The organism is Nocardioides sp. GCM10030259, assembly GCF_042666375.1.
Lineage (GTDB): Bacteria > Actinomycetota > Actinomycetes > Propionibacteriales > Nocardioidaceae > Nocardioides.
On sequence record NZ_JBHTDF010000008.1, the window covers coordinates 279,856 to 336,757 of the forward strand.

A 56,902-nucleotide genomic window follows, 5' to 3' on the forward strand; every position below is an offset into this window, starting at 1 on the left:
GTAGCCGACGTCGCCGCAGACGAGCCTGTCCATCGGGACCGTGCGCATCATGTCGGCCTTGACCTCGTCGACCGTGCTGAGCTGGTCGGGGGTCTCCTGGAAGGGGAAGGCGTCCTCGAGCTCGCGCTGCCAGGGGGTGTCCGGGCCGAACGCGAATCCCTGCGTGGCCTGGCGCGCGGCGTACAGCTTGATGAGCTCGGCGGCGATCTCGCGGACCGCTCGGCGGGCCTTGTTCTTGCGCTTGGTCCAGTCGGCACCGCCGAGGCGGTCGAGCGACGGCGCCTCGCCGCCGACGTACCGCGTCACCTGGTCGAGCGCGTCGGCGGGCACGTAGAGGCGGTCGGCGGGACCGCCGCGCTTGCTCGCGCCGTACTCGAGGACGAGGTACTCGCGCACCGCTCCCCCGACCTCGCGCTGCTTCATCTCGACGAAGCGGCCGACGCCGTGCTGCTCGTGCACGACGTAGTCGCCGGCACGCAGCTCGAGCGGGTCGATCTGGCGCTTGCGCCGCGCGGGCATCTTGCGCATGTCGCGGGTCGACGCCTTCTGGCCGGACAGGTCCTCGCCGGTCAGCACGACGAGCCGGTTGGCCTCGTCGACGAAGCCGTGCGTGGCGGCGCCGCAGCTGATCGTCACGACGTCGGCCGCGAGGTCGGTGGCCTCCTGGACGTCCTCGGCGACGCGCGCCGGCACGTCGTGCTCGGCGAGCACCTCGCGCATCCGCTCGGCCGGGCCGTGGCCGGCGTGCAGCACGACGACGCGCTGGCCGTCGGCGCGCCAGCGGGCGATGTCGCCGATCGCGCGCTCCATCTCACCGCGATAGGCGTCTGCGGGCTTCGCGGACAGCACCCGGGTCGGGACGGCGTGCTCGTCGTCGACGGCGGCGTCCTCGATGCCGAAGGGACTCACCGTCCACCACGGCTTGCCCTGGCCGATGGCATGGGTCCGGACGTCGCCGATCTCGCGGTACGACGCGGCGCCGAGGTCGATCGGCGCCGTACCCCCGCCGGCGGCGGCCGCCCAGCTGGCGCCGAGGAACTCCTCGCTGGTCGCCACCAGGTCGTGGGCCCGGCGCCGGGCGCGCTCGGGATCGAGCACCAGCACGTGGGTGTCGTCGGGCATCAGGTCGACGAGCAGCTCCATCTCGTCGACGAGCACCGGGGCGAGCGACTCCATGCCCTCCACGGCGATGCCGGCCGCGATCTTGTCGGTGAGCTCGAGCAGCTGCGGGTGCCGGCGACCCAGCTCGGCGGCCCGCTCCCGCACCTCGTCGGTGAGCAGCAGCTCGCGGCAGGGCGGCGCCCACAGCCGGTCCAGCTTCTCCAGCGTGCGCTGGTCGGCGACGGAGAAGGAGCGGATCTCCTCGACGTCGTCGCCCCAGAACTCCACGCGGAGCGGGTGCTCCTCCGTCGGCGGGAAGACGTCGACGATCCCGCCGCGCACGGCGAACTCGCCGCGCTTCTCCACCAGGTCGACGCGGCTGTACGCCGCGCCCGCGAGGCGGCGTACGACGTCGTCGAGCGGAGCCGTGCCGCCGGGCTCGAGCTCGACCGGCTCGAGGTCGGCCAGGCCCTTGACCTGCGGCTGGAGCACCGACCGCACCGGGGCCACGACGACCCGCAGCGGGCCGTTGGACGGGTCGTTCCCGGGGTGCCGGAGCCTCCGCAGCACGGCCAGGCGGCGGCCCACCGTGTCGCTGCGCGGGCTGAGCCGCTCGTGCGGCAGCGTCTCCCAGCTCGGGTAGTACGCGACGTGCGCCGGGTCGACGAGGTCGCCGAGCGCCTCGACCAGGTCCTCGGCCTCCCGGGACGTGGCCGTCACCGCCAGCACCGAGCGGCCGGCGCCGACCAGCCCGGCGACGACGTACGCCCGCATCGCCTCGGGGCCTGTGAGGTCGAGCGCGGGCACGGCACCGCCGCTGGCATCGGCCATCGCCTCGTCGAGCGTCGGGTCGGCCAGGACGGCGGCGGCGAGGCCGGAGAGGTGCACGGCGGTCCCTTCGGGCGGTTGCAGGTGGGTGCAGGCAACACGGAAGCCCCCGGTCAGGCCTGACAGGGGGTGCGTCGCCGAGTCTACGAGAACGTTGAGTCGGGCCTCCCTCACAGGTGGGTTGGGCCCGGACGCAACGTCAGTCTGTGCGCTCGGCGTACGCCGTGGCGGCGGCGTAGACGTCGTCGATGTAGGTCTGGGAGTGGTTGTAGGAGAACACCGCGTCCGCCCAGCCGGCGCCGGAGGTGAGGTCGTGGCCGTCGGCGCACAGGTATCGCGCGGCGGCGAAGGCGGCGTCGTCGATGTCGTTGGGATCGGCCACGCCGTCGCGGTCGCCGTCGGCGCCCCACGTCTCCCACGTCGACGGGATGAACTGGAGCGGGCCCACGGCGTGGTCCCAGGTCGGGTCGCCGTGCCAGGCGGTGCTCTCGGGGGTGGCCGGGATCGCGGCGAACTTCCTCCCGTCGAGCGCCGGGCCGAGCACCGCGGACGACGAGTGCCCGTCCTCGCCGAGGGTGCGACCGCCGAGGGTGCCGTGCTGGGACTCGACCCAGCCGATGCCGGCCAGCGTCGTCCAGCCGACCTCGCAGTCCTCCGGCTCGGCGAGCTGGGCGTTCGCGTAGGCGCGGACCGCGGGTGCGGGGATCCCCGCCCTGGCTGCGACGTCGGCGACCCAGGCGGGGTCGACGACCGTGGGGGCCGCGGGCGCGTCGTCCGGCTGGGGCGCCAGCCTCGCGTGCGGACGGGGCGCGTCGACGTACCGCGGCTGGTCGGCGACGACCAGCGGTTGCCGAGCCAGGATCGTCTGGGACAGTGCGTAGCCGAGACCGGCGACGACGACCAGCGCGGTGGCGAACGCCGCGATGAGACGGCCAGGGCTCATCCGAAGCGGCCGTGCACGTAGTCGCTCGTGCGCTGGTCCTGCGGGCTCTGGAACATGGCAGCAGTATCCCCGTGCTCCACGATGACCCCGGGCGTGCCCTGGGAGGCGAGGAAGAACGCGCACTGGTCGGAGACCCGCGCCGCCTGTTGCATGTTGTGGGTGACGATGACGATCGTGACCTCGCGCGCGAGGTCCTTCATCGTCTCCTCGATGACCCGGGTGGAGGTCGGGTCGAGCGCCGAGCACGGCTCGTCCATCAGCAGCACGCGCGGCTTGATCGCGAGCGAGCGCGCGATGCAGAGGCGCTGCTGCTGGCCGCCGGAGAGGCCGCCGCCGGGTGCGTCGAGGCGGTCCTTGACCTCGTTCCAGAGGCCGCCCTTGCGCAGGCAGGACTCGACGAGCTCGTCCTTCGCCGAGCGCGAGGCCTTGGTGCCGGTGAGCTTGAGGCCGGCGAGCACGTTCTCGCGGATCGACATGGCCGGGAACGGGTTCGGCTTCTGGAACACCATGCCGATGGCCCGGCGGGCGTCGATGAGCCGCTTGCCCAGGTCGTAGATGTCCTCGCCGTCGAGCAGCACCTGGCCGCCCAGCTGGGCGGACGGCACCAGCTCGTGCATGCGGTTGAGGATGCGGAGGAACGTCGACTTGCCGCAGCCCGAGGGCCCGATCAGCGCGGTGATCCTGCCGGCGGGCATCGTCAGGGAGACCCGGTCCAGCACCTTGTGCTGACCGAACCACGCGGTGATCTCGCGGGCCTCGATCTCGGCGAGGCGGGCGCTCGGGGCGGGAGTGGTCGCGGGGAGTACGGCGGTCTGGTCGGAGGCGGTCATCGTCGTTCCTGTACGTCGTGCGTGGATGGGTGCCGCCGGCCCGTCCGGAGGGACGGACAGGCCGGCGGCGGTTGGTGCTACTGCGTCACTTCTTGGCCTTGACGACCTTGATCGTGAAGGTCTTGGTCCCGGCGAGGTGCGTGGCGTCGCCGGCGTACCGGATGGTCAGCTTGTGCTTGCCCGGCTTCATCTTCTTGAGGGTGAAGGCGGCCTTGCCCTTCTTGAGCTTGGCCGAGTCGAGCTTCTTCTTGCCCTTCGAGACCGTCACCTTGCCGGTGGCGCCCTTGATGCTGACGACGCCCTTCGCGGTCGCGACCTTGGCCTTCTTCTTCAGCGCGAGCTTGGCCGGGAACGACTCCGCGATCTTGACCTTGGCCTTGGCGGCCACGTCGGACACCGTGACGGAGGCGGTCGCCTCGGACGGGTCGTAGCCCGCGGCCGGGACGAAGACCGCGCGGTAGGTGTGGGCACCGGCCGCCACGTTCGACAGGTTCGCGGTGGCGGTGCTCGACACGAGCGGAACGCCCGAGGCGACCTTGGTGGCGCCCTCGTAGAAGTCGAACGTGCCCTGCGGCGCGGTCTTGCCCGAGACCGAGGCGACGAGTCGCGAGGACTTCGCGGCCGGGCTGGTCGCGACGAGCTTGCTCGCCGTCGCCACCTGGACGTTGGTCTTGAAGTTGGTCACCTTGCCCTGGGTCGCCTGGCCGCAGACGCCGCCGTTGGCCGGGGTGGCCAGCTGCTCGAAGCCGGCCGCCGAGATCATGTCGCGCGACGCGGTCGCGCACAGCGCCCCGGCGGTGCCGAAGGCGGCCTGGACCGCCGCGTTGTTCAGGTCGGTGCCGCGGACGACGTTGTAGAGCGCGCGGTCGGCGCTCCAGCCACCCTCCAGCCGCAGGGTCGTGCCGAGCAGGCCGGCGCGACCCTTCGAGAACGGCGCGATCGCGTCGGCGTCGCCCTTGATGGTGGCGTCGTCGTGCTCCTGGACCTCGGACACCTTGGTGAAGTCGATGTTGGCGGTGCCGCCCTTGATCGCGTTGAGCTGCGAGGTGAAGAAGCTGCGCGTGCCGGACCCGGTCTGCGGGATCTTCGGCTTGATCGTGCCGGCCGCGCCGCCGACCTGGCTCCAGTCGGTGATCGTGCCCTCGTAGATGCCGAGGATCTGCTGCGGCGTGAGCGAGGCGGGAGCGTGCGAGGGGACGCTGTTCGACACGGCCATCACGAGGGTGTCGAGTGCGAACGGGAAGGCCTGGAGGCCGGCCGCGGTCTCGGCGGGCGAGTTCTCGGCGGAGGACCGCGCGAAGTCGATGTCGGTGTTGTTGTCCGCACCGTAGAGCTTCGCCTTGCCGTTGCCCGAGCCGTTCGGCCGGGGGAACGCGGCGTTGTTCGGCAGCGCGATGGTGCCGCCACCGGTCGCGGCGTACGTCGCGATCCGGAACGCCGGGGCCGGCGTCCTGGCGTTCCACGCGTCGGCGAACACCTTCATCGCGTGCTGGCTGGTGTCCGAGCCGACGCCGATCAGGTCGGCCGTCGTCGGGGCGAAGGTGGTGTCGTCCGGGTCGACCGCCGCCGATGCCGGACCTGCCGACAGCGCGATCGCCGAGCCGGCGAGGGCGGCCGCGACCGCGCCCGCCAGAGTCCTGCGTACGAACATCTGAGGTTCCATTCCTGTGATGTGGTGCCTGGTGTCGTGCAGAGGTGGTGTTGCGGTTTCGCCGTCCCGAGGCGACGAAGTCAGTGGTGTTCGGTCACATGAGGTTGGGCAGCAGACGCGTGACGACGTCGGTCGTCGTCCAGGAGAGGGCGATCACCAGCGGCGTCGCGACCACCCAGACCAATGCGGTCGACCAGCGTTGCCGTGCGGCGATGACCGCCAGGGTCAGCGCCAGGAGCAGGGCCAGGCACAGCGCCAGCAGCGGCAGCGCGCTGATGTCGTTGGCCATCGCCTGCTCGCTCTCGGGCACCGCGGCCGCGCGGCCGGCCGGCGCGGGGAAGCCCTTCTTCGCGTCGGCGTCGACGTAGACGACCGAGCTCGGGCCCAGGGCGCCGAGGCGGCCCTCGCCCTCGGCGGTGACGAGGGTCAGGCGCGCGGCACCGTCGGCGGGCGGCTGCGGCAACGGGTCGCCGGCGCGGCGCACCCCCACGACCCGGAAGACCTTCCTGCCCTGCCCGCTGACCACCGTGATCCGGTCGCCGGCGGCCAGCGCCGTGATCTCCGCGAAGGGGGCGCCGTACGTCGTGGACCGGCCGTAGACGACCGAGACGCCGGCCTGCCCGGGCAGCACCGTGTCGCGACGGTGCCCCGGCCCGGCGAGCAGGTCGCCCGACGCGGTGCCCTCGACGACGACCTGCTCGAGCTCGATGCCCGGGACCGTCAACAGGGCCACCGGGTCGCCCGCCGGGACGACCGGGCCGACGGGCGCCGTCGCGCCGGCCAGCTGCCCGCGGAGCTCGTCGTACAGGACGTCCTGCGAGCGACCCTGTGCCAGGGGCGACAGGAAGAGCATCTGCGCCGCGACCCAGAGGCAGACGATCGCGACCATCGTGAAGGTCGACGACAGCACCGAGGCGGTCTCCTCGGCGGTGCTCGGCGGTCCGGCCGGCCGCTGCGGCGCGGTCGGCCTGCGCCGCGCCGCCTTCGTCCTCGGCCGCTTCGGCGCTCGGCGCGGACGCAGGGGCGTACGGCGGGGCGCGGTGGTCGGCACGCCCGCCGCCTCGGGCGGGTCCAGGGTCGCGGTCACCGGCGACCTCGCAGCAGCGGGATGGCCACGCGCAGGACGACGCTCGCCACGCAGCCGATCGCGCCGAGCAGGATCAGCAGCGGCAGCACTCCGCCGGCGACGTCGGACCCGACGGACTGGGTCGCCGGCATCGCCAGGGCCTCGGGCTCCGCCGAGGGCGACGGAGCGGCCGAGGGCGAAGGAGCCTTCGAGGGGGCGTCGCCCGCCCCGGGCGCCGTCTCGGGCGGCGTCACTCCCCCACCGGCGTCCCCGGCCGGGGGCTCCGGTGCACCACCCGTCGGCTCGGTGGTCGGCTCGTCGTTGGGCTGCCCCGTGGGCTGCTCCGTGGACTCCTGCGCCTCGACGGCGTCGGCGACGTCCTGGGCGGAGTCGTAGAGCCGCGCCGTCACCCCCGTCCTCTCGATCGGCAGGTAGCCGCCGGGGAGCTCGCCGTTGCCCGGGCCGATCTTCTGGCCCTCGGTCGTCGAGACCCGGATGAACTGCGCGACCTTGTCCGCGTCCTCCTGGTCGACGTCCTGGAGCCGCGCGGCCGTGTACACGACCATCGTGCCGGGGTACGCCGAGGTGGACTTGCGCACGTCGGCCTGGTCGAGGACGAAGGGCTCGTGCGGCTCGACCTGCTTCGTCAGCCGCAGCGCGGCGCCGAGGGTGCGCTCGGTCGGAGCGACGTAGTGGTTGCGCTTGGTCTCGATGGCCGCCGTCCGCAGGCCGTACCGCTCCGCGTCGCCCAGGCTGACGAGGCCCAGCACGAACCGGGAGCCGAAGGACTGCCGGTCGATCCGGCCGAGCTTGTAGAGGCCGGTGCTGGTGTCGAAGTCGCACCGGGTCTGCACGTTCGGCCAGGCGTCGAGGAGGGCCTCCGCGACCTTGCGCAGGCTCGTGACCGGCGCGGCCAGCTGCGTGAAGTAGACGCCCGGGTTCTTCTGCCGGCAGTCGCTCTGCGTCTCCGGGACGTAGGTGTCCAGCAGCGGGATGTCGGCGCGCGGGAGCGACAGCTTCTTGTACTCCGGGTTGACCACCGTGCCCCACGGATCCGGCTTGCCGTTGACGAACGCCATGGCGTCCTTGTCCGCCGCGATGTACTCGGTCAGCTGCTGGATGACGTCCGACGAGGTCGAGAGCGACAGCAGCGACGCCCCGGCCTCCTGGGCGGACTGGCTCAGCCCCGGGTTGAGCGCGATGAACTCGGGATCCGTCATCAGCGCCACGGCGTTCGACGACATCCCGGGATGCCCGCGGCCCATCTCGGAGCCGAGGTAGGACTGCGTCACGAGCTTGGCGAGCAGCCGGGCGTTCAGCTTCAGCCTGGTGTAGTCGCCCTTGTTGTCGGGCCTGTCGATCTGGTAGCCGATCGCGAACCCGGTGACGGCCGTGGGCGCGTAGCCGACCGGGTCGTCGCCTGCCTCGTGCGCCGACGACACGACCGCAGCCGCGCCCTCGCCCGAGGTCATCAGGTTCCACCCGGCCTCGTCCGACATCTGGTTGTGCTGGAACTTGAAGCGCTTCTTGTCCAGGCAGTACGCCGGCGCCCACTGGAGAGCCGCCTGCGCCAGGAGCTCGGAGCCGTAGAAGCCGGTCGGCGGACGCTTGTCGAGGATGTCGCAGGTGTCCGGCGGCAGCCCGAAGGTGATCGGGATCGAGAAGCGGTTCATCCAGTTCGACGGCGACCACCACAGCGCCGGCGAGACGGCCTGGTCGGCACCCTCGTTGGCGAAGTTGCTGGAGCCGGGCAGGAATCCGCCACCCTTGCGGCACGCCTGGTCCGCGAGCGTCATCGGGTCCGCGGGCTGCGCGCAGCTCACGCCGACGATCGGGATCACCACGATCGAGCAGGCCGTCTCGTGGTTGCACCCGAGCGACTCGTTCTCGACGTCCGAGCGGACCTCGAACTGCACCTCACCGGTGCCGTCGAGCTCGGTGAAGGCGGCGAGCTCCGCCGGCGGGAAGGCCGCGCCGACCGCGGCCTCCGGGGGCATGTTGTCGGAGTCGCACGCCGCGAACGTCTCGCCCTTCGCCGTCACGAACGGCGTCAGGTGGGTGTAGTACTCCGGCGTGTCCGCCGTCGGGCACACGTCGGCGGCCGGCCACGGCGTCATGCCGGAGAGGCGGTCGGGCGCGGTCGCACCGGCGTGCACGTCGCGGGTCCACGCGTTCTCGCCGTCCGACCGCTGCACCTGGGAGCGCTGCGCGACCGACCCGGTCCAGCAGGTCTCGGGGCGCAGCTGCTCGGCCGGCGGCAGCGACGGGTCGTCGGTCCCGCGGCACTGCATGATGACGACGGGATACTCCTGGTTGAGCCCGTTCTCGCCGTACGGGTTGCTGGCCCGGCCGCCGCTGGGCTGGGCGCCGGACCAGCTGATCAGGATCCGCTGGCGGCCACGGAGCTCCCTGGTCTTGTCGGCCTCGACCGTGACGTCGTAGTTCTCGAAGGAGTACGTCGACCCGTCCGGCTGCGCCCACGTGCGCGTGAGAGTCTTGGTCGCCTTCCAGCCGTCGTCGACCTTCGCCTGCTTCGCCACGGTCGGCTGCACCCGCGCGGGCTCGGCCGAGGCCGCGAGCGGCGCGACGAGCGCGCCGAGCAGCGCGCCGGCGAGGGCGAGTCGACGCAGCCGGGCGGTCACGAGCGGCCTCCGGCCTTGAGCTGGCGGCGCCGGCGCATCGCGACGACGTACAGGCCGGGCAGCAGCACGAGCGCGAGGAGCTCGGCGATCGCGACCCACCGGAAGGTGTCCTCGTCGGCGCTGCGGCTGGCGGCGAGCTCGGTCGGGTTGGCGTAGATCGCCTCGCCGGCCGTGCCACCCGTCGTGTCGCTCGTGGGCACCGTCGTGCCGTCGGCCGAGATCGCCTGGCCGGTCTCGGGGTCGATCGCCGCAGGGGCGTCGCCGGGCGCCGCGGCTCCCCCACCGCCGGCGCCTCCGCCGGCGTCCCCGGCTCTCGCACCGGCTCCCCCGCCACCGCCTGCCGCGCCCCCGTCGGTCGCGTCGTCGGTGCCGCCCTCGTCGGTGCTCGGCTGGTTGGTGCCGGTCTCGGTGCCGCACGGCCCCTCACCGGACTTGTCGCAGGCCGCCGGCTGGGGCGCGACGTCGGCGAGCACGTTGTGGTTGAGGTTCTTGCCGTCGAACGTCGGGTTGTTGCAGGAGCGCACGTCGCGATCCGTGAGGTCGACGGCGGGGTCGGCGTCCTTCAGCTTGGACAGCTGCTCGAAGCCCGCCTGCACCAGGTTCAGCGGCAGCGGCGAGTAGCCGTAGGGACCGGCCTTCGTCTGCCCGGCGCACAACGAGTAGTACATGAAGTCGGCGAGCGTCTGCCGCTTCGAGGTCGTCATCCGCGGGTCGTCGGCCCCGGTCGGGATGATCATGTAGGAGTACGACGAGATCGGGTACGCCCGCGGGTCCGGGTTGGTGTAGACGTCGTCGAGGATCTGCGTCAGGTAGAGCTGGCTGGTGGAGTCCTGGTTGATCTTCGCCTTCGTCAGCGCGACCGCGGTGTTGTACTGCGTCGGCTCGACGAAGTAGCCCGCCTCGTTCTCGACCTTCACGACCGGGTAGTCGGCGTTGATCGGGTACGAGTACTCGACGTACCCGATCATCCCGTTGCCGGCGAAGCCCTTGATCGTGTTCATCACCTGGTCGGAGCCGGCCTGGCTGACCATCTGGCTGCCGGCCTGCTTCGGGTAGTAGGACGTGAGGCCGGCCTGCCCGAAGTACGGGCGCCAGATGTTCGGGTACTCGTGGTCGAGCCAGGTCGTGAACTGCGCCGTGGTGCCGGAGCCGTCGGAGCGGACGACCGGCTTGATCGGCAGCGACGGGAACGTGCGGCCGTTGTTGTCCTTCGCGATCGCCGGGTCGTTCCAGTTGGTGATCTGGAGCGTGAAGATCTTCGCGATGGTCTCGCCCGAGAGGCGCAGGTTGCGGACCAGCTCGTCGCCGATCTTCAGCTGGTAGGTGAACGCCGTGCCGCCGGCCACGATCGGCAGGTAGGCGTAGGGCCGGCCGTTGCTGGTGTCGGCCTGGCCGCGCTCGTCGGTGCCCTGGTAGGGGATCTCGGAGATCGCGAAGTCGGTGCTCGCCTGCGAGAAGTCCTTGCGTCCCTTGGTGGATCCGCCGCCGGTGTAGACGACCTTCATGCCGTTGGAGTCCACGTCGGCGATCCACTGCTGGACGATCAGCTCCGACCAGGTGGAGCCGGTGCCCTCGATCTGCGCGTACGTCGTGGCGCTCGCCGTACCGGGCAACGAGGCGACGCAGGCCAGCGACAGCGCGAAGGCCACGATCAGGCGGATACGGCGGGTCACGAGCGCTCCTCGGTGGAGTAGGTGGTGTCGGCCTGCTGCGAGACCGGACCCATCTCGACGAGCGGGTTGGAGTGGACGAGGTCGACGGCCGGTCGGGTTCGGCCCGGGCGCGACCCCTTCGCCTTCTTCGGCCGGGCGACCACGCGGGCGACGACGAAGAGGATCAGCACGACCGCCATCAGCACGGTCGCGGCAGCGAACGCGCGGGCGATGGCGTTGGGCTCACCCGACCGGACGGTCGAGTAGATGAAGAGCGGCAGCGAGTTCATGACGCCGTCGGTCGGGCCGGTGACGAAGAACTGCGCGTTGCCGGAGGTCAGCAGGACCGGGCTGGTCTCGCCGATGCCGCGGGCGACACCGAGGATGCAGGCGGTCGCGAGGCCCGGGCGGGCCGTCGGCAGCACGACGTACCAGACCGTCTTCCAGCGGCTGGCGCCGAGCGCGAGGCTGGCCTCGCGCAGGCCGTCGGGGACGACCCGCAGCACCACGTCGGCCGCGCGGGCGATGATCGGCAGCATCATCACGCCGATGGCGAGCGCGGCGGCCAGGCCCGAGCGCGGGAAGCCCAGCGTGACGATGAAGACGGTGTAGATGAAGAGGCCGGCGACGATGGACGGCAGCGCGGTCATCGCCTCCACGACCGTGCGTACGACGCGGGCGAACCGTCCGCCCACCTCGCTCATGAAGACCGCGGTGCCGATGCCGAGCGGCAGCGTGATGGCGATCGCGATCGCCACCTGGATCAGCGAGCCGAGGACCGCGTGGGCCACGCCGCCCTTGTCGAAGGGGTCCTTCGGGCCGACGCCCGCCATGTCGTCGACGTAGAAGTTCAGGTGCCGCAGCGGCTCGATGCCCTTGACCACCACGAAGACGATCGCGCTGAGCAGTGCCGCGCCGACCACCATCGCGCCGACGGTGACGGTGGTGGCGGCGATCCGGTCGCGGACCTCGACCAGCCCGCCGGTCATGCCGGCCGTCACGGCGGTGACGAGCAGGATGCAGGCGAACCAGACCACGAGGAACCACGGCAGGCCCTGCAACGGCAGCAGGCGCTGGGTGATCAGCCAGGCGAGGCCTGCGGCCGACGCGATGCTGCCGATGCGCAGGAACCTCTCGTCCGCCGTCAGCCCGCCGAGCGAGCCGCGCGGGGCGGGCGGCGGCGCGTCGTCGTCGTACCGCGGCAGGAACGTCTGCCCGACAGCGGTGCTGTCGGTGGCGAGGGTCTCGGTCATGTCGCGTCCGTCCCGGCGCCCGAGCGGCTTCGGTTGACGATCACGGCCGCGATCGTGTTGACGACGAGGGTGATGAGGAAGAGCACGAAGCCCGCGGCCAGGAGCGCGGAGAGCTGGCTCTTGCTGGCGTCGCCGAATCGGCCGGCGATCAGCGCGGAGACGGTGTTGCCGCCGATCTCGAGCACGCGCCACTTCGCCTCGAAGGACGGCGACAGGATCAGCAGCACGGCGATCGTCTCGCCGAGCGCCCGGCCCAGGCCGAGCATGGTGCCGCCGATGATGCCGCCGCGCCCGAAGGGCAGCACGACGGCCCGGATCATGCCCCAGGTGGTGGCGCCGAGCGCGAGCGCGGCCTCCTTCTCACCCGGTGGCGTCTGCGAGAACACCTGCCGCATCACGGCGCACGACATCGGCAGCACCATCATCGCAACGGCGATGCCCGCGGCGAACATGCTGAAGCTGTAGTTGGAGATGACGGCGTCGACCAGCGCGGCGTCCGGGTCTGCGTTGTGCACCTCGAAGAGCGGGATCCAGCCGAGGTTGCGGTCCAGCCACACCGAGAACTCCGCGGCGTGCTCCATGATCAGGAAGTAGCCCCACAGGCCCCAGATGATCGACGGCACCGCGGCCATCAGGTCGACCAGGGAGACGAGGGTGCTGCGCAGGAACGCCGGTGCGTACTCGCTGATGTAGAGCGCGGTCAGCAGCGCCAGCGGGAAGGCGATCGACATCGCCACCAGCGCGACCATGACGGTGCCGGTCAGCACCGCACGGATGCCGAGGATGTCGGCCTCCGGCTGCCAGGTGGCCTCCGTGAAGAAGTCGAGGCCGTAGTGGGTGAGCGTCGGCCACGCCTGCCAGCCGAGGAACAGGCCGACCCCGCCGGTGATGACGAGGACGGTCGCGCCGACCGCGCGGATGGAGTGGACGAACACCAGATCCTGTCCGGTGGCCTTCCGCGATATCTCTCGCGGGGCGACCTCGACGGAGGCGTCCTGGACAGGGAGCGTCGTCACCTGGGTTCTTCCTGGCTGAGCACGGGCCGCGCACCCGGTGGGGCACGCGGTCGAAACGCCAGAAGTCTCAGGAGGACACCGAAACGAACGGCCCGTCGGCGGTGAACGATCGGCGAACAGCAACGGCTGGTTTGCCCAACTTCGTGGCCGATCCGTTTGTGCGTAGCCCGGACGGGTCATTCTCGGCCGCCCGAGTGGGCCTCGGGTGTCGGAGCCCGGCGATGACAGCTGCTGTTCGCCTTCCCGGCCGCGCCTGATGCGGCCGGATACCGCAATGTGAGGATCCGGTCGGAGTTAGCGGCTCCTCGGCCCTCCCCCTTCGTACGGTTCGACCACCAGCGCGCACGGGAGGCGCGCCGGAGGGAGAAGAGTGACCATGAAGCTTCGGGGCGAGAACCTGACCTGGCGCGAGATCGACGGCGATCTCGTGATCCTGGATCTCCGATCATCGACCTACCTGACGGCCAACGCGAGCGCCACGGTGCTGATGAAGCAGCTCACCGAAGAGCGCTCGGCCGGCGAGCTGGCCAGCTCGCTGGTCGCCACCTTCGGCATCAGCGAGCAGCAGGCCGCGCAAGACGTGCAGGCGTTCCTCGACGAGCTCGCGGGGAGCGACCTGCTCGAGACTGCCTGACCGGCAGAGTCCGCGCCGACGGGGCCCTCGGAACCGTCGGGAACTCATCCAGGGAGGGAGGTGAAATCATGGACACCCAGTACGAGTCCCCGAAGCTGAAGCAGCTTGGCTCCGTCAAGGCCCTGACCCTCGGTGAGGGCTGGGAGGGCGACGACGACACGCTCCTGTGGTTCATCCGCTACGGCGTCGACTACAGCTGACAGCCAGGACGGGGTGTCAGGGGTCGCCCGGCCGGGCGACCCCTGACATCCCGCGAGACCACGACGGCACATCGAAGCAAAGGGGGTGCGAAGATGACGACCACGACTCACGCCGGGTACGCACGTTGCACCCCGCTCGAGACCGCGACCGGCTGGGTCTACGGGCGTACGACGCCACCGCCGCTGCCCGGCACCCGGCGTACGCCGCGCGAGGCGCTCGACGACGCCATCCGACCCGCCCTGCTCGCCGGTCCCTGCTACGTGACGTTCTCCGGTGGTCGCGACTCCTCTGCCGTGCTGGCCGCCGCAACCGCGCTCGCGCGCCGCGAAGGCCACCCCCTGCCGATCCCGGTCACCCGGTGCTACCCCGACATCCCGGCGACGGACGAGTCCCGGTGGCAGCGCATGGTCATCGACCACCTCGGCCTCTCCGAGTGGGTCCGCTTCGAGCTCCGGAAGGACGAGAGCGACCTCCTCGGCGACACGGCCCGCGCCGGCCTGCGCACCCGCGGACTGCTCTGGCCGGCGCCCCTGCAGGCACACGGCTTCGTCTTCGAGCAGCTGCACGGTGGCTCGCTGCTCACCGGTGAGGGCGGCGACGCGGTGTTCGGCGCCCGCCGGATCACTCCGCTCACCGTGATGCGCCGGCGCGGGAAGCCGAGCCGCGCGCTCGTGGGCGGTGCGATCACGAGCTCGCTCCCCAGGCCGCTGCGGCGCCGCCGGGCCGAGCGCCGCGCCCGCACGTCGGCCCAGAGCCGATGGCTGACGCCGGCCGCCCTCGAGCGGCACGCCCGACTGGTCGCGAACGACGCGGCCCAGGAGCCACTGCGCTACGACGAGGCCACGTGGGCGATCAGGTGGTGGCGCTCCTTCACGACGATCAGGCACAACCACACGCTTGCCGCCGCCGAGTTCGGCATCACGGCCCACGATCCGCTGATCGATGCCGGCTTCCTCGCCGCACTGGCGCGTGCCGGAGGGGTCGGGGGCTTCCTCGGCCGAACGTCCGTGATGCGCGCGCTCTTCTCCGACGTCCTGCCGCCCGAGGTGGTGGCGCGGCAGACGAAGGCGGCGTTCAACCTCGTCAATCGCGGCGAGGCGACCACGGAGTTCGCTCGCAGCTGGGACGGCTCCGGTGTCGACCACGACCTCGTGGACGCCGAGAGGCTGCGCGAGGTCTGGCTCTCCGACCGTCCCACCATGGCCACCGGGCTGCTCCTGCAGCAGGCCTGGATGGCCTCGGAGGGGCTGCTCCCATGACCCTCCCCCGACGGATCCCGCGCGTGACGCCGGCGGAGATCCCCAGCCTGCTCGCCGCCCTGCTCCTGGCGGTCGTCGTCGAGGTCGGGCTGCGGGTGACCACGCTCCCCCGCCTGGCCCGACTCCTCGGCACCAGGCTGGTCATGGACGGGATCGACGCGGACGCGGCGGCCGGGTCGACCGACCGCTCCACCCCGCCGCCGCCGCTCCCACCGTGGGCGATCAAGCGGCTGTGCGCCGTACGACGCGTGCTGAGGCACTGGCCCTTCGGCGACACCTGCCTGCGCCAGGCGCTCGTGGGCGGCGGACGGCTGCGCCGCCTGGACCCCGCCCTGGTGGTCGGCGTGGCGAAGATCGACGGCGAGGTCAGGGCGCACTCCTGGCTGCTCGTCAACGGCGCCGTCGTGGACCCGTTGTTCGCCGCCGGCTCCTACCGGCCCCTGACATCCATCTCGACAGGACTCGCGACATGACGACCCTCACCCGGCTGTACGGCCTCAACGTCCGGTCGCAGGTCCCGCTCTACCAGCACCGCCTGCTGGCGCCGTCCGATCCGGTCGACCTCGACATCGTCCTCGGTGCGCGGCGCGGCGCGACGGAGGCGCCTCCCCCGGGTCGCATCCTGCTGGACCTCCAGGTGGATCGGCAGCTCTACACCGGGAGCGTGGCGGAGGACGCCTACCACCTGCGCTTCTACAACGCCTGCGACATCGAGATCGACCGCGACCTGCACCGTGCCGTGGTCCACCCCGTCGGCGCGACCGACGAGGCGCTGCTCTCGGTGATCGTGGGCGGCACGCTGCTCGCGTTCCTGCTCGCGCTGCGCGGCGAGACCGTGCTCCACGCCAGCGCCGTACAGATCGGCGACGTCGCCCTGGGCTTCGTCGGCGCCTCGGGCATGGGCAAGTCCACGACCGCGACCCTCATGTGCGCCGACGGCGCGCGGCTCATCACCGACGACCTGCTGCGCCTCGACCTGTCGCAGACGCCACCGACGTGCTCGCTCGGCGCGACCGAGCTGCGCCTCCGCAAGGCAGCGGGCGACCTGGCGGGTCGCTTCGACCGCCAGCCGACCCAGCGCGTCACCGGCGACGAGCGCGATGCCCTCGGCGTCTCCGTGGCCGACACGGAGGACCTCCCGCTCGCCGGCCTCGTCGTACCGGCTCCCGATCACTCGGGACAGTCGGCACGAGCGAGCGTGCACCGGCTCGGGACGAAGGAGGCCTTCCTCATGCTGTCCCGGTTCCCCCGGCTGCTGGGCTGGCAGGACGGCCTGTTGCTCGGGCAGCAGTTCCAGCAGCTGGGCGACGTCGTCGAGGCGGTGCCGCTGTACGTCGCGCGGCTGCCCTGGGGGCCGCCGTTCGCCGACGACCTCGCGGCCGACGTCCGACGGGCGGTCGGGATCGGCGAGCTCGTGCCGACGATCGCCGCCGGCTGACGAGGAGCCTGGCGTGACCAGAGGACAGACGGGGCGCGGCGCACGGATCGGGCGCGCGCAACGGCAACCGTCGATCGACGACCTGCTGGTCGACGTCTGCGTCGGCCGCCCGCCGACGGTGCCCACGGAGGAAGGCGCCGTCGACGAGATCATCCGGGCGGCCAGGTTCCACCGGATCGCTCCCCTGACCCAGGTCGCGCTGAAGGAGCAGTACCCGGACACCGCCGAGCGCCTGCGGATGCACCGTGACCAGGCGATGTTCCACCACCTGCGGACGATCGCCACGCTCGACCGGATCGGGACGGCCCTGGACGGGATCCGCTGGCTCACCTTCAAGGGGCCGGTGCTGTCCGAGCTCGCCCACCCGCTGCCGGGACTGCGTTCCTACGCCGATCTCGACGTCCTGCTGGCGCCCGAGGACCTCCGGGCCGGCTGCGAACGCCTGACCGAGAGCGGCTGGACCATCACCGGGCCGGAAGCGGCGCTCCGCTTCCGTCCGGTCAACGGAGAGGTCTCCCTGCTCGGCCCCGACGGCACGGTCCTGGACCTGCACTGGGCCATGATCAACCCGGCCGAGCGGCGGTCGCACTTCACGGTCCCGACCGAGAGCCTGCTCGCGCGGCGCGTGCCGGTGACCCTGGGGTCGGCGCGGGCCTGGACGCTGGACGAGGCCGACACGCTCGTCCACGTCTGCATGCACGCCGCACTCGCGGGCGCCAGCCGGCTGGGCCACCTCCTCGACGCGGACCAGCTGGCGCGCCGTACGGAGGACTGGGACGCCGTCGCCCGGCGGGCGCGGGACTGGTCGGCGAGCGCCCAGGTCGGCCTCGTCCTGGGCCGGACGTCCCGCCTGCTCGGCACCCCCGTGCCCGCTGACCTCCGCCGCCTCTTCGGGCTGTCGCCGGCGTTCGGGGCGCTCACCGCGACGGTCGACCGTCTCTGGCCGATCCAGCGCCTGCGTCACGACGAGTCGGTTCCGCGTCTGGTCGCCCGCGGCGCCCGGAGGAGCGCGGTCCGCAGCCTCGCGGCGATCGGCAGGAACGCCTTCCTGGGGCTGGTCCATCGCGTGCGGGAGCGCGGCTCGGCGCCGCCCGCGAAGCCCGTCCGGCGGGTCGCTGCCGACCCGCGAGCGGTCGAGGGCTACCTCGCTGCGGTCGAGGACCTCACCCGCCCATCGCGCGACTCGCAGGTGCCACCGCTGCTCCTGGGACGGGTCGACCTCCTCCGGCCGGGCAGCGTGCCCACACGACAGGACGCCTGAGATGGCTGCCGACATCGAGCCGACCGACGCACTCGCACTCAGGGCCGCCGCGCGCTCTGCCCCCAAGTCGTTCGGCCGCCTGTCGCGGCTGGTCCGGGCGAGCGTCTCGCTGGTGTGGTCGTCGGCCCATCGGCTGTTCATCGCCCTCATCGCGCTGCAGGTGCTCGCGGCCGTCGCCCTGGCCGGCCAGGTGCTGGCGGTCAAGGAGCTCCTCAGCGCGGTCCTCGCCGCCGAGAGCGACCACGACACGGCCGCCGCGCTCACGCCGATCCTCGTGCTCGCGGGGCTCTCCGCACTCGCCGCCGTGGCCGTCGCACTCCAGGCCCAGCTGCAGCGCCTGCTCAGCGAGTCCGTCACGCGCACCATGTGGGACAAGGTGCTGTCGGTCGCGACCGGCGTGGGCCTCCGCTTCTTCGAGTCGCCCGAGTTCTTCAACCGGCTGAACCGGGTCCAGACCAGCGCACTCGTCCGGCCGTACCAGGTGACCCAGGGCCTGCTCTCGGCTGCCGGCGCCCTCGCGGCCGGCGTCGGCCTCGGTCTGGTCCTGCTGGGCGTGGCGCCGATCCTCCTGCCCCTGGTCGTCATCGGCGGCATCCCGCTGCTCCTCACCAGTCGGCGCGAGTCCAGGCTGGAGTTCTCGTTCGCCGTGCAGCAGACCCCGCGCCTACGGCTCCGGAGCTACCTCGCGACACTGCAGACCGGCCGCGACGAGGCGAAGGAGATCCGGGCGTTCGGACTCGGTGGCTGGCTGCGTGGCCGGTTCGACGGGATCTACGCCGACTACCTCCACGACCTGCGGCGGCACGTACGCCGGCGCAGCGTCCTCAGCCTGGTCGGCCAGGTCGGCTCGGCCATCGTCCTCGGTGCGACGCTGGTGGTCCTCGTGGTGCTCATCAGCCGCGGCGAGATCGGTGTGGCCGCAGCGGGTGCCGCCGTCGTGGCCATCCGGATGCTGGGCAGCCAGGTGCAGACCCTCTTCAAGGGGGTGCAGCTCATCTTCGAGTCCGGCCTGTTCCTCGACGACCTCGACGAGTTCCTCGTCTACGGTCAGGCGGCCGTCGAGGAGAACTCCGGCGTGGAGGCGCCGACCGAGTTCGGCGTACTCCGGACCGAGGGCCTGGCCTTCACCTACCCCGACGCCGAGGTGCCCGCACTGCGTGACATCGACGTGGAGCTGCGCGCCGGCGAGATCGTCGCCCTGGTGGGCGAGAACGGGTCGGGGAAGACGACGCTGGCCAAGCTGCTCGCCGGCCTGTACGAGCCGGAGGACGGCCGCGTCCTGTGGGACGACCAGGACGCCGCGGCCTTCCGTGGGTCGAGCCTGCGCCAGCGGATCACGGTCGTGTTCCAGGACTTCGTCCGCTATGCCCTCCCGGCGACCGAGAACATCGCCGTCGGGCGCGTCGACGATCCGGTCGATCCGATCCGGGTCCGCACGGCTGCGGCCGCGGCCGGTGCCGACGCCTCCCTGGAGGCGCTGCCGCGCGGCTACGACACCGTGCTGTCGCGGATGTTCGCCGACGGCACCGACCTCTCCGGTGGCCAGTGGCAACGGGTCGCGCTCGCGCGCTCGTTCTACCGCGACGCTCCGCTGGTCATCCTCGACGAGCCGAGCGCCGCGCTGGACCCGCGCGCGGAGCACCAGCTTTTCTCGACGTTGCGCGAAGCGCTGCACGGCCGGACCGCGCTCTTCATCTCGCACCGGTTCTCGACGGTGCGCGGTGCCGACCGGATCTACGTCCTCCACGAGGGCGAGGTCGTCGAGCACGGCAGCCACGACGACCTCATGGCCCGCGACGGCCGGTACGCCGAGCTGTACCGCCTGCAGTCCGACGCCTACGTCGCCCGGGAGGGCACCGGCGCCGTCTCCTGAGCGAGCCTCGGGCTCAGCCGTCGTTCGACTGCGCCGCGATCTCCGCCTCGGAGCGCAGGATGCAGAACTCGTTGCTCTCTGGGTCGGCCAGCGTGACCCAGCCGGTGCCGGGGCCGTACTTGCCCCGCAGGTCGTGGACGACGGTCGCGCCGTGCGCGAGCAGGGTCTCGAGCTCCTCGTCGCGGGTGGCGGATCGCGGGCGGATGTCGAGGTGGATCCGGTTCTTGACCGACTTCGCGTCCGGCACCTCGATGAAGAGCACCTGGTGGCCGGTCTCGGGGTCGCGGATCATGCACTCCTCGTGCCCCGGCAGGTTCGGGTCGCCGTCGATGTCGGCGTAGCCGAGCACGACCTTCCACCACTCGGAGAGCTCGTACGCGTTGGCGCAGTCGATGGTCGTGTGCGAGATGAAGGCAGTCACGGGTGTCACCCTCTCGGGCGGCGTCGCCGGGTTCAACCGGATTTGGGCGCTTCCGCGCGGGTCCGTGGGCTGTCCCCCGGGTCCGGGTCTGCGGCGGGCCGGGCAGCGTCGGCTTCCCCGGCCCACCGGGGAAACCGGAACTGTTCGGGGGAAATTTCGGACCAAGAGCTCTGGCTTTGCCCGGGAAGTCCGCCTGCTCGACACACGCCGCCGTGCATCAGCCAGACGGCTCGGGCCTGGTCCCCGGCCGGCCCCGGCGGTCTAGGCTCCGCGGGGGCCGGCGGGGCGTCTGGGTGACGGCCCGACAGGGTCAGGCCGAGGCGGCCGGGGTCACGTCGGACTCGGCCGGCGCCGGACCGCGGCCGAGCACGAACGCGCGGAACTCGGCCTCGTCGGAGAGGTCGACGTACGCCGCGGCCGAGCCGGACGCCGTCGCGTGGTCGACGCCCAGCAGCGCGTCGTAGACGCCGACGTAGGCGGTCGACTGCGGCTTCCAGTCCAGGGACAGCGACACGCGGCGCCGCGCCCGCCGGGCCAGCTCCAGCCGGAGCTCCGGGTCGTCGAGGAGCTGCTCGACCGCGTCGGCGAACGCCTGGACGTCGCCCGACGGGACGTACAGGCACGAGTAGCCGCCGGACACCCGGGTCTCCACCAGGTCGAAGGAGACCGACGGCACGGCGTACGCCATGTACTCCATGGTCTTGTTCATGGTCGAGACGTCGTTCAGCGGCGTCTTCTGGTCGGGGCACAGCCCGACGGAGGCGGCGCTGAGGTGCTCGGCGATCTCCACGGGGCCCACGCGGCCGGTGAAGCTGACGACGTCGTCCAGCTCGAGCTCGCGGGCGAGCTGCTGGAGGTCGCGCAGGCAGTCACCGAACCCCATCAGCGTCGCCTGCACGTCGGTGCGCCCGCGCCGGTGCACGAGCTCGTCCATGACGTGCAGGACCGTGTCCACGCCGTCCTGCGGGCCCATGATCCCGAGGTAGGCGAGCGTGTGCCGCGTCGGGGCCGCCGTGCCCTCCGCACGATGGAGCGGCCGCATCACCGTGGTGTCCGGGCCGCTGCGGACGACCGTCACGTCGTCAGGGGCGAACCCGCCCCGGTCGATGGCGATCCGCTTGTAGGACTCGTTGGTCGAGATCACGTGGTCGGCGGTCGCATACGTACGCCGTTCGAGCCAGCGCAGCCCCCACAGCTGCACGCGCCCCGCCAGGCCGTCCGGCTCCCCGAAGCGCGACAGGAACAGCTCGGGGTTCAGGTCGTGCTGGTCGAACACGAAGGCCACCCCGCGCCGCTTCCACCAGCGCGCGAGCGCCCAGTAGGTGTCCGGCGGGTTACAGGCCTGGATCACGTCGAAGGGGCGGCGCCGCCACACCCGCCGCGAGATCAGTGCCGTCCGCAGCCACGAGTACACGAACTCCACCAGGTAGCCGAGCACGCCGCTCGCCTGCGGCGCCGGCCGGTACTTGTAGATGTGCACGCCGTCGATGGTCTGCCGGGACGGGTCTCCCGGCCCCTTGGGGCAGATCACGCTGACCTCGTAGCCGGCGGCCGTGAGTGCCTGGCACTCCAGCCAGACACGGCGGTCCAGTGGCACCGGCAGGTTCTGCACGATCACGAGCACGTGTTTCGACGCGGACATGGCTGCGGACATGGCTGAAGCGTCGGCGAGCGGCATGAGGCGGACGGGTCGCCGACCTCGATATCACCGAGTTAGGGGATACGGGCACTTCTTCGACCGCGCGGGGGCGGTCGCGCAGGCAGGTTCGACATACCGAAGACCGCGTACGCCGGTCGCGGACAGACACCGCCGACTCCACGAGGACAGCATCGATGACCATCGTCGCTCGACCCGCGCCGAGCCACCAGTTCAGCAAGGCCGGCGTCGATCTGCTGCGGGCGACCCTGGTCGTCGTCACCTGGAACAGCCGCGACCACCTCCCCGCGCTCGCCGCGTCGCTGCCGGCGGCGCTCGAGGGCATGGAGCGGGTGCGGCTGGTGGTCGTCGACAACAGCTCCGGGGACGGCACCCCGGAGGCAGCCGAGGAGCTGTGGCCGCACGCTGTCGTGCACCGCAGCGCGAGCAACGGCGGGTACGCCGCCGGCATCAACCTCGGTGCCGCACTCGCAGATCCGGGCGAGATCGTCATCGCGATGAACCCCGACCTGCGGCTGCGGCCGGGCTGCATCCGCGAGCTCTGCGCGACGTTCGCGGACGACGAAGTCGGGCTGGCGTTCCCGCGCCTGCTCGACCCCGACGGTCACACGACGCCGTCGATCCGCCGCGAGCCCTCCGTCGGCCGGGTGTGGGCGGAGGGCGTCCTCGGGGGCAACCGCGCCGCCCGGCTGGGACGGGGCGAGATGGTCACCGGGCCGGACCGGTACGCCGAGCCGAGCGACGTGGACTGGGCGACCGGCGCGATGGTGGCCGTCGCACCGCGGTGCCGGTCGACGATCGGCGCCTGGGACGAGTCGTTCTTCCTCTACTCCGAGGAGGTCGACTACTGCCGTCGGGCCCGCGTCGCGGGCTTCCGGGTCCGCTACGAGCCCGGCGCGGTCGTCGAGCACGCGAGCGGCCCCTACGGCAGCAACGTCGAGCTGTGGCGCACGCTGGTCGGCAACCGCGCGATCGACTTCGGCCGCCACCACGGTCGCGCGTCGCGGGTGCTGTTCCGGTCGGGGCTCGCCGTCGGGCAGGCGTTGCGCGCGCCGCGGAGCGCGGCCCACCGGGCCGGCGTGCGCGCCGCGCTCACGGCACGCGACCGGCGCCGAACGGGCCCCGGGATGATCTGGTTCGCGGCGCAGGACTGGTGGTACCACAACCAGGCGCACTCGGACTTCCAGCTGATGCGCGAGGTCGCGGTGACCTCGCCCGTCCTCGTCGTCAACAGTCTGGGACTGCGGCTGCCGCGCAAGGGCGTCAGCGTCAACCCGGCGCGCCGCATCCTGCGCAAGCTGCGCAGCACCCTGAAGCTCGTGCGTCGCCCGGTCCCGGGCCTTCCGGGCTTCCACGTGATGACGCCCCTGATCCTCCCGTTCTACGGCGACACGGCGGGCGCCCGGCTCAGCGCGTGGCTCATCCGCCAGCAGGTCCGCGTGGTGGCCCGCCTGATCGGCATCCGTGGGCCCGCCGACGTGGGCGTCACGATCCCGACCGCGTGGCCGGTGGTCGCCGGCCTGCCGCGGACGTCCCTGGTCTTCAACCGGTCCGACCTGCAGTCCGCCTTCCCGGAGGCCGACGGCGGGTGGGTCCGCTCGCTCGAGGAGGAGCTGCTCCGCAACAGCGACCGCGTCCTGTACGTCAGCCACGAGCTGATGCGGCTGGACCACGACCTGGTCGGCGACCGCGGGTTCTTCCTCGACCACGGCGCGGACGTCGAGCACTTCACCCCGGACGGACCGGTCGACGACGAGATCGACCGGATCCCCGGTCCCCGCGTGGGCTTCTTCGGCGGTCTCGACGACTACGTCGTGGACATGGACCTGCTGCGCAGGACGGCGGCGGACCTCCCCGACGTACAGCTCGTGCTCGTCGGGGACGCGACCTGCCCGATGGACGACCTGACCGCGCTGCCCAACGTGCACTGGCTGGGCTACCGGCCCTACGCGTCGATCCCCGCGCTCGGCCGCGGCTTCGACGTCGCGCTCATGCCCTGGCTCGACAACGAGTGGATCCGGTTCGCCAACCCGATCAAGCTCAAGGAGTACCTCGCCCTGGGGCTCCCGGTGGTGACGACCGACTACCCCGAGGTCGAGGACTACCGCGACCGGGTGCGCGTGGCGACCGACGCCGACGAGTTCGTCGCCCTCGTCCGCGCCGCCCTGGAGGATCCGGGCGACCCGGCGGCCCTGCGCGAGAGCGTCCTGGGCGCCACCTGGCAGGCCCGCGCGCACGACCTGGTCGAGCTGGTCCGAGACGTCCGGGAGCAGCCATGTGCGGAATAGCCGGCATCCACCGGTTCGACGGCGACCACGTCGATCCGCGATCGCTGGACGCCATGGCCGCGGTGCTGACCCACCGCGGCCCCGACGAGTCCGCGACCTGGATCGGAGGCCACGTCGGCCTCGCCCACACCCGCCTGTCGATCATCGACCTCGCCCACTCGCACCAGCCGATGATCTCGACGGACGGTCGCTGGGCCTTGGTCTTCAACGGCGAGATCTTCAACTACCGCGAGCTGAGGGCCGGCCTCTCCTATCCGTTCCGGACGGACGGCGACACCGAGGTCCTGCTGGCGGGCCTGGTGGTCAAGGGCATCGACTTCGTCACCGAGCTCCGTGGGCAGTTCGCCTTCGCCGCCCACGACCGGCTCACCGGCGTCACCCACCTCGTGCGGGACCGCCTCGGGGTCCTGCCCCTCCACTACCGGCTCGACGGCGAGTCCCTCGTGTTCGCGTCGGAGGTCAAGGCGATCCTGGCCGTCGCCGACCGCCCACCGGCGGTCGACCCCGCCGCGCTCGAGAGCTACCTCGCGCGCCGGGTCGCCCCGGCGCCCCAGACGCTGTTCGAGGGCATCCGGAAGCTGCTCCCCGGCCACCGTGCCGAGGTGAGCGCCGACGGGCGCCTCACCCTGACCCGCTACTGGAGCATCCCGCCGGTCGACCGGGATCGGTCCTGGACGCCGACCGAGGCCGTGCAGGCGCTCGACGACACCGTGCGCGACGCGGTGCGAGCCGCGCTCGTGGCCGACGTCCCCGTCGGCTGCTACCTGAGCGGCGGCGTCGACAGCAGCCTGATCGCCGCCGTCGTGAAGAGCATCCAGCAGGGCGGGAGCGTCCACACCTTCGCGGCGGGGTTCGGCGACGAGCGCAACGACGAGCTGCCCTGGGCCCGGCTCGTCAGCGAGCACGTCGGTACGACGCACCACGAGGTGCAGGTCCGGGCCACGGACTTCGAAGAGCTGTGGCCGATGCTGACCTGGCATCGCGACGCTCCCGTGTCGCAGCCCGCCGACGTCGCGATGTTCCGGCTCGCGCAGCTGGCCCGCGAGCAGGTCAGGGTCGTGCTCTCCGGAGAGGGCGGCGACGAGCTGTTCGCCGGCTACCCCAAGCACCGCGTCACCCAGCTCGTGCAGCACGTCGACCTCGTCCCGCCGCGCCTGCGCAGGGCCCTGGTGTCCTCGGTCGAGCCGCGGCTCGGCACCCGCGCCGCGCGCCTCAGGATCGCGCTCAGGGCGGCCGGGGCCGCGAGCGAGCGCGAGCGTCTCGAGATGTGGTTCGCGCCCTTCACCCCGGAGGAGCGCCGGACCCTGCTGGGCGGAGCGAGCAGTCCGCAGGGGCCGCTCGCCCCGCTCGAGGGCGACGACGCGGTCGACCGCATGCTGCGCCACGACCTCGCCTCCTGGCTCCCCGACAACCTCCTCGAGCGCGGCGACCGGATGTCGATGGCGGCCTCCCTCGAGCTGCGCCCGCCGCTGCTGGACCACCGCGTGGTCGAGCTCGCGTTCCGCATGCCGTCGTCGGTCAAGATCCGCGGCGGCACCTCGAAGTGGGCCCTCAAGGAGGTGGCGCGGCGCTACCTCCCGGAGACGGTGGTCGACCGGCGCAAGGTGGGCTTCCAGGTGCCCCTGGACGCCTGGTTCCGCGCCGGGCTGCGCGACTCGATGTGGGACCGCCTCACGGGGACCGACTCCTTCGTGGGCCAGACCCTCGACCGCAAGGCCGTCACGGCGCTCCTGGACCGGCACGACAGCGGTCGGTTCAACGAGGAGAGCCGCATCTGGACCCTGATGTGCCTCGAGGTCTGGCACGAGCGCTTCTTCCGGACCCCCCTGACCGCCCGGAGCCATCGGTGATCGGGAGGCTGCTGGTGACCGCGCTGGTCGTCGCATCGCTCAGCGGGTGCTCGGACGACGGGGACGCGGAGAAGGAGACGTCGCCGTGCACCATCCGGCCGGCTGCGGACAACACGGGGGCGTCCGGCGACCTCGTCGCCGACCCCACGACCGTGATCGAGCAGGACGACGTCACCCTGGAGGACGTCCGGCTCGACGACGTCGAGGTGCGGGGAGCGGACGTGACGCTCCGCAACGTCGAGGTCGACGGCAACATCCTGGTCACCGGCGACGGCGCGACGATCGACCACGTCACCACCGAGGGCATCGCGATCTCGAGCGCCTCGGGCACGAACGTGCAGTACTCGAACATCGGCGGCAGCACCGGTGACGGCATCCACGTCACCTCGGACCGGGGCCGGCTCTCCCGGGACATCAGCCTGACGTACAACTTCGTGCACTCGCCGGACGTGCCCCCGGACGCCCACTACGACGGGACGCAGGTCCGCGGCGTCGACGGGCTCCTGGTCAAGTGCTCGACGTACGACGCCGGACCGTACGAGAGCACCTACAACGCCGGCATCTACCTCGAGAACGCCAACGGCGGCGACTCCGACGTCGCGATCGAGCACAACTGGCTGCTCGGCTCCGGCTTCTCGGTGATGCTCGACGCCCCCGGCACCCGCCTCATCGGCAACCAGGTCGGCGGTGACCCCCGGTGGGGCACCTGCTACCTCGGCCCCGGCACCGATCCCGACGCGCTCACGATCCGCGAGAACGAGGACGAGGCGACCGGCGAGGCCAATCCCATGTGCACCGCGTCATCGATCGCCGTACCGAGCGACTCGTGACCCCACCGAACCAGACCGACAGCAACCACGCGGACGCGAAGGAGACAGCGACATGATGGCAGTGATCCTGGCCGGGGGCCTGGGCATGCGGTTGCGCCCGTACACGATGAACATTCCCAAGCCGCTCCTGCCGCTGGGCGACACGCCCACGATGGAGATCGTGCTGCGCCAGCTGGCGGACCAGGGCTTCACCCGTGTCGTCCTCACCCTGGGCCACCTGCCCGAGCTGATCGTCGCGATGCTCGGCGACGGCCAGCGGTACGGCCTGCGGATCGACTACCAGCTCGAGGAGGAGCCGCTCGGCACGGCGGGTCCGCTGCGGCTCGTCGACGACCTCGACGAGACGTTCCTCGTCATGAACGGCGACCTGCTCACGACCGTCGACTACGCCGGTGTCCTCCGGGAGCTGGAGTCCCGAGACAGCGCCGCGACGATCGTGCTCGCTCGTCGCGAGGTCCACATCGACTACGGCGTCGTCCACACGGCACCGTCGGGGTCGCTCGAGCGCTACGAGGAGAAGCCCACGCTCGACTACTACGTCAGCACCGGCATCTACGGACTGACCAGGAGGTCGGTCGGGCTGATCCCGGAGGGCCGCTTCGACATGCCCTCGCTGATGACGCGGCTGACGGAGACGGGCGAGGACGTGCACTGCCTGAAGTCCGACGCCTACTGGCAGGACATCGGACGGTTCGACGACTACCAGCGCGCGAGCGCCGACTTCGCCGACGCACCCCACCGCTTCCTGCCCGGGCTGCCCGTCCCCGCCACCCCCGGAGCCGTGCTCGCGTGAACGCCGTGACCACCGCCGACGCGGTCCGTCGTCCCGCCGGCCGGACCGCCCAGCTCGCCCGCGTCGTCGTCCGACGGCAGGACTCGCTGCTGCAGCCCGACCTCGACGAGCACGCCGACGCGCTCGCCGAGCGGGTGCGCGGCGAGCGGATCCTGGTGGTCGGCGGAGCGGGGAGCATCGGCTCCGCCACCGTCAGCGAGCTGGCACGTCTCGGACCGCGGCAGCTCCACGTCGTCGACGCCGACGAGAACGGCCTCGCAGAGCTGGTCCGGGACCTCCGGAGCCGCGATCTCGTGGGCCCCGGGACCGAGCTGCGCACCACGCCCATGGACGCCGGCTGCCCGACGATGCAGCGGATGATCACGGGGAACGCGGGCTACGACCGCGTCCTGAACTTCGCGGCGGTCAAGCACGTGCGGTCCGAGAAGGACGTCTACTCGCTCCTGCGCATGCTGGAGATCAACGTGCGGCTGCCGCGCCGGCTCCTCGAGTGGGTCGACGGCACGACCCGGCGCTACTTCGCGGTGTCCACGGACAAGGCGGCGAACCCCGTCAACCTGATGGGCGCTTCCAAGCGGGCCATGGAGCACGCGATCCTGGACGAGCAGCTGGGCCCCGAGGTCACGAGCGCGCGGTTCGCCAACGTCGCGTTCTCCCAGGGCTCGCTGCTCGACGGCTGGCTGCGGCGCATGGACAAGGGCCAGGCCTGGGCGGTGCCGCGGGAGACCAGGCGCTACTTCGTGACCCTCGAGGAGTCGGGCCACCTCTGCACGCTGGCCGCGCTCCTGGGACGTCCCGGCGAGGTGGTCATCCCGGACCTGGACCCGCGCACGCAGCTGCGCGACCTCGTCGAGGTCGCCGAGGACGTGCTCGGCAGCATGGGGCTGCGGCCGTTCTTCTGCGAGGAGGAGGACGACGCGCGCCGCGCAGCGGTCGACCCGAAGCCGGGCACCTGGCCGGTGCTCCTCACCAATCTCGACACGTCGGGCGAGAAGGAGTTCGAGGAGTTCGCGGGGAGCGGGGACGTCGTGGCCGACGCCGGGTTCGCGGCGCTGCGATCGCTGCGAGCTCCGCGGGCCCGCCCCGAGCTCATCCGGTCGGTGCTGAGCGAGCTGGACGGCTGGCTCGACGACCCGACTTCGTCGGTGGACAAGGACGACGTCGCCGACCTGCTGCGCGTCCTGGTGCCCGAGCTCGAGCACCGCGGCAGCACCCGGGGACTCGATGCCCGGATGTAGCTCAGACCTCGAGCGCCTGTGCAGCGACCTCGGCCAGCGACTCGACGGGAGTCCCCGGGAGGAGCGACAGCAGCAGCGCCGGGTCACCGACGACGCGGGGTACGCCGCCCGGCTGGGTGTTCACCACCTCGACCGTGAGTCCACGCGTGGCAGCCATCGCCTCGATGAGCTCGCGGTAGGACGTCGGCCGGCCCGAGCACACGTTCACCAGGTCGACCTTGCCGGCGATGCCGGCGAGGTCGACCAGCCGGTCCCCCACCCAGGCCAGGCCGGAGATGTCGCGCACGAGGGTGGCATCCCGCACCTCCACCACCTCGCCGGACGTCTGCAGGCTCCGGATGCGGGCCGCGAACTCCGCCACCGGGCTGGCGGTCCGGCGGCCCGGCCCGACGACGTTGAAGACGCGCGCCACGGTGCCCTGCAGACCGTCGGTGCGCAGGTCCTGGACGAGCTCGGTCGCCGCGAGCTTGGACCGGCCGTAGTCGCTGAGCGGGCGCCCGACGTAGGACTCGGACACCCGATCGACCAGGGGCGCGCCCACCTCCGCAGCCGAGCCGATCGTGAGGAAGCGGGCGCCGTGCGTCGCGCACACCTCGGCCAGCTCCCGGCAGATCCGGAGGTTGGCGATCTCGAGCTCGGCCGGGCTGCCCGACGCCTGCCCGACGGCGTTGACCACCACCACGTCGGGCCCGTCGAGCAGGGCGGGCAGGTCGGCCATGCTGGCGACATGCGACACGGCGGGCCGCACGGCGAGCTCGATCGTCTCGATCCCGCGCGCGCACGCGGCCTCGACGACCGCCCCACCGACCCAGCCCGTGGCTCCAGCCACGACCAGGCGCAAAATCCGCCCCACTCGCGTGAGGGTAGCGCCCCGGGGGGCCTGGTTGGCCCCGGATCGACCAGCATTCACCCACATTGGCCAGCGGTGCCGTCGCACCCACCCACTCCAGACCACGGGGAGACACCGTGACCCACGTCCTCTACAGCTTTCCGCACCCGGTCGGCGGCGTCGGCATCGGCACGGTCGCGTGGCACCACGTCGACAGCCTCGCCCGGACGGGAGCACGGGTCACGGTGGTGTGCACCGTCCTCCACCGGCGCTTCGACCCGAGCCTGCCGATCCGGGTCGTCCAGGTGCTCGGGCCGGTCCGGCCGCGCATGATCGGGCGGGCACGGGCGGCGGACCTGGTCGATCGGGTGACCGCGCACCAGCTGCGAACCCGGAGACCGGACGTCGTGCACACCTGGCCCGGAGCGGTGCTGCGGACCGCGGCCCGGGCCGCCGCGCTCGACATCCCGTCGGTCCGCGAGGCCCCCAGCCCCTACACGCGCACCGCCGTGGCCCAGGCGGCCGCCGCCTGGGAGGACCTCGGCCTGCAGGTCCCGGAGGGGCACTTCCACCGGATCCCGGAGGAGGCCCTCGACCGCGAGGACCGCGAGTTCAGCGCGGTCGACCTCGTGCTGGTCGGCTCGCCCGAGGCCGCTCGCACCTTCGACCAGGCCCCCGTCCCTGTCCGGGTCTCCGTGAATCGCTACGGCTTCGACCCCACGCGCTTCCGGCGCCGCGCCGCCCCGGACGCGGCACTCACCGCCGTCTTCATCGGCAGGGGCGAGCCCGCCAAGGGGATCCACGTGCTCCTGAGGGCGTGGTGCCGGGCGGTCCGTCCTGACGGGGCACGCCTCCTCATCCGTGGAGACATCGATCCCGGCGTACGCCGCCTGCTCGCCGCCGAGCTGGCGGACCCCAGCGTCGTCGAGGCTCCCCGCGTCGACGACATGGCCGTGTTCCTGGCCGAGACCGACCTGATGGTCCTGCCCAGCTTCTCGGAGGGGAGCGCGCTCGTCAGCTACGAGGCGCTCGGCGCCGGATCCGTGCCGCTGGTGTCCGCGGCCGTCGGGTCGCCCGTGCAGCACGACATCGACGGCCTGGTGCACGAGACGGGCTCCGAGAGCGAGCTCGTGCACCACCTCGAGCGGGTCCTCAACGACCCGGCGGAGTGGCGCCGGCTGCGCGCCAACGGGGCGACCAGCGCGGCGGCCTGGACGTGGAACGCAGCGGGCGCCCGCCTGCTCGACCTCTACCGCGGCCTGGACGCCGCCACGCCCTCCCTGGCGCCCTGACCCGGTCCCGTCGGACCGGTCAGCCGCCCAGGGCCGCGGTGCGCCAGTCGCGGTAGCGCCCCGACCAGTCGTGCCGCGCGCGGAACGCCGTCAGCTCAGCGGCCGTGCCGCTCGGGAGCGCCGCCGCTGCCACCACGGCGGGCGCCAGCGGCTCCCCCGGCTCGACCAGCAGGCACCGCTCGGAGATGCCGCGCATCGGCGGCAGGTCCGTCGCGACGACCGGCGCGCCGGCACCGAGGTACTCGAAGAGCTTCAACGGGCTCATGGCGATCGTCATGGGCGTCCTGCGGTGCGGCACCAGGCAGACGTCGGCGGCGGACATCATGGCCAGGATGACCGGCCGGGGCTCCAACCCGAGCAGCAGCACGTTGGGAAGCCGGGCGATGTCGGCGAACAGGTCGGGCTGAGCGAGGTAGCCGACGAGGACGAAGGTCCACTCGGGCAGGTCCCGCGCGCACGCGGTCAGGGCGGCGACGTCGACGCGCTCCTCGAGCGAGCCGGCGTAGAAGGCCACCGGGCCCTCGAGGCGGGTGAACCAGTCCGGCAGCTCGCCCAGCTGCTCGAAGTCTGCGGCCGCGATGCCGTTGGGTACGACGGTGCCCCGCCCGGAGCCGATCCGCTCCACGATCGCCTGCGTGACGCCGATGACGTGCACGTCGCGGGCCGCCATCTCCTGGTAGCTCCACGAGATGAGGTCCCGAGCCGGCTGGAAGGGCGGGTACGACAGCCAGTCGTCCCACCCGTAGTAGACGACGTCCGCCCATTCGTCGCGGTCTGCCACGGCCGCGAGCACCGGGTGGCAGGTGACGAGGACGGGATCCTGCATGCCCCGGTCCCGGCCGTGCCGCCGGAGCCGGCGGTCGAGTCTCGCGTAGTCGCGGGCCGTCGTCCGGAGGTCGCTGCTGTCCGAGCGCCGCCACCTGCGCGGCCGGACGAGCGTCCGGGACGGGTCGTCCGGGAAGCCCGCGTCCCAGGGGCGCCGCCGCTGGCGCAGCCGGCTGGCCTGGCTCCGCAGCGGGTCGGCGACCAGCAGCGACGCGACCTGCGGATCCGCGCAGAGCTCGGCCGCCATGCGGTCCGCGGACCAGGACATCCCGCGACCCGCGCCGTCCGCCCAGGTCTGGTACGCCAGGGCGTAGACGACGGAGTCGTGCCGAGGTCCTCCGGTGCCCGTCATGCGACCGGGACCGCCGTGGGCCGTTCCTCGGGACGCACCTCGCCCGACCGGAACCGCCGAGGCTGGTCGTGCACCTGCGACCACAGGGCGCCGGCACAGCCCAGCAGGAGGAAGAGCATGAAGGCGGTCTGGCGGAAGCTCAGCTCGTCGAACGTCGTCGCCGAGACCGCCAGGGCCGCGATGCTGCCGCACAGGGCCTGGGCGAGCCCCCGCAGCGCGGGGTCCCCGGTCCGGTGGCGGACGCCGCGCGCGACGCACATGCCGGTGATGTAGACCACGATGAGCGCGGCCATTGCGATGATCCCGCCCTCGAGCAGCGACCCGAGGTACTGGTTGTCGACGTAGAAGTACTTCGTCGGCTGGAACGTGCCGAGGCCGCGGCCCCACCAGACGAAGCCCTCCATCAGGCCGGGGATCTCGGCGTAGTCCTTGGTCCGGCCGGCGATGCTCGGGTCCTCGTCGCCGATGAGGAAGAGGCTCTTGAGGGTCCCGAGCAGGCCAGGAACCATCGCCCGGAAGACCACGACCCCGATCAGGCCGACGACGGCCGCGTTGAAGCGGGCGCGACCGTTCAGGTGCACGACGTAGATGGCCAGGCCGACGCCGAGCGCCAGGATGCCCGACCGCGACACGCTCATCGGGCTCACGATGAGCATCAGCGCCAGGGCCACCCCGCACCGGCGCCGCTGGACCTGCGTCGAGGCGTGCAACGCCAGGTGGAGCGCGAGGGGCGCGAGGCAGGCGATGGCGACGGCGTACTCGATCGGGTGCGCGGCCGCCACGTCGATGCGGGAGAAGCCGGAGCGCGTGTCGTTGATGATGTCGGTGTTCGACGTCAGCCCGGGCAGCTTCATCAGCTCGGAGTAGACGAAGCCGCTGTTGGCGAACTCCACGATCCCGAGGAACGCGGCGACCCCGCCGATGACCACGAGGTGCTCCAGGAGCGTCTCGACGCGCTGGCGATTCTCGAGGCCGTCGACCGCCAGCAGCCCGATGCCGAGCATCGCGGCCACCGGGAACAGCGATCGCAGGGCGCCCGCGCTCTCCTCACCCGTCAACGACCGCGACATCGCGGCCGTGAACGAGACCAGGATCGAGATCGCGAAGAGCAGGAACGCCCAGCGGATGGGATGGCCGCCCCGGGCGTCGAGGAGCCCGAGGATCCGGCCGGCCGCCCACAGCGCGAGCGCCAGCATGCCGACGAGCAGGGCCGGCTGGCCGACCGATTTGAGCGGGCCGACGAGCACGTAGTTCTCGGGGATGAGGAAGAGCAGGAGCAGCAGCAGGGTCAGGACGGCCTGGGCGTCACGGCGCGACACCGCGATCAGGCCGACGACGAAGGACAGGGTGATCAGCCCCAGCACGACGAACACCGCCGTGGCGTTCACCAGCGGCGCCACCGCGAGGGCCCCGGCACCGATCGCCGTGACGATCCGCAGGGTCCAGCGCAGCCACCGCGACCGGCGTACGGCGCGCGTCACCACCGCAGCCTCCCTCAGCGGACACGCAGGAGCCCGCGGCTCCGCGATGCATCCTGCTCCTGGCCGGTCGCCTCGGGCTCGACCTCCACCTCGTGCAGGGTCCGGCTGGTGCCGTTCGACGTCCCCGGCGCCATGCGCGGGGCGGCGCGCTTGCCGCTCCCACGACCGCCGGCGGCGAGGCCTTCGATCTCGTCATCGTCGTCGTCGGTCCGCTTCTGTGCGGCCCGGGCGCGGCGCCGGGTCGCGAGCCGGTCGACGAGGAGGGACAGAGCCGCACCGGCGATCAGGCCGATGCCCGCGATCGCGGCGAGCAGCTTGATCTTCGACGAGGGAGGCAGCTGCGTCACCTGCACGGGCGACGTCGTGAACGTCGTGTACTGCGACTCTCTCGGCGCTCCGGCGCGATCCTGGATCTCCTGCGCGATGCCAGCGGTGTCGTCGAGGACCGACGAGACGATGTCGCGGACCGCGCGGGGGTCTGGCCCCCACGCCTGGACCACGTAGCTCTTCGAGTACTGGGGCATGGACGCCGAGAACGTCGCCCCGGTCGCCGGTGTCCCGGGACCGTAGCCGCGGGTGCCGAAGGAGGCCCGGGAGCGCTGCTGCTCCATGGACATCAGCTCGTCCTCGAGCGCCTCCGCCAGGAGCGCTCCGTTCTCACCGCCGAGCGGGTTGGCGCTGCGCGGGTCGGGCTCGTTCGGGCTGAGGTCCTGTGCCTGGGTGTAGACGAGGGCGTAGTTGCCGTAGGCCGTGTACACGGGCTGCTGATCGCGCACGAGGCCGATGCCCGCGCCGGCTGCGATCAGGATGACCGCCAACATGACGTACCAGCGGCGCAGGCACACCTTCATGACGTCTAGCGCGTCCACGGTTCCCCATCTCTGTTGTCTTCCCCGACATGGTGATCTGGCGGGAACACTAGGTGGGCCGGAAGGCGCGGATCCCGGGGTCGCTGTTGTCGTACCCAGAATGGGGTACCGGCGTGACTCACGGCGTGGCGCGTGGTTGATTTGCCCCCGACCCGGCGCTCGCAACGGGTGTATCCCGACGCAAGTCGGGAAGGGGTTCAGAGGGCATGGATCGCCGAAACTCCGCTCGGGCGGCGGCGCCGCAGCCACTCCTCCCCCCATTTCAAGGAGAGCCCCGCATGACCCCCCTCCCCCGCCTCGTACTGCCGCGTGCCCTCGCGGCGCTCACGGTCGGCGTGCTGGCCGCCTCGCTGTCGGCCGGCACCGCCACAGCAGCCGCCCCCGAAGCCTCGGCAGCGCCGGCAGCCAAGGCCGCGAATGCCTGCAAGTTCCGGCCGGGCCCCGGAAACACCGGTGCCCACGGTGTCCGCCAGGACCGGGGTACGACGTCGCTCCGCTCCGGTCAGACGCTCGAGAACGCCAACGTCAGCAGCCTCGAGATCCGCGGCTCCGGCATCACCGTGCGGAACGTGCGGGTGTCGGGCAACATCTTCGTCACCCCGGGCAGCAGCAAGGTCCGCATCGTCCGGTCGACCGCCCAGGGCATCGGCATCTCCAGCGCCTCGAGGATCTCGGTCGTGCGCTCCGACATCGGCTTCAGCTCGGACGACGCCATCCACGTCACCTCCGACGCCGGGAGCCTCGTGCGAGGCGTCAAGCTCCGCTACAACTACATCCACGACCCCCGCGTCACCAATGGCGCCCACTACGACGGCACCCAGGTGCGCGGCGTCCACGGCATGCTGATCGAGTGCTCGACCTACCGGGCCGGGCCGTACCAGTCCAACTTCAACGCCGGGGTCTACCTCGAGAACGCCAACGGCGGCGACTCCAACGTGACCGTCCACCACAACTGGATCTTCGGCTACGCCTTCTCGGTGATGGTCGACGCGGAGAGCGCCACCTTCACGGCGAACCGCGTCCGCGACCCGCACTGGCGTGCGTGCTACCTCGGCAACAGCTCGGGGAGCGGCGGCTTCGAGAGCTCGGGCAACATGGCCCTGCCCTCGCACCGGCACGTGAGCCTCTGCGGCCAGGGCTGACGGATCGGAACCTCCCGGGATCCGCTACCCCCAAGGTAGGGGATGTCCCGCCGGCACTGACGGACGCGTCCGTCCCGTCGACATAGTTTCGGGACGTTCGCGGATGGTCCGCGGCACCAGTCAGTCGCGGAGCACGGATGGACGACCCGAAGGCCTCGGCGGCAATGACGACCGCCGAGGACGTGACGACGACGAGCGTGGCGCGCCACACCCGCCACACGGCCGCCTCGCAGGGCTTCACCCAGGCCGTGCGGTTCGCGACCACGATCGTCCTCGCCCGCCTGCTCACGCCGGACGACTTCGGCGTGGTGGCGATCGCCCTGGTCGTCAGCATGGTCCTCGACCAGCTCAAGGACCTCGGCACGGGAGCCGCGATCGTCCAGCGGGACGTGGTCGACGACGCCCTCGTCAACGCGGTCTTCTACCTCAACCTGGCGCTCGGCGCCGTCCTCGCGGGGACCATGTTCCTCACCGCGGGGCCGTTGGCCGGCCTGCTCGGGAACCCGGACGCGGAGCCGGCCCTCCAGGCGTTCGCCGCGATCACGTTCGTCACGTCCTTCGGGCAGATCCACCACTCGCTGCTGCGCCGGCAGATGCGCTTCTTCGATCTCGCCGTCATCACGACCGTCACGGCCGCGGTGACCGCTGCCGTCTCGATCTCCACTGCGTTCATGGGCCTGAACTACTGGTCGATCGTCCTCGGCACGGCCGCGGGCGCCGTGGTCGGCACCGTGATGGTGTGGGTCTACAGCTCGTGGCGGCCGACGCTCGGCCGGATCGACGTGTCGAGCCTGCAGTCCATCTGGCGGTTCAGCTACCACCTCTTCCTCTCCAACCTCCTCTTCGTGGTCTTCAACCAGGTCGACAAGGTCATCATCAGCCGCTTCCTCGGCGGCGCCGCCCTGGGCACCTACACGCTCGCCCAGCGGACCGTGACCTCGCCCGTCGCCACCGTCAGCTCGATCGTCGCGGAGGTGACCTTCCCGGCGTTCTCGCGCCGCCAGGACGACGATGCCGCGCTGCGCATGGGCTACATCAGGTCGTCGCGCGCCGTCGCGCTCGTGACGTTCCCCGCGCTGTGCGGGCTGGCCGCGCTGGCCACTCCGGCGGTCGCGGTGGTCTTCGGGTCGGAGTGGTCGGACCTGGCGCCGATCATCTGGCTGCTGGCCCCGGTCGCCGCGATCCAGTCGGTGACGTCGACCTCCGCCCAGATCCTGCTGGCCAAGGGCCGCAGCGACGTGTCGTACCGCTGGGGCATCGTCTACTGCGTGGTGCTCACCGTCGGTGAGCTGTGTGCGGTCCCGTGGGGGCTGGTCGGCGTGGCCGCCGCCTTCGCCGGTGGCGTGCTGCTCCTCACGCCGTTCGGGCTCATGCTCGCCTTCCGCGAGATCGACCTGCGGCTGCGCGACTACCTGCGCCAGATGTTCCCGCACATCTGGATGACGGTCGTCATGACGGCGGTGACGCTCGGGGCGTCGCTGGGCGTCCGGTACGCCGGGGGCTCCCACCTGCTCGAGCTCGCCGCCGGGCTCGTCGCGGGCGGGCTCATCTACGTCGTCCTGCTGCGTCAGGTCCGTCCGCCCGGCCTGCTGGACGCGATGGCCGCGATCCGGGAGCGGCCGTCGTCATGACCACCGAAGCCGCAGGGTGCGCCGTCAGCGTCGTGGTCCCGGTCTACAACCCCGGCTCGCTGCTCCGCGAGCAGCTCGGCGCTCTCGCCGCACAACGCTTCTCGGAGCCGTGGGAGGTGGTGCTCGCCGACAACGGCTGCACCGACGGGTCCCTGGCCGTCGTCGAGGAGTTCCGGGACCGGCTCGACGTCCGCGTCGTCGACGCGTCCGAGCGCCCCGGCCCGTCGTACGCACGCAACACCGGAGCCCGGGCGGCTCGCGGGCAGTGGCTGGTCTTCTGCGACAGCGACGACGTCGTCGCGAGCGGCTGGCTGGTCGAGCTCTGGGCCGCCCGTCACTCCGGCGACCTGGTCTGCGGGCGGGTCGACGTCACCCTCCTCAACGACCCGGTCCTGCTCAAGGCCCGCGGCGGACCCGACTACGGTCGGTCGCTGCCGACCGGCCCGTGCCACTTCCTGCCCTACGCCTCGTCGGCCAACGTCCTCGTCCATGCGACCACGTTCCGCGACCTCGGCGGCTGGGACGAGTCCCTCCCGCACTGCGAGGACGTCGACTTCAGCTGGCGGGCCCAGCTCGCCGGCGCGCGGCTCGTGTTCGCTCCCGGAGCGCTGATCCACTACCGCTACCGGAGCTCGGTGACCGCGCTCTTCCACCAGATGCGCCGCTACAAGGCGAGCGAGGCGCTCCTCTTCGTGCGATACCGCGCGGTCGGTGCGAAGCGCCAGTCCGGCCGCGAGGCGCTGGAGAGCTTCTGGTGGCTGCTCTCGCGTGGCCCGTACGTGCTGCTCGGGACGGAACGTCGAGCCCTGTGGTTCTCGATCGCCGGGTCGGTGGCTGGTCGGATCCAGGGCAGCTTGCGCCACCGGGTGATCTACCTGTGAGCGCGACGGGAGGGGAAAGAGCATGACACGCGTGTCAGTCGGGCTGCCGGTCTACAACGGCGAGCGCTACCTCGAGCAGGCGCTCGATGACCTGCTGGTGCAGACCCACACCGACCTGGAGATCGTGATCAGCGACAACGGGTCGACGGACCGGACCCAGGAGATCTGCGAGCGCTACGCCGCCCGGGACGCCCGCATCGTCTACCTGCGCCAGGACGTCAATCGGGGCGCCGCCTGGAACCACAGCGAGGTGGTCCGGCGCGCGTCAGGGCCCTACTTCCGCTGGTACTCCTACGACGACCGCCTCGACCCGCGGTGCATCGAGGCGTGCGCGGCGGTGCTCGACGCTGACCCGTCCGTGGTGCTGGCGTGGCCGCTCACGACCGTCATCAACGAGGACGGCGCGATCACGTCGCACTACCGCTCCGACCTCCCGTTCGAGAACGGCTCGCCGTCGCGGCGGCTGCGCAGCCTGCTCGGTGCCCGCACGGAGGACACGCTCCTGCACATGTGCTACCCGGTGTACGGCGTGGTGCGGCACGACGTCTTCCTCAGCACCCACCTGCTCGGCACGATGCCCGGCGCCGACACCGTCCTGCTGTGCGAGCTCGCGCTGCGCGGCGACTGGGCGCTGGTCGGCCGGCGGCTCTTCTTCAACCGGCGCCACGTCGACTCGTCGGCGGTCGACAAGACGCCGGAGCAGATCTCGGCGTGGTTCGACCCCGCCGCGAGCGACGTCTTCCCCATGCCCCAGCACCAGCTGATGGTCGGCTACCTCCGGGCGGTGCTGACCGCCCCGATCGGCATGGTCGAGCGGGCGCGCTGCCTGCTCGTGGTGGCCAGGTGGCTCACCGCCAACCGGCAGTGGCGCATCATCCTCGGCGAGTACCGGATCCGACTGCGCCAGCGCCGAGCCCGACGACCTCGGCACCTGGCGACAAGGACTCGACCAGCCGGCTGATCTCCTCGACGTACACGGGGTTCATCACTACGACGAGGTCGCAGCCGGACTCGCCGAGCTCGTCCGGCGCGACGATCCGGTGGCCGGTGCCCGCGACGAACCGGCCGTGCAGGTGCGGGTTGATGTCGACCACGCGGTCGACCACCTCGGCCAGGTCGCCCATCGCGATCAGGAACGCCGTGCCCTTCGACCCGGATCCCCAGATCACGACGCGACGCCCGGTACGCCGGGCCTCCGCCAGCCTCCCCCGCCACCACTCGAGCTCCTGGCCCACGCCCTGCTGGAACGCCTGGGCCCGGCCACGCAGGGCCTCGAGCCCCTGCGGGGAGAGCCGCGGCGCCCGGGCGGTGCCCGTCGCGGTCGCCTCGACCAGCAGGTACTGGCCGGCGTAGGCGAGGGTGACCTCGCGGACCTCGAAGCCGCACGACTCGAACAGCTCGCGGGCGGTCTCCGGCGTCAGGTACGCGCAGTGCTCGTAGTAGACGTCCCAGAACGCGCCCTCGTCGAGGATCCTGGTCGCGTCGGGCACCTCGACCAGCACCGGTACGTCGGGCCGGTCGGCCAGCGCCGCGCGGAGCTGCGTGAGCAGTGTGACCGGGTCGTTGACGTGCTCGAGGACGTGGCGCATCACGACGGCGTCACAGGGCGGCAGGTCGCCGGCGGCCTCGAACCGCTGCACCAGCGGCTCGACCCGAGGGTCCGCGCTGCCGAACCGCACGACGTCGATGGTGGGGTCCATCGCCACCACCCGCGCCGCCCCGGCGGCCGACAGCATCCGGCTGAAGTCGCCGCGGCCGGCGCCGATCTCCACGATGGTGCGATCGGCGAGCCCCCACCGCGAGACCCAGAGGCCGGCCAGCCAGGTGGCGTAGGAGACGAAGGTCCCGGAGAACGCCTGGGAGTCCTCGTATCGGTCGCTGTACGCCGTCCGGCCCTCGTCGAACTCGCGGTTCGCGAGGTACCCGCAGGCGTCGCAGAGCACGAGGTCGAGCGATCCCAGCGGCACGAGCCGCGCCTGCTCGCGGCTGTCCATGAGCAGGCAGCTGTGCACCGGGAGGCGGTCGATGCGGTGCACCGAGAGTCCGCCCGACGCGGAGCAGAGCGGGCACGCGCCCGTCGCGGGCACCGGGGCCGGCTCAGGGGCGGGCGAGGTCAAGGAGCACCTTCGGGGCGGTGAACGCCTCGGCGTACGGCGCGCGGCACTCGATCCCGCGCAGCCGCATCAGGCCGAGGAACATCTCGTCGTCCCACCAGTCGCGGTCCTTCTGCGACACGAAGCAGTCGTTGAGCAGCTCGACCTTGCGGTGCGCCTGCTCCGCGGTCAGCGGGACGTAGTGGGTCGCCCGCGCCAGGTCGCCGTCCCACTTCGGGATCTCGTAGTGCAGCACCAGCGCGTCCCGCCAGGTCGTCGTGACCAGGTCGGCGATCAGCCGGTGGTCCTGGTGGCTGTCGTCCGGGCTCGGCGCGAGGATCAGGTCGGGACGCGGTCCCCGAGCGACGTTCTCCAGCGTCTGCTTGACATCGTCCCAGTGGGCCGGCAGCCGGCCGTCGGGCAGCGCGCTGATGGCGAGGTCCGCGGCACCGAACGCCCGCGACGCGTTCCACGCCTCCTGGGCCCGCAGCTCGGACCCGGTCAGGACGACCGAGCGGATGGTCGCCCGCCGGCCGGCCCGGAGGGCCAGCAGCGTGCCACCGCACCCGATCTCGATGTCGTCGGGGTGGGCGCCCAGGCACAGGACGTCGAGGTCACCCGGCGCCGGCGACAGCCCGATCACGTCACCACCACCGGGCCGTGACCGACGGGACCGGGTCGTCGTACGAGCGCCAGACCGCCCACGGCGGCGAGCCGCTGCGGTAGAGCTCGTCGAGCTCGGCGCGCTCCTTGAGGGTGTCCATCGGCTGCCAGAAGCCGTCGTACGGGATGGCCAGCATGCGCCCGTCGCGTGCCGCCTTCTCGCACCCGTCGGCCACGAGGTCCTCGCCCTCGTCGATGTAGTCGAAGATGTCCTGCCGGAGCACGAAGAAGCCGCCGTTGATCCGCAGGGCGAGCTCGGTCGCGGGCTGGAAGCCACGGATCCGGTTGGAGTGGTCGTCGACGTGCACGACGTGGAACGAGCCCGGGGGCCGGATCGCGAGCAGCGACCCCGCCGCGTCAGACGCCTTGAACTCGTCGATCACGCTGTTCATCGGGGCGTCGGTGAGCACGTCGCCGTAGTGGGCGAGGAACATCTCGTCGTCGCCGAGGTACGTGCGCACCCGGCGCAGCCGCTCGCCGATCTGGGTGTTGATCCCCGTGTCGACGAACGTGATGCGCCAGTCGCTGATGTCGCTGCTGATCAGGTCGATGGTGCGCCCGCCGTCGGAGAGGACGAAGTCGTTCGACGCGGTCTCCTGGTAGTGCAGGAAGTAGTCCTTCACGACCTGCGCGCCGTACCCGAGGCACAGGATGAACTCCGTGTGCCCGAAGTGCGCGTAGTAGCGCATGATGTGCCAGAGCACCGGGCGGTCGCCGATCGTCATCATCGGTTTGGGGCGGGGGTCGTCCCCGACCCGCATCCGCAGGCCGAGGCCGCCGCAGAACAGCACGACCTTCATGGCAGCACCTCCAGCTTCGGCAGGGGCACCACCAGCCGGGCGCCCCACTCACGGGTGTACTCGAGCTGGGCGGCGATCTCGTCGCGGAGGTTCCACGGCAGGATCAGGATGTAGTCGGGCTTCTCCTCGGCCAGCTTCTCCGGCGGGTGGATCGGGATGTGGGTCCCGGGCAGGTACATCCCGTGCTTGAACGTGCTGCGGTCCACCGTGAACGACATCAGGTCGGTGCGGATGCCCGCGTGGTTGAGCAGGGTGTTGCCCTTGCCCGGGGCGCCGTACCCGGCGACCTTCGCGCCCTCCCGCTGCCGGGCGACCAGGAACTCGACCAGCTCGTTGCGGGCCTCGGCGACCACGGCCGCGAAGCCGGCGTGGCCCTCGAGGGTGTGCAGGCCCGCCTCCCGCTCTTCCGCCAGGACCGCGGCCACCCGCTCGCTCGGCTCGGACGCCGTCTCGGTCGGCATCGACCACGTGCGCAGCGATCCGCCGTGGGTGCTCAGCTGGTCGACGTCGACGACCGTGAGGCCGGCCTCGGCCAGGACCCGCTGGGTGGTCAGGAGGGAGAGGTACGAGAAGTGCTCGTGGTAGATCGTGTCGTAGAGGCGGTCCTCGATCAGCCGGTGGAGATGCGGGATCTCGATGCTGACCATCCCGCCGTCGGCCACCAGGGCCCGCAGGCCGCGGGCGAAGTCGACGATGTCGGGCACGTGGGCGAAGACGTTGTTCGCCACCACCAGGTCGGCCCGACCGTGCTCCTTGGCGACCATCGTGCCGGTCTCCTCGCCGAGGAACTGCACGGTGGTCGGGATGCCCCGCTCGACCGCGGCCTCGGCCACGTTGGCCGCCGGCTCGATGCCCAGGCACCGGATCCCGCGCTGCTTCACGTGCTGCAGCAGGTAGCCGTCGTTGCTGGCGACCTCCACCACGAACGAGTCGGAGTCGAGCCCGAGGCGGTCGACCGCCCCGTCGACGAAGCGCCGCGCGTGCTCGACCCAGGAGTCGCTGAACGACGAGAAGTACGCGTAGTAGCTGAAGATCTCGTCGGCCGGGATGTACGTCGGGAGCTGCACCAGCAGGCAGCTCGGGCAGATCCGGACGTGGAGCGGGTAGAACGTCTCGCCGGCGTCGAGCCGGTCGGCGGCGACGTAGCTCTCGCACGGCGGGGACATCCCCAGGTCGACGAACGTGTGGGTGAGCTCGGCGTGGCAGAGCCGGCACTCGGGGTTGTTCATGCGCGCACCTCCTGGGTGGCCGTGGGCTGGAGGACTCGGAGGTCGTCGCTCAACCGCCCGGAGCCCATGAGCTCGCGGATGCGCGCGAGCCGGACGAACCGGGGACCTTCGAAGTCCTGGCTGGAGAGGGTGTTGGCGTCCATGTCGCGAGCGAGCTCGTCGATGCCGAGCGGCACCGACCACCGCGGCTGGTACGCCGGGAGCACCCGGCCGATCTTGGTGAAGTCGACCCGGTAGTCGCGCTTGTCCGGACCGGCGTCGGCGGCGAACGTCACCGGGGCGTCCATCCGGGCCGCCACCTGGAGGGCCACCTCGCGGATCTGGACGACGTCCTCGTCGCGCCCGACGTTGAAGGCCTGGTCGTGCACGAGCTCGCGCGGCGCCTCGAGGGCCGCGCGGAAGGCGCGCGAGATGTCCTCGACGTGCACGAGCGGCCGCCACGGGCTGCCGTCGCTCTGCAGCTCCACGCGGCCCCGCGTGAACGCGGTGCCGGTCAGGTTGTTGACCACGATGTCGGCGCGCAGGCGGGGCGAGGATCCGTAGGCCGTCGCGTTGCGCAGGTAGCAGGGGCTGAAGTCGTCGTCCGCGATCGCGGACAGCCCGCGCTCGGCCAGCACCTTGCTCTCGCCGTACGGCGTCACCGGGTTGAACATCGCCTCCTCGGTGACCGGCGCGTCCCCGGCCGCGCCGTACAGGGAGCAGGACGACGAGAAGAGGAACCTCGTGACGCCGGCCTGCTTGGCCATCTTGCCCATGTGGACCGCGGCATCGGCGTTGACCGAGTACGTCGCGCCTGGGTTGAGGTGACCGATCGGGTCGTTGGAGATCGCGGCCAGGTGGATCACCGCGTCGAAGCCCTGGAGGTCCTCCACCGTGGCGTCGCGGCAGTCGCCGGTGCGCTGCTCGTACCCTCCGGGCACCGGCCCGAAGTCACAGCCGTCGTACCAGCCGGCGTCGAGGCCCACGACCTCGTGCCCGGCGGCGATGAGGTAGGGCACCATGACCGCCCCGATGTATCCGCGGTCCCCGGTGACGAGGATCTTCATGCCGTGACTCCGTTCGCGTTGTCGGCGTGCTCGGTGTCGAGGCCGGCAGCAGCCCGGGCCTCGGTGCCGGGGCCCGTCGCCCCGTCGGGTCGCTTGACCCAGATCTCCCGGAAGAATGCGTAGTCCTGCCGGGGGCAGAGCTTGTGGAAGTCGCCGACGCACACGCCGCCGTCGAGGACGAGGCTCGGCGTGCGGGTCTGGATCATCTCGCCGGTCTTCTCGTCGATGAGGCGGTCGACCCGGCGCAGGACCTTCATGCGCTTCCCGCAGTAGCGGATCATCTCCCGGTCGAACCACAGGTTGCGGTTGCGCTGGTTGGTGTCGAGCGTCGCGACGATCTCCGGCAGGCTGCGGACCTCGACGATCTCGCCGGGCTGGAGGTCGAGGGACGCGACCGGGGTGCGCTTGAGCGTTCCACGGACGTCGGGCAGCTCGGCGCCGCCGCGGATGCGTGCCCACGCCGGGAGCCGGCGCGACGAGAACCGCTGGTAGCGGTCGAAGAACGCGATCCGCATCGCGCGCAGGAACAGGCGGGGCGGGACGTTGCGGGTCTGCACGTCGCGCAGGTAGTGGCGCAGCCCGGACATCGGCCGGGTGGCGTCCGGGAGCGCGGTCGCCTGGCAGCGGTAGACGCCGGGCGCCGTCGTCGTCCGCGCCTCGACCCGCGCTGTCAGCTCGCGCAACGCCGCGGCCTCGCCGGCCTCGTCGGCCGGAGCCGGCGCGCTGTCGCGACTGAGCCACGCCTCCTTGAAGAAGAGCAGGCAGCCGGCCTGGCACCCTCCGTGGGCCGAGCCGTCGCACCGGACCTCGGTGAGGTGGACGGTGTCGTCCATCTCGCGGCTGCACCCCGTGATGTTGACGGTGTCGCACGTCTTGTCGGCGCGCGCCGAGACCGGGAACGACTGACCCAGCAGCGGCAGCATCTCCGGCATGAACGGGAGGTTCTCGAGGTCACCGGACTCATCCAGTGAGGCGAGGACCTCGCTCGCCGACCGCACCCGTACCTGATCCCCCCGACGCAGCGCGCGTCGGCCCGAGTCATCTGTGTTCGTCACCCCGACCAAGCCCCTCATCCGATGATTCCTGCGTTCGGAGCCTGACCCAGCGCAGCCGGGCGCCACCGGCCGTGCGAGGGACCTTCGCCAATATTGAGGACAGCCAGCACCGCGGCGTCCCGGCACGCGCCTCGCGCCGGCCCGGTGGCGGCCCGGTGGCGCGCCCGGTGACCGCCCGCGCGCCGCGACGAGAACCGCACCCACGATTGGGTAAGTGGACGCGCTCTCCGGCCATCGCGCTGCTCTGCGGTGCGTCGATGACGCCCATGAGTCTGCTGGAGGACCTCGGCGGCGAGACCGAGACGGAGGCGCTGCCCCGACGGCGCCGCCGCCTCACGAGGGCCCTCATCGGCGCGCTCGTCTGCCTGACCGTCCTGGCCATGGTCCCGGTCGGCGCCCTGCTCTTCCTGGAGCACCGGCTGTCCGGCAACATGTCGCGGATCCCGGGCGTCTTCGACGGCCTGGACGACCGGCCGGAGCGACCGCCGGGGAAGGCCGGCGACGCCGTAAACATCCTCGTCATCGGCACCGACCGCCGCTCCGACGTGCCGACGACGGGCACCGGCGCGCGGGCGGACACGTGGCTGCCCGGCGCCCAGCGCAGCGACGCCCTGATGATCCTGCACATCGACGCCGATCGGCAGGCTGCGTCGATCGTCTCGATCCCGCGGGACACGTGGGTCAACGTGCCGGGCTACGGCATGAACAAGATCAACGCCGCCTTCTCGTTCTCCGGGCCGTCCCTCGCGATCCAGACGGTCGAGTACCTCACCGACGTCCGGATCGACCACCTCGCGGTGATCGACTGGGGCGGCTTCGAGGCCCTGATCGACTCGGTCGGCGGGATCGGCGTCACGATCCCCGAGACCGTCGTCGACTCGGCCCGCGGCGTGACGTGGACCGCCGGGTACCACCAGCTCGACGGTGCGTCGGCCCTCGACTACGTCGGGCAGCGGTACGGCCTGCCGAACGGCGACCTGGACCGGGTGGCCCGCCAGCAGGTGGTGCTGCGCACCCTCATGCAGGCGACGCTGCACCAGGAGATGCGCAAGAACCCGCGCATGCTCTACGACTTCCTCGACACCGTCACCCAGCACCTGTCGGTCGACGAGGGGTGGTCGACCCGGGACATGTTCGAGCTCATGGTGTCCATGCGGGAGTTCCGCACGGGCCGGCTGACCTACCTGACGATGCCGGTGGCGGGATTCGGCAGCGAGCGCGGGCAGAGCGTCGTGTACGCCGACCACCGGGCCGCCCGGGGACTCTGGGGCGCCCTGATCGCGGACGAGGTCGACGACTGGGCGAGCCGGCACCGGGGCCGGCTGACCCCGGAGATCGTCAGCTGACGCTCACGCCGTGCCGTGCGAGCAGCGGTGCCAGTCGCTCCAGCCCGTCGTCGAGGTGCCAGTGCTCGGCGGCCAGGCCCGCGGCCCGGGCGCTGTCGACGTTGCCGCCGTTGTCGTCGACGAACAGCACCTCCCCCGCGGCGGCCCCGATCAGGTCGAGCGCGCGCTCGAAGAACTCCGTCTCGGGCTTGGCCGCGCCGAGCTCGCAGGAGTAGCAGCTGACGTCGAAGAGCTCGTCGTACCCGAGCTGCTGTCGCATGTACGTCGCCCGCTGGCGGTGCTGGTTCGTGCCCAGGTGCACGCCGTAGCCGGCCGCGCGGAGCCGGTGCACCAGGTCGACCGACCCGGGCGCGACCTCGATGGCGTTCCACAGGTCGGCGTAGAACTCGTCGGTGTCGACGTCGATGCCGTGCCGCTCGAAGGCCCGCCTCAGGTCGGCGAGGAAGTCGCTCTCGCCGCGCAGCGCCGGCAGCTCCTCGATGAAGATGTCCTCGAGCAGGTCGGCGTGCTCCCCGAGGAACGGCGCGGCCCGGGCGAGCTGCCCCTCGGGGATCGCCTGCATGACGCCGTCGGCGTCGAGCAGGACGTGGCGGATCATCCGGCCGAGGTGACGCCGTGCTCCTTGACGAACGCGACGATCCGGTCCGAGAGCTCCGGACGGCACACGATCAGGTCGGGGAGGTAGACGTCGTCCTGGTTGTACTCCAGCGGCGAGCCGTCGATGCGCGACGTGAACAGGCCGGCGGCGCGAGCCACCGCCACCGGGGCGGCGGAGTCCCACTCGTACTGGCCGCCGGCGTGGATGTAGGCGTCGGTGAGGTCGCGCGCCACCGAGATCACCTTGACGCCGGCCGAGCCCATCGGCACCAGCTCGGCGTCGATCTCCTTCGCGAAGGCGTGCACGAACTCCGGCGGGCGGCTGCGCGACACGGCGATCCGGGGGCGGTCGGACGTCGAGGGCGGTACGACGGGCGGCGTGCCGGTGTTGAACGTCTCGCCCAGCGCGGGCTGCGCCACGGCGCCGGCCACCAGGTCGCCGTCCTGCCAGAGCGCGACGTGCACGGCCCAGTCCTCGCGCGGGACCTCGGAGAACTCGCGGGTACCGTCGAGCGGGTCGACGATCCAGACCCGGCTGTTCTGCAGGCGGGCCTTGTCGTCCTTGCCCTCCTCGGACAGCACGGCGTCGTCGGGCCGGTGCTCGGCGATCAGGCCCATGAGGAGCTCGTGGGCGGCGCGGTCGCCGGCGTCCTTGAGCTCCCGGCCCTCGAGGCCCTCCCGGCGCACCTCGAGCAGGCGCTCTCCGGCGACGGTCGCCAGCCAGGTGGCGAGCACGTGGTCGTCGGTGGCGGCGGAAGCGGGCGGGTTTCCGGGTTCGAAGGTCACGGCGAACACCTTACGAGTTGAAGGTCTGCTGGGTTCGCTCGAGCCCGTCGAGCACCAGCGACTCCACGGCGTCGGCGGCCTTGTCGACCTGGAAGGGCAGCACCTTCCGCTCGACCGAGGAGTAGTTGCCGAGCACGAAGTCGGAGACGTCCTGGCGGCCCGGGGGCCGCCCGATCCCGACCCGGACTCGGAGGAAGTCGCCGGTGCCGAGTGCGGAGCGCACCGACCGCAGGCCGTTGTGGCCGTTGTCGCCGCCACCGAGCTTGGCCCGCATCGTGTCGAACGGGATGTCCAGCTCGTCGTGGATCGCGACGATCCGCTCGGGCGGCACCTTGTAGAACGTCGCGAGCTGCTTGACCGGCCCGCCCGACTCGTTCATGTAGCAGCGCGCCTTCATGAGCACGACGCGCGGGCCCGGCGTACCGGGCGCGCCGAGGCGACCCTCGACGACCTCGGCGCGGCCCGACTTGTGGGCGCGGAACGGCGCGCCCATCCGCTGTGCGAGCTCCTCGACGACGAGGTATCCGACGTTGTGCCGGTGACCGGCATAGGAAGGGCCGGGATTCCCCAGCCCGACCACCAGCCACACGGGGGTGGAGTCGGCCATGTCCCCTCCGGTGGTTCCTGAGCCTGTCGAACGGCCCTTCCTGTGGAACAGGCGGAGGATCACTCCTCCGACGCGGCCTCGCCCTCGCTCTCGGCCGGGGTCTCGCCCTCGGCCGCGGCCTCCGCCTCGCCGATCTCCTCGTGCTCCTCGCGCTCGATGCCGGCCTCGGCCTCGGCCTCCTCCAGCTCGGCCTCGAGGGCCTCGGCGGAGATCTGCTGGGTCACGTTGACGACGAGCGTCTCCGGGTCGGTCAGCAGCGTGCTGCCGGACGGGAGCTTGAGGTCGGAGGCGTGGATCTGGGTGCCGACCTCGGCGCCCTCGATGTCGACCTCGATGGACTCGGGGATGTGGGTGGCCTCGGCCTCGATCTGGACGGTGGCGTTCTCGGTGACGACCAGCGTCTCCCGGGCGGCCTCGCCGACCAGGTGGACGGGCACGTCGACGGTGACCTTCTCGCCCTTCTTCACGGCGACGAAGTCGACGTGCTCGAGGTGCCGCTTGATCGGGTCGATCTGGACCTGCTTGGTCAGCGCGAGCTGGATCTTGCCGTCGATCTCGAGCTCGAGCAGCGCGTTCGCGCCGCCGTGCTTGAGCGCCATCATGGTCTCGTGGCCGGGCAGGGTCACGTGGACCGGCTCGTTGCCGTGGCCGTAGATGACGGCGGGCACCTTGTCCTCGCGACGGATGCGGCGGGCCGCGCCCTTGCCGAACTCGGTGCGGGCCTCGGCCTTGATCTTCTCGCTCATCGCGACTGTCACTCCTCGTGCGTGCTGGCTGGTGTGCGTTGGTGCTGCTTGCGTCTCGGGCCTCGGCACGACAGCGCTGCAGACCCCGGAGGTCCGGCCAGCCCTGTCGATCACGGAGCGTCATGCTCCCTCGCCGAGGCAACTTCGCAAGCCTACCGGCGGGCGGCGGCGAGGCGAAATCCGGCCACCGGGCGCCGGTAGTGTCCGAGACCGTGCCCTCCCTCACCCTCGCCGAGGCCCGCACCCGGGCCGCCGCGCTCCGCGCCGTCGAGTACGCCGTGGCGCTCGACCTCACCGATCCCGCCCAGGGGACCTTCGGGTCCCGCACCGTCGTGCGGTTCGGCTCCGCGTCCCCGTCGACGTTCCTCGAGCTGGCCGCGGCCACCGAGGTGACGGTCGCGGTCAACGGCGCGACCACCGACGCGTCGTACGACGGCCACCGGATCCGCCTCGACCACCTGCGCACGGACGCGCCGAACGAGGTCGTCGTCGACGCCCGCCTCCCCTACGTCTCCGACGGCGACGGCATGCACCGGTTCGTCGACCCTGCCGACGGCGAGACCTACCTGGGCGCCTACCTCGGCATGGACATCGCGCAGAAGGTCTTCGCCTGCTTCGACCAGAACGACCTGAAGGCGCCGATCACCACGAGCGTCGCCGCCGACCCGCGCTGGACCGTGCTCGCCAACGGGCGCGAGGTCGCCGCCGGCGACGGGAGCTGGAGCTTCGCGCCGACGCCGCCGATCCCGCCGGCGCTCTTCGTGGTGGCGGCCGGCCCCTGGGCGTCGCAGCGCTGGGAGCACGCGGGGCTCCCGTTCGGCTGGCACGCGCGCGCCTCGCTCGCCGCCGAGCTCGCACGCGACGTCGAGGAGCTCCGCGCGATCACGACCGCCTGCTTCGACCACTTCGCGGAGATCTTCGACGAGCCCTACGCCTTCGACTCCTACGACCAGGTGTTCGTGCCCGGCCTCAACTGGGGCGCCCAGGAGATGCCCGGCTGCGTCACCTACCGCGACGAGTGGCTGCCCCGCGGACAGGTGCCCGCCGACCTCCGGGTCGTGCGGGCGTCGGTCATCGCCCACGAGATGTCGCACATGTGGTTCGGGGACCTGATGACGATGACGTGGTGGGAGGACACCTGGCTCCAGGAGTCCTTCGCCGACTACATGGGCTACCGCGTCGCGGCCGATGCCGCCGGCTTCGCGGGCGCCCAGGTCGCGCACGAGGTGGCGCGCAAGCCGATGGCGTACGTCGCCGACGAGCGGCGCTCGACGCACCCGGTCGCCCCGCGGCCGGAGGACGTGCCCGACGTCGACAGCGCGGCCACGATCTTCGACGCGATCTCCTACGCCAAGGGCAACTCCGTGCTCCGGCAGCTCGCGACCTGGCTCGGCGACGAGGAGTTCCTGCGCGGCGTCAACCTCCACCTCGCCCGGCACCGGTTCGCCAACGCCACGCTGGCCGACTTCGTCGACGCGCTCGGCGAGGCGACCGACCGCGACGTCCGCTCGTGGGTGGAGGTGTGGCTGCGTCGCAGCGGCTTCGACACGCTGCGGGTCGAGCGCGACGGCGACGTACCCGTGCTGCACCGCGACGGGCTCCGGCCGCACCGCGTCCGCGTCACGGCGTACGACGAGGCCTGGGTCGAGGCCGACAGCGTGACCGTGGACGTGGCCGACGAGCCGGTGCCGCTCCCGGACCTCGCCGGGCGGGTGGTGGTGCCGAACGCGCACGGCGAGACGTTCGCCCGGGTCGTGCTCGACGAGCGGTCGCTCGACGCGGTCGCCGACGGGCTGGGCCGGCTCGATGACGACCTGGTCCGGGGCGTGCTCTGGGCGTCCCTCTTCGACCGGGTGCACACGCGCGACCTCGCGGGCGGTGCCTTCCTCGACCTCGTGGGGCGGCACCTGCCCGGCGAGCGCAACGCGACCGTCGTGACCGCCGTCGTCAACCACGTCCTCGGGCGTCTCGTGCCCCTGCGGCTGCGCGCCGACGAGGCAGCGAACGCCCTGGCGGCGCTGGCGGAGGCCTGCCGCGCCGGGCTCCGCGACGCCACGTCGCCGGACCTGGCCCTGGCGTTCGCCCCGGGTGTCGCGGCCGGATCGCGCGACGTCGCCGAGCTGGAGGGCTGGCTCGAGACCGGCGCCGTCGGTGGGCTGCGCCTGCCGCCGGCGCTGCGCTGGCGGGTCGTCCGGCGACTGGCGGCCCTGGGCGCGGTCGACGCCGACCGGATCGAGGCCGAGCGGGTGCGGGAGCCCGGCAGCGACGCCGAGGTCGGCGCCGCAGCGGCGCTGGCGGCGCGACCTTCGGCCGAGGCGAAGGACGCGGCGTGGAGCGCTGCGTCGGACCCGGCGGTCGACAACCGCGCCTTCGAAGCGCACCTGACCGGGCTCTGGTCACCGGACCAGGCGGAGCTCCTGGCGCCGTACGTCGATCGCTACCTGCGGGAGGCTCCCCGGTGGGCGGCTCGTGGCCAGGCGTTCGCCCAGGTCGTGGGGCAGGCCCGACCAGCGCTGACGCTCACGGCCGCCCAGGTCGCCCGGCTCGACGAGGCCCTCGCGGGCGACCTGCCGACGGTGCTGCGGCGGAAGTGGGAGGACTGGCGCGACGACGTCGCGCCCTGATGCGGGTCGGCGGCCGGCCCCCCGGTCCGGCCGCCTCTGTGCCCACGCGATGAGCATCCCGTCGTGCCAGGTTCGCGGTGTCGGCGCGTGGCGGGGATACCCGAACGTGGGTACGCGCACCGCGGTGCGGCGACCCGTGGCCGGTCCCGACTATTGGGTAGCCCTGTCGCCCTCGCGCGTCGGCGCCCCGATCGTGACGTCTGATGTCGCCATGACGATCTCCCCTGAGACCACCATCCAGGCCTCCGCCGACGTCGATCCCGACGCCACGATCGGAGCTGGCACCGTCATCTGGCACCTCGCCCAGGTGCGCGAAGGTGTCGTCGTGGGGAGGGACTGCGTCATCGGCAGGGGCGCCTACATCGGCCCCGACGTGGTCGTGGGAGACCGGTGCAAGGTCCAGAACCAGGCCCTGCTCTACGAGCCGGCCTTCGTCGAGTCCGGCTGCTACATCGGCCCGGCCGCCGTGCTGACCAACGACTCGTTCCCGCGTGCCGTCACCTCCGATGGGCAGCTCAAGAGCGACGGCGACTGGCAGCCGGTCGGTGTCCATGTGGGCGAGGGCGCCTCGATCGGCGCCCGTGCCGTGTGCATCGCGCCGGTGAGCATCGGCCGCTGGGCGATGGTGGCCGCGGGCGCCGTCGTCACCAGGGACGTGCCCGACTTCGCCCTGGTGGCCGGGGTCCCCGCGCGGCAGGTCCGCTGGGTCGGGCATGCCGGCGTCCCGCTGGAGAGCGTGGGCCGCAGCACCTACCGCTGTCCGGTGACCGACCGGCGCTACGTGGAGTGGAAGGGTCGGCTGGAGGAGCAGGTCACCGATCCACGGTCGCCGAGTTTTGATGATGACCGCCGCCCGGGGCGGCGCTGATACTTCGAGCCAGGATGACCTGCCCCCCACAGGTCACCCGATCTGGTTCGCCAGCCGGTCACCCATCGACAGAACCTGCGTGAGCGCTCGCCCACCCCCGACAGGAGCGGGCGTCCGGTCAGGCGAAGCCGCCACCCCATGGGCGGCGTCGAGGTGGAGTGGCCGGCTGGCGAGCCCCGCGCCGGCGTCCGAGGACGCCGCGTCCCGAAGATGGGGTATCCGGGGCCGCGAACCGCACCGACGGGCACCGGCCGTCGGCGAGCGTTGCCGTCGTGACGATGCACGAGACGACATCTCCTCGAGAGACTCCGGCAGCCACGGCCGCCACGCCGGCGCCCAGTGGCCGCGGCCTGCGCCGCCAGCGGGTGCTGCTGATCGACGACCACCCGCTCTTCGCCGAGTCCCTCGACCTCGCGCTCTCGCGCGGCGGCTACGAGGTACGACGCGCGGAGGTGCCGACCAGCCCCGGCCGGTCGGCCAACCTGCTGTCGCAGGTCTCCCGGAGCCGGCCCGGCATCGTGCTGCTCGACCTCGACCTCGGCCAGTTCGGTGACGGGGCGCGGCTGGTCCCGTCGCTGGTCCAGAGCGGGTGCGCCGTCGTGGTGGTGACCGCCGACCCGGACCGCGCCCGCTGGGGCCAGTGCCTGGCGCAGGGTGCCCGCAAGGTGATCAGCAAGACCGCCCAGCTCAACGAGATCTTCGCGGTGCTGCGCCGCATCGACGCAGGGCTGCCCGTGCTCGCCCCCGGCGAGCGGGACGAGCTGCTCCAGGTGTGGCAGGAGCGGCGCGCGCAGCACCAGCACATCCGGGCGCGGCTCGACACGCTGACCGTCCGCGAGGCGGAGGTGCTCGGCAACCTGACCCACGGGCGGACGGTGCGCGAGATCGCGTCGCGCTCCTTCGTCTCGGAGGCGACGGTGCGCACGCAGGTGAAGTCGATCCTCGCGAAGCTCGGGGTCTCCTCCCAGCTCGCGGCCGTCGGCCTCGCCCACCAGGTCGACTGGCAGTCGCCGGTCGACTGACCGACGACCGTCCGGCTGCCTGTCAGTCGGACCGGTCCACCGCGTGCAGCATCGCCACCGCCCCGAGCTGGGAGCGCGCGCCGAGCTTGCGCAGCACGGCGCGGACCTGGGTCCGGACCGTGGTCTCGGAGAGGCCGAGGCGCTGCGCGATCGCCTGCACCCGTACGCCGCGGGACAGCATCACCAGGACCTCGAGCTCGCGCGGCGCCAGGCTGTCGAGCCGGCCCTGCAGGTCGCCGTGCCGCTCCTGGAGGACGCGCCACGACGCGACGTACTCCGTCATGCGATCGGCCTCGGGGTCCGGCTCGCGGGCAGCGACGCGGCGGACGAGCCCGTCCACCTCCGCCAGCGAGAGGTTGCTCGGCCGGACGGCGACGGCTCCTGCGAGGAGGAGGCCGCCCCACGCCGGGCCCGGGGGCGTGCCCGTCAGGACGAGCCATGGTCCAGACCAGCTCCGCAGCAACGCGCGCGCCTCCGTCATCCTGAGTGCCATGTCCACGTCGTACAGGAGCACGGCGACGTCGGCGGCCATGGCACTGAGCCGGCGCTGCACCGAGGCGGCGCGCGATCCGCGCGGCCAGGAGAGCATCGCGACCCGAAACCCCCGGCTCGCCAGCGCCGCGGCCACCGCCTCGGCGATCAGGTGCTGGTCGGAGGCGAGCGCGACACCGATCGGCGGGTCTCGCTCCGCCCCGGGAGACGAGCCCACCGCGATGGTGGAGGCAGGCGAGGTCGCGGGCATCACCGCCCATCGTGTCGCGACGCCGCACGGGCGTACATCCGCACCGCCGGAATGTCCCCTGCTTTCGGCATGCGGCACGGGCGGCGGAGGGGAGACAGTGGGTCGACAGGGCACCCTGCTCCGGGAACTCGGGGACGAGGGGCGGTTGAGCGCGGCCTGTTTCTATCCCCAATCTGGGGGATACGTCATCAACTCAGTCGAAATCCGGGGCGTTCGCGGGCGATATTGACGTCAAGAGGACATGGCACGACGGAAATTCGTTGCAGGATGTCAACCGGGGACGTGGGGTCCCGAGGACTGTGCTCCGGCACAGCCCGCGGAGTGGGGAGGGAACGGTGGCAGACGACGGTGCCGTTCGCTCGACGACCGTTGCCAGCGCCGCGGCGCTCCTGGTGGCGGCGGCCCTGGTCGCGGGCGACGCCGGTCTGGGCGCGGACGCGGTCGCGCAGGCCGCGAACCGCTGCATGCTCGCGTCGGGAGTCGCCGTCCTGTGCGCCGCGGTCTTCTTCTACATCCAGTGGCACACCACCCACGAGAGGATGACGGCCTGGCTGGTCACCGCGACGGCCGCCTTCGCGCTCCAGGAGCTCAACTGGTTCATGCTGATCCTCGGCGACGCCCGGGACGGCGCCGACGGCGTGCAGTCGGCCTGGGCCGCGCTCTTCCAGATCGTGGTCGCGGCCGCGCTGTGGACGCTGGTGGTCTGCGGCGACCGCCTGCCGGTGCGCTACGACCCCCTCGGCGTCGGCGTGCTGCTCGGGCTGGCGCTGATCGCCGCCCGGGGTACGCGACTCCCGCTCGACCTGCCGACCCCGTCGACGGCGGTCTACGTGGCCGTCGTCGCCTGCCTGGGCGTCGTCGGTCTCTGGAACGCCGCGCGGGTCCACCGGACCCGCGCCCTGCCCCCCGAGCTACGGCACCGGCTCGCCATCGCGACGGTGTTCCTCGCGGTCGGGCAGGTCGCCGCGACGGCGGCCGGCCCCCGGGCGTGGCTGCTCTTCGTGGCCGCCGTGTCCAACGCGGTCGCGGGGGCGCTGCTCCTCCTGACCGCTGCGGGACGCGCCCGGGCCACCATGGTCGACGAGGCGTCCGCGCTGCGGGTGCTGCGTCGCCGCCTCGCCGTCGTCGAGCAGGACCTGCACACCGACCAGGCCCACCTGCACGAGATCCGGGCCACCCTGGCCGGCATCGCCACCGCCACCGAGCTCCTGCGCCGCGCGGAGATCAGCGCGCCGCGACGCGAGCAGCTCCAGGACATGACGGCCGCGGAGCTGCGGCGGCTGGACCGGCTCGTCGGCGACCGCTCGGCGTCCAGCCCCGGCCCGACCGAGCTCGATGCGACGCTGCGGCCCGTCGTCGTACGACACGAGTCCGACGGTCTGCCCGTCTCGTGGGAGCCCGGCGGGCACGTGGTCGTCGCCCGACCCGACGACGTCGCCGAGATCGTCAACGTCCTGCTCTCGAACGCCCGGCGGCACGCCGGCCGCCGGCCGGTCCACCTGGAGGTGTCGACGGTCGGCGACCATGTCGAGGTGTCCGTCACCGACGACGGCCCCGGCGTCGACCCGGCGGTGCGTCCGCGCCTCTTCACGTGGGGCGGACGCAGCGCGCAGTCGCCGGGCGAGGGCATCGGCCTCGCCGCGGCCCGCCTGCTCGCCGAGCAGCTCGGCGGCCAGCTCCGGCACGACCCGAGGCCGGGCCGCACCGGAGCCCGGTTCGTGCTGTCGCTCGCCGCGGCCGCCCGGCTCGCTCCCCAGGACGTGGCGTCGTGACCGAGCCGACACCACGCAGCAAGCTCAAGATCCTCATCATCGAGGACCACACGCTCTTCGCCGAGTCCCTCGAGCTCGCCCTCAACCTCGAGGGGTACGACGTCCAGCGGATCCCGATCCCCGAGGACGGGGGCGCCCAGGCAGTGCTGGCCGCCGTCGTGCGGCAGCGCCCGCGCATCGTGCTGCTCGACCTCGACCTCGGGGGCGTCGGCGACGGCGTACGACTGATCACGCCGATGGTGAAGGCCGGCGCCAACGTCGTGGTCGTGACGGCCTCCAACGACCGCGCCCGCTGGGGCGAGAGCCTCCGGCACGGCGCCCGCAAGGTGCTGAGCAAGTCCCAGCCACTGAACGAGATCCTCTCGACGGTCCGGCGCATCAACCAGGGCTTCCCGGTCATCGACCGGGCCGAGCGCGAGGCCCTCATCAACCTCTGGCACGAGCAGGGTCTCGAGCGCGTCGCCCTGCAGCGCCGGCTCGCCCTGCTGACGCCCCGCGAGGAGGCGGTGCTGGGCGAGCTGATGCAGGGCCGCACCGTGCGCGACATCGCGACCAGCAGCTTCGTCTCCGAGGCGACGGTCCGCACCCAGGTCAAGGCGATCCTGTCGAAGCTGGAGGTCTCCTCCCAGCTCGCGGCCGTCGGACTCGCCAACACGGCGGGCTGGCACCCGCCCCGGTCGTAGACGCCGGTAAAGACGCCCCGTCAGGTTGCCTCATTTCGGGCATGCCTCCAAGCGCCCCGTTTTCTAGGTTCTCAGGCACGAGATCTGCACCACCCACTCGGCGGGGGACGGTCCAGGTCGGCTGCAGGCCTTGGGGGGACGACCGTGACTTCACTGACGTCGAGTGCGCTCGACGCGCAGTCCGCCGGGCGCGACG

Annotated in this window: 50 protein-coding genes (2 of these 50 running past the window's edge); 24 read left to right on the forward strand and 26 right to left on the reverse strand. The window is 72.1% G+C overall.

Translation table 11 applies throughout. From position 1 onward, the window contains the following. The 9 genes from mfd to pstC form a co-directional block, all read right to left on the reverse strand. Positions 1 to 1,932 carry the 5' portion of a transcription-repair coupling factor gene (gene mfd, locus ACFQQI_RS09980; protein WP_378562305.1) on the reverse strand. 1,554 nt of this gene lie to the left of the window's left edge, so only the first 1,932 of its 3,486 coding nucleotides appear in the window; its start codon is at positions 1,930 to 1,932; its stop codon lies beyond the left edge, outside the window. 196 nt (positions 1,933 to 2,128) lie between these two features. Then, positions 2,129 to 2,872, reverse strand: a complete 744-nt coding sequence (locus ACFQQI_RS09985; protein WP_378561732.1) for a lytic murein transglycosylase — start codon at positions 2,870 to 2,872, stop codon at positions 2,129 to 2,131. Continuing rightward, positions 2,869 to 3,702, reverse strand: coding sequence for a phosphate ABC transporter ATP-binding protein (locus ACFQQI_RS09990; protein WP_378561735.1), 834 nt, complete (start codon positions 3,700 to 3,702; stop codon positions 2,869 to 2,871). The genes ACFQQI_RS09985 and ACFQQI_RS09990 overlap by 4 nt, the downstream gene beginning before the upstream one ends. A gap of 85 nt (positions 3,703 to 3,787) precedes the next feature. Beyond that, the gene (locus ACFQQI_RS09995) at positions 3,788 to 5,353 is read right to left on the reverse strand and encodes an Ig-like domain repeat protein (protein ID WP_378561738.1); all 1,566 of its coding nucleotides are present in this window, start codon (positions 5,351 to 5,353) and stop codon (positions 3,788 to 3,790) included. Positions 5,354 to 5,447: 94 nt separating this feature from the next. Then, a complete protein-coding gene (locus tag ACFQQI_RS10000; protein WP_378561741.1) occupies positions 5,448 to 6,440 on the reverse strand; it encodes a class E sortase in 993 nt (330 codons plus the stop codon). Further along, the gene (locus tag ACFQQI_RS10005; protein ID WP_378561744.1) at positions 6,437 to 9,061 is read right to left on the reverse strand and encodes a hypothetical protein; all 2,625 of its coding nucleotides are present in this window, start codon (positions 9,059 to 9,061) and stop codon (positions 6,437 to 6,439) included. The genes ACFQQI_RS10000 and ACFQQI_RS10005 overlap by 4 nt, the downstream gene beginning before the upstream one ends. Beyond that, entirely contained in the window at positions 9,058 to 10,734 is a 1,677-nt protein-coding gene (locus tag ACFQQI_RS10010; RefSeq protein WP_378561747.1) for a phosphate ABC transporter substrate-binding protein PstS, read from the reverse strand. Before ACFQQI_RS10010 ends, ACFQQI_RS10005 begins: the two co-directional genes overlap by 4 nt. Further along, entirely contained in the window at positions 10,731 to 11,966 is a 1,236-nt protein-coding gene (pstA, locus tag ACFQQI_RS10015) for a phosphate ABC transporter permease PstA (protein ID WP_378561750.1), read from the reverse strand. The genes ACFQQI_RS10010 and pstA overlap by 4 nt, the downstream gene beginning before the upstream one ends. After that, the gene (pstC, locus tag ACFQQI_RS10020) at positions 11,963 to 12,982 is read right to left on the reverse strand and encodes a phosphate ABC transporter permease subunit PstC (protein WP_378561752.1); all 1,020 of its coding nucleotides are present in this window, start codon (positions 12,980 to 12,982) and stop codon (positions 11,963 to 11,965) included. Before pstC ends, pstA begins: the two co-directional genes overlap by 4 nt. Positions 12,983 to 13,358: 376 nt before the next feature. On the opposite strand from pstC, the gene ACFQQI_RS10025 reads away from it, so the two are divergent. The 7 genes from ACFQQI_RS10025 (at position 13,359) to ACFQQI_RS10055 (ending at position 19,648) form a co-directional block, all read left to right on the forward strand. Beyond that, the gene (locus ACFQQI_RS10025) at positions 13,359 to 13,616 is read left to right on the forward strand and encodes a PqqD family protein (RefSeq protein WP_378561755.1); all 258 of its coding nucleotides are present in this window, start codon (positions 13,359 to 13,361) and stop codon (positions 13,614 to 13,616) included. Positions 13,617 to 13,684: 68 nt separating this feature from the next. Continuing rightward, complete coding sequence (locus tag ACFQQI_RS10030; RefSeq protein WP_378561758.1) at positions 13,685 to 13,816, forward strand: lasso RiPP family leader peptide-containing protein; 132 nt, start codon at positions 13,685 to 13,687, stop codon at positions 13,814 to 13,816. Between the two features lie 93 nt (positions 13,817 to 13,909). Next, complete coding sequence (locus ACFQQI_RS10035; protein WP_378561761.1) at positions 13,910 to 15,076, forward strand: asparagine synthase-related protein; 1,167 nt, start codon at positions 13,910 to 13,912, stop codon at positions 15,074 to 15,076. Continuing rightward, the gene (locus tag ACFQQI_RS10040; protein WP_378561764.1) at positions 15,073 to 15,549 is read left to right on the forward strand and encodes a lasso peptide biosynthesis B2 protein; all 477 of its coding nucleotides are present in this window, start codon (positions 15,073 to 15,075) and stop codon (positions 15,547 to 15,549) included. Before ACFQQI_RS10035 ends, ACFQQI_RS10040 begins: the two co-directional genes overlap by 4 nt. Further along, entirely contained in the window at positions 15,546 to 16,514 is a 969-nt protein-coding gene (locus tag ACFQQI_RS10045) for a hypothetical protein (RefSeq protein ID WP_378561767.1), read from the forward strand. The genes ACFQQI_RS10040 and ACFQQI_RS10045 overlap by 4 nt, the downstream gene beginning before the upstream one ends. A gap of 13 nt (positions 16,515 to 16,527) precedes the next feature. Next, the gene (locus tag ACFQQI_RS10050; RefSeq protein ID WP_378561769.1) at positions 16,528 to 17,775 is read left to right on the forward strand and encodes a nucleotidyltransferase family protein; all 1,248 of its coding nucleotides are present in this window, start codon (positions 16,528 to 16,530) and stop codon (positions 17,773 to 17,775) included. Position 17,776: 1 nt separating this feature from the next. Next, positions 17,777 to 19,648, forward strand: coding sequence for an ABC transporter ATP-binding protein (locus ACFQQI_RS10055; protein WP_378561772.1), 1,872 nt, complete (start codon positions 17,777 to 17,779; stop codon positions 19,646 to 19,648). A 13-nt stretch (positions 19,649 to 19,661) separates the two neighbouring features. Here ACFQQI_RS10055 and ACFQQI_RS10060 read toward each other — a convergent pair whose 3' ends face one another. Both ACFQQI_RS10060 and ACFQQI_RS10065 read right to left on the reverse strand, forming a co-directional pair. Next, positions 19,662 to 20,069 (reverse strand): VOC family protein, encoded by a 408-nt coding sequence (locus ACFQQI_RS10060; protein WP_378561775.1) that lies wholly within the window; start codon positions 20,067 to 20,069, stop codon positions 19,662 to 19,664. 310 nt (positions 20,070 to 20,379) lie between these two features. Then, a complete protein-coding gene (locus ACFQQI_RS10065; RefSeq protein ID WP_378561778.1) occupies positions 20,380 to 21,723 on the reverse strand; it encodes a glycosyltransferase family 4 protein in 1,344 nt (447 codons plus the stop codon). Positions 21,724 to 21,902: 179 nt separating this feature from the next. On the opposite strand from ACFQQI_RS10065, the gene ACFQQI_RS10070 reads away from it, so the two are divergent. From ACFQQI_RS10070 to ACFQQI_RS10090, 5 genes are read left to right on the forward strand one after another with little or no spacing between them, the layout of a single operon-like run. Next, positions 21,903 to 24,014 carry a glycosyltransferase gene (locus tag ACFQQI_RS10070; RefSeq protein WP_378561781.1) on the forward strand — a complete coding sequence of 704 codons (2,112 nt, stop codon included), beginning with the start codon at positions 21,903 to 21,905 and terminating at the stop codon, positions 24,012 to 24,014. Further along, positions 24,002 to 25,864 carry an asparagine synthase (glutamine-hydrolyzing) gene (asnB, locus tag ACFQQI_RS10075; protein WP_378561784.1) on the forward strand — a complete coding sequence of 621 codons (1,863 nt, stop codon included), beginning with the start codon at positions 24,002 to 24,004 and terminating at the stop codon, positions 25,862 to 25,864. The genes ACFQQI_RS10070 and asnB overlap by 13 nt, the downstream gene beginning before the upstream one ends. Continuing rightward, positions 25,861 to 26,694: a right-handed parallel beta-helix repeat-containing protein gene (locus ACFQQI_RS10080; RefSeq protein WP_378561786.1), complete on the forward strand. Its 834-nt coding sequence runs from the start codon at positions 25,861 to 25,863 to the stop codon at positions 26,692 to 26,694. The genes asnB and ACFQQI_RS10080 overlap by 4 nt, the downstream gene beginning before the upstream one ends. Before the next feature lie 52 nt (positions 26,695 to 26,746). After that, complete coding sequence (locus ACFQQI_RS10085) at positions 26,747 to 27,487, forward strand: sugar phosphate nucleotidyltransferase (protein ID WP_378561789.1); 741 nt, start codon at positions 26,747 to 26,749, stop codon at positions 27,485 to 27,487. Continuing rightward, on the forward strand, positions 27,484 to 28,725 hold the full coding sequence (locus tag ACFQQI_RS10090) for a polysaccharide biosynthesis protein (RefSeq protein ID WP_378561792.1): 1,242 nt from the start codon (positions 27,484 to 27,486) through the stop codon (positions 28,723 to 28,725). Before ACFQQI_RS10085 ends, ACFQQI_RS10090 begins: the two co-directional genes overlap by 4 nt. Before the next feature lies 1 nt (position 28,726). Here the strand turns inward: ACFQQI_RS10090 and ACFQQI_RS10095 are convergent, their stop codons facing one another. Next, positions 28,727 to 29,554 carry an NAD-dependent epimerase/dehydratase family protein gene (locus ACFQQI_RS10095; protein WP_378561795.1) on the reverse strand — a complete coding sequence of 276 codons (828 nt, stop codon included), beginning with the start codon at positions 29,552 to 29,554 and terminating at the stop codon, positions 28,727 to 28,729. A gap of 137 nt (positions 29,555 to 29,691) precedes the next feature. On the opposite strand from ACFQQI_RS10095, the gene ACFQQI_RS10100 reads away from it, so the two are divergent. After that, positions 29,692 to 30,846, forward strand: coding sequence for a glycosyltransferase family 4 protein (locus ACFQQI_RS10100; RefSeq protein WP_378561798.1), 1,155 nt, complete (start codon positions 29,692 to 29,694; stop codon positions 30,844 to 30,846). A 19-nt stretch (positions 30,847 to 30,865) separates the two neighbouring features. On the opposite strand, the gene ACFQQI_RS10105 is transcribed toward ACFQQI_RS10100, so the two are convergent. Genes ACFQQI_RS10105 through ACFQQI_RS10115 form a run of 3 tightly spaced genes read right to left on the reverse strand, consistent with a single transcriptional unit; the run spans position 30,866 to position 34,373 of the window. Further along, a complete protein-coding gene (locus tag ACFQQI_RS10105) occupies positions 30,866 to 32,023 on the reverse strand; it encodes a glycosyltransferase (RefSeq protein ID WP_378561801.1) in 1,158 nt (385 codons plus the stop codon). Then, complete coding sequence (locus tag ACFQQI_RS10110; RefSeq protein ID WP_378561804.1) at positions 32,020 to 33,507, reverse strand: O-antigen ligase family protein; 1,488 nt, start codon at positions 33,505 to 33,507, stop codon at positions 32,020 to 32,022. Before ACFQQI_RS10110 ends, ACFQQI_RS10105 begins: the two co-directional genes overlap by 4 nt. Before the next feature lie 11 nt (positions 33,508 to 33,518). Continuing rightward, a complete protein-coding gene (locus ACFQQI_RS10115) occupies positions 33,519 to 34,373 on the reverse strand; it encodes a hypothetical protein (RefSeq protein ID WP_378561807.1) in 855 nt (284 codons plus the stop codon). A 278-nt stretch (positions 34,374 to 34,651) separates the two neighbouring features. On the opposite strand from ACFQQI_RS10115, the gene ACFQQI_RS10120 reads away from it, so the two are divergent. The 4 genes from ACFQQI_RS10120 (at position 34,652) to ACFQQI_RS10135 (ending at position 38,988) form a co-directional block, all read left to right on the forward strand. Beyond that, positions 34,652 to 35,515 (forward strand): right-handed parallel beta-helix repeat-containing protein, encoded by an 864-nt coding sequence (locus ACFQQI_RS10120; RefSeq protein WP_378561810.1) that lies wholly within the window; start codon positions 34,652 to 34,654, stop codon positions 35,513 to 35,515. A 137-nt stretch (positions 35,516 to 35,652) separates the two neighbouring features. Further along, positions 35,653 to 37,146, forward strand: coding sequence for a lipopolysaccharide biosynthesis protein (locus tag ACFQQI_RS10125; RefSeq protein ID WP_378561813.1), 1,494 nt, complete (start codon positions 35,653 to 35,655; stop codon positions 37,144 to 37,146). Further along, the gene (locus ACFQQI_RS10130) at positions 37,143 to 38,027 is read left to right on the forward strand and encodes a glycosyltransferase family 2 protein (protein ID WP_378561816.1); all 885 of its coding nucleotides are present in this window, start codon (positions 37,143 to 37,145) and stop codon (positions 38,025 to 38,027) included. Before ACFQQI_RS10125 ends, ACFQQI_RS10130 begins: the two co-directional genes overlap by 4 nt. A 22-nt stretch (positions 38,028 to 38,049) precedes the next feature. Continuing rightward, positions 38,050 to 38,988, forward strand: a complete 939-nt coding sequence (locus ACFQQI_RS10135) for a glycosyltransferase family 2 protein (RefSeq protein ID WP_378561819.1) — start codon at positions 38,050 to 38,052, stop codon at positions 38,986 to 38,988. On the opposite strand, the gene ACFQQI_RS10140 is transcribed toward ACFQQI_RS10135, so the two are convergent. Genes ACFQQI_RS10140 through ACFQQI_RS10165 form a run of 6 tightly spaced genes read right to left on the reverse strand, consistent with a single transcriptional unit; the run spans position 38,900 to position 44,790 of the window. Next, positions 38,900 to 40,114, reverse strand: coding sequence for a class I SAM-dependent methyltransferase (locus tag ACFQQI_RS10140; RefSeq protein WP_378561822.1), 1,215 nt, complete (start codon positions 40,112 to 40,114; stop codon positions 38,900 to 38,902). The two genes, ACFQQI_RS10135 and ACFQQI_RS10140, sit on opposite strands and share 89 nt — an antisense overlap. A 10-nt stretch (positions 40,115 to 40,124) precedes the next feature. After that, a complete protein-coding gene (locus tag ACFQQI_RS10145; RefSeq protein WP_378561825.1) occupies positions 40,125 to 40,763 on the reverse strand; it encodes a PIG-L deacetylase family protein in 639 nt (212 codons plus the stop codon). A 1-nt stretch (position 40,764) separates the two neighbouring features. Then, a complete protein-coding gene (locus ACFQQI_RS10150) occupies positions 40,765 to 41,583 on the reverse strand; it encodes a glucose-1-phosphate cytidylyltransferase (protein WP_378561828.1) in 819 nt (272 codons plus the stop codon). Beyond that, positions 41,580 to 42,812: a class I SAM-dependent methyltransferase gene (locus tag ACFQQI_RS10155; RefSeq protein ID WP_378561831.1), complete on the reverse strand. Its 1,233-nt coding sequence runs from the start codon at positions 42,810 to 42,812 to the stop codon at positions 41,580 to 41,582. Before ACFQQI_RS10155 ends, ACFQQI_RS10150 begins: the two co-directional genes overlap by 4 nt. Further along, a complete protein-coding gene (locus tag ACFQQI_RS10160; protein ID WP_378561834.1) occupies positions 42,809 to 43,858 on the reverse strand; it encodes an NAD-dependent epimerase/dehydratase family protein in 1,050 nt (349 codons plus the stop codon). Before ACFQQI_RS10160 ends, ACFQQI_RS10155 begins: the two co-directional genes overlap by 4 nt. Next, on the reverse strand, positions 43,855 to 44,790 hold the full coding sequence (locus ACFQQI_RS10165) for a hypothetical protein (RefSeq protein WP_378561837.1): 936 nt from the start codon (positions 44,788 to 44,790) through the stop codon (positions 43,855 to 43,857). Before ACFQQI_RS10165 ends, ACFQQI_RS10160 begins: the two co-directional genes overlap by 4 nt. Positions 44,791 to 45,179: 389 nt before the next feature. On the opposite strand from ACFQQI_RS10165, the gene ACFQQI_RS10170 reads away from it, so the two are divergent. Beyond that, positions 45,180 to 46,259 carry an LCP family protein gene (locus ACFQQI_RS10170; protein ID WP_378561840.1) on the forward strand — a complete coding sequence of 360 codons (1,080 nt, stop codon included), beginning with the start codon at positions 45,180 to 45,182 and terminating at the stop codon, positions 46,257 to 46,259. Here ACFQQI_RS10170 and ACFQQI_RS10175 read toward each other — a convergent pair. From ACFQQI_RS10175 to ACFQQI_RS10190, 4 genes are read right to left on the reverse strand one after another with little or no spacing between them, the layout of a single operon-like run. Beyond that, entirely contained in the window at positions 46,252 to 46,857 is a 606-nt protein-coding gene (locus tag ACFQQI_RS10175; RefSeq protein WP_378561843.1) for an HAD family hydrolase, read from the reverse strand. The two genes, ACFQQI_RS10170 and ACFQQI_RS10175, sit on opposite strands and share 8 nt — an antisense overlap. Further along, positions 46,854 to 47,642: a 3'(2'),5'-bisphosphate nucleotidase CysQ gene (locus tag ACFQQI_RS10180; protein WP_378561845.1), complete on the reverse strand. Its 789-nt coding sequence runs from the start codon at positions 47,640 to 47,642 to the stop codon at positions 46,854 to 46,856. Before ACFQQI_RS10180 ends, ACFQQI_RS10175 begins: the two co-directional genes overlap by 4 nt. A 10-nt stretch (positions 47,643 to 47,652) precedes the next feature. Beyond that, positions 47,653 to 48,249, reverse strand: a complete 597-nt coding sequence (pth, locus tag ACFQQI_RS10185) for an aminoacyl-tRNA hydrolase (protein WP_378561847.1) — start codon at positions 48,247 to 48,249, stop codon at positions 47,653 to 47,655. Between the two features lie 59 nt (positions 48,250 to 48,308). Beyond that, on the reverse strand, positions 48,309 to 48,995 hold the full coding sequence (locus ACFQQI_RS10190; protein WP_378561850.1) for a 50S ribosomal protein L25/general stress protein Ctc: 687 nt from the start codon (positions 48,993 to 48,995) through the stop codon (positions 48,309 to 48,311). Between the two features lie 212 nt (positions 48,996 to 49,207). On the opposite strand from ACFQQI_RS10190, the gene pepN reads away from it, so the two are divergent. From pepN to ACFQQI_RS10205, 3 genes are all read left to right on the forward strand, one after another. Next, complete coding sequence (gene pepN / locus ACFQQI_RS10195) at positions 49,208 to 51,619, forward strand: aminopeptidase N (protein ID WP_378561853.1); 2,412 nt, start codon at positions 49,208 to 49,210, stop codon at positions 51,617 to 51,619. A gap of 211 nt (positions 51,620 to 51,830) precedes the next feature. Beyond that, positions 51,831 to 52,487 (forward strand): acyltransferase, encoded by a 657-nt coding sequence (locus tag ACFQQI_RS10200; protein WP_378561856.1) that lies wholly within the window; start codon positions 51,831 to 51,833, stop codon positions 52,485 to 52,487. Positions 52,488 to 52,765: 278 nt separating this feature from the next. After that, positions 52,766 to 53,509, forward strand: coding sequence for a response regulator (locus tag ACFQQI_RS10205; protein WP_378562308.1), 744 nt, complete (start codon positions 52,766 to 52,768; stop codon positions 53,507 to 53,509). A gap of 22 nt (positions 53,510 to 53,531) precedes the next feature. Here the strand turns inward: ACFQQI_RS10205 and ACFQQI_RS10210 are convergent, their stop codons facing one another. Further along, positions 53,532 to 54,251 carry a LuxR C-terminal-related transcriptional regulator gene (locus ACFQQI_RS10210; RefSeq protein ID WP_378561859.1) on the reverse strand — a complete coding sequence of 240 codons (720 nt, stop codon included), beginning with the start codon at positions 54,249 to 54,251 and terminating at the stop codon, positions 53,532 to 53,534. 335 nt (positions 54,252 to 54,586) lie between these two features. Here ACFQQI_RS10210 and ACFQQI_RS10215 point away from each other — a divergent pair, with 335 nt between their 5' ends. The 3 genes from ACFQQI_RS10215 to ACFQQI_RS10225 form a co-directional block, all read left to right on the forward strand. Next, positions 54,587 to 56,023: a sensor histidine kinase gene (locus tag ACFQQI_RS10215; protein WP_378561862.1), complete on the forward strand. Its 1,437-nt coding sequence runs from the start codon at positions 54,587 to 54,589 to the stop codon at positions 56,021 to 56,023. Continuing rightward, positions 56,020 to 56,706 carry a response regulator gene (locus ACFQQI_RS10220; RefSeq protein ID WP_378561865.1) on the forward strand — a complete coding sequence of 229 codons (687 nt, stop codon included), beginning with the start codon at positions 56,020 to 56,022 and terminating at the stop codon, positions 56,704 to 56,706. The genes ACFQQI_RS10215 and ACFQQI_RS10220 overlap by 4 nt, the downstream gene beginning before the upstream one ends. A 144-nt stretch (positions 56,707 to 56,850) precedes the next feature. Continuing rightward, on the forward strand, positions 56,851 to 56,902 hold the 5' end (the start) of the coding sequence (locus ACFQQI_RS10225) for a sugar transferase (protein ID WP_378561868.1). Its footprint extends 1,376 nt past the window's final position; 52 of the gene's 1,428 nt are visible here — the first part of the coding sequence; its start codon is at positions 56,851 to 56,853; the stop codon falls past the right edge of the window.

Bases quoted from the DNA above. Each gene is read 5' to 3' on its own strand.
- ACFQQI_RS09985 (WP_378561732.1), bottom strand. From the start codon at position 2,872: ATGAGCCCTGGCCGTCTCATCGCGGCGTTCGCCACCGCGCTGGTCGTC.
- ACFQQI_RS09990 (WP_378561735.1), bottom strand. From the start codon at position 3,702: ATGACCGCCTCCGACCAGACCGCCGTACTCCCCGCGACCACTCCCGCC.
- ACFQQI_RS09995 (WP_378561738.1), bottom strand. From the start codon at position 5,353: ATGTTCGTACGCAGGACTCTGGCGGGCGCGGTCGCGGCCGCCCTCGCC.
- pstA (WP_378561750.1), bottom strand. From the start codon at position 11,966: ATGACCGAGACCCTCGCCACCGACAGCACCGCTGTCGGGCAGACGTTC.
- ACFQQI_RS10025 (WP_378561755.1), top strand. From the start codon at position 13,359: ATGAAGCTTCGGGGCGAGAACCTGACCTGGCGCGAGATCGACGGCGAT.
- ACFQQI_RS10030 (WP_378561758.1), top strand. From the start codon at position 13,685: ATGGACACCCAGTACGAGTCCCCGAAGCTGAAGCAGCTTGGCTCCGTC.
- ACFQQI_RS10035 (WP_378561761.1), top strand. From the start codon at position 13,910: ATGACGACCACGACTCACGCCGGGTACGCACGTTGCACCCCGCTCGAG.
- ACFQQI_RS10040 (WP_378561764.1), top strand. From the start codon at position 15,073: ATGACCCTCCCCCGACGGATCCCGCGCGTGACGCCGGCGGAGATCCCC.
- ACFQQI_RS10045 (WP_378561767.1), top strand. From the start codon at position 15,546: ATGACGACCCTCACCCGGCTGTACGGCCTCAACGTCCGGTCGCAGGTC.
- ACFQQI_RS10055 (WP_378561772.1), top strand. From the start codon at position 17,777: ATGGCTGCCGACATCGAGCCGACCGACGCACTCGCACTCAGGGCCGCC.
- ACFQQI_RS10065 (WP_378561778.1), bottom strand. From the start codon at position 21,723: ATGTCCGCAGCCATGTCCGCGTCGAAACACGTGCTCGTGATCGTGCAG.
- ACFQQI_RS10070 (WP_378561781.1), top strand. From the start codon at position 21,903: ATGACCATCGTCGCTCGACCCGCGCCGAGCCACCAGTTCAGCAAGGCC.
- asnB (WP_378561784.1), top strand. From the start codon at position 24,002: ATGTGCGGAATAGCCGGCATCCACCGGTTCGACGGCGACCACGTCGAT.
- ACFQQI_RS10085 (WP_378561789.1), top strand. From the start codon at position 26,747: ATGATGGCAGTGATCCTGGCCGGGGGCCTGGGCATGCGGTTGCGCCCG.
- ACFQQI_RS10105 (WP_378561801.1), bottom strand. From the start codon at position 32,023: ATGACGGGCACCGGAGGACCTCGGCACGACTCCGTCGTCTACGCCCTG.
- ACFQQI_RS10120 (WP_378561810.1), top strand. From the start codon at position 34,652: ATGACCCCCCTCCCCCGCCTCGTACTGCCGCGTGCCCTCGCGGCGCTC.
- ACFQQI_RS10125 (WP_378561813.1), top strand. From the start codon at position 35,653: ATGGACGACCCGAAGGCCTCGGCGGCAATGACGACCGCCGAGGACGTG.
- ACFQQI_RS10130 (WP_378561816.1), top strand. From the start codon at position 37,143: ATGACCACCGAAGCCGCAGGGTGCGCCGTCAGCGTCGTGGTCCCGGTC.
- ACFQQI_RS10135 (WP_378561819.1), top strand. From the start codon at position 38,050: ATGACACGCGTGTCAGTCGGGCTGCCGGTCTACAACGGCGAGCGCTAC.
- ACFQQI_RS10150 (WP_378561828.1), bottom strand. From the start codon at position 41,583: ATGAAGGTCGTGCTGTTCTGCGGCGGCCTCGGCCTGCGGATGCGGGTC.
- ACFQQI_RS10155 (WP_378561831.1), bottom strand. From the start codon at position 42,812: ATGAACAACCCCGAGTGCCGGCTCTGCCACGCCGAGCTCACCCACACG.
- ACFQQI_RS10160 (WP_378561834.1), bottom strand. From the start codon at position 43,858: ATGAAGATCCTCGTCACCGGGGACCGCGGATACATCGGGGCGGTCATG.
- ACFQQI_RS10165 (WP_378561837.1), bottom strand. From the start codon at position 44,790: ATGCCGGAGATGCTGCCGCTGCTGGGTCAGTCGTTCCCGGTCTCGGCG.
- ACFQQI_RS10170 (WP_378561840.1), top strand. From the start codon at position 45,180: ATGAGTCTGCTGGAGGACCTCGGCGGCGAGACCGAGACGGAGGCGCTG.
- ACFQQI_RS10175 (WP_378561843.1), bottom strand. From the start codon at position 46,857: ATGATCCGCCACGTCCTGCTCGACGCCGACGGCGTCATGCAGGCGATC.
- pth (WP_378561847.1), bottom strand. From the start codon at position 48,249: ATGGCCGACTCCACCCCCGTGTGGCTGGTGGTCGGGCTGGGGAATCCC.
- ACFQQI_RS10190 (WP_378561850.1), bottom strand. From the start codon at position 48,995: ATGAGCGAGAAGATCAAGGCCGAGGCCCGCACCGAGTTCGGCAAGGGC.
- ACFQQI_RS10200 (WP_378561856.1), top strand. From the start codon at position 51,831: ATGACGATCTCCCCTGAGACCACCATCCAGGCCTCCGCCGACGTCGAT.
- ACFQQI_RS10205 (WP_378562308.1), top strand. From the start codon at position 52,766: ATGCACGAGACGACATCTCCTCGAGAGACTCCGGCAGCCACGGCCGCC.
- ACFQQI_RS10210 (WP_378561859.1), bottom strand. From the start codon at position 54,251: ATGCCCGCGACCTCGCCTGCCTCCACCATCGCGGTGGGCTCGTCTCCC.